This is a genomic window from Methylobacterium sp. HJ2 (assembly GCF_056431005.1).
Genome location: NZ_JBWJYM010000008.1, coordinates 224,047 through 280,117 on the forward strand (window position 1 = coordinate 224,047; position 56,071 = coordinate 280,117).

General features: G+C 67.4%; 52 protein-coding genes and 1 tRNA gene (2 of these 53 running past the window's edge). 15 read left to right on the forward strand and 38 right to left on the reverse strand.

Annotated elements, in window-relative coordinates; genetic code table 11:
• From rnc to ACS5RC_RS19715, 3 genes are all read left to right on the forward strand, one after another.
• Positions 1-91: the 3' portion of a ribonuclease III gene (gene rnc, locus ACS5RC_RS19705; RefSeq protein WP_478345600.1), read on the forward strand. It extends 677 nt beyond the left edge of the window; only the last 91 of its 768 coding nucleotides appear in the window; its start codon lies off the left edge, out of view; it ends in the stop codon at positions 89-91.
• The gene (era, locus tag ACS5RC_RS19710; protein WP_478345601.1) at positions 84-1,052 is read left to right on the forward strand and encodes a GTPase Era; all 969 of its coding nucleotides are present in this window, start codon (positions 84-86) and stop codon (positions 1,050-1,052) included. Before rnc ends, era begins: the two co-directional genes overlap by 8 nt.
• A gap of 70 nt (positions 1,053-1,122) precedes the next feature.
• Positions 1,123-1,197, forward strand: a tRNA-Gly gene (locus ACS5RC_RS19715).
• Positions 1,198-1,284: 87 nt separating this feature from the next.
• Here ACS5RC_RS19715 and ACS5RC_RS19720 read toward each other — a convergent pair.
• Both ACS5RC_RS19720 and ACS5RC_RS19725 read right to left on the reverse strand, forming a co-directional pair.
• Complete coding sequence (locus ACS5RC_RS19720) at positions 1,285-2,508, reverse strand: integrase (RefSeq protein WP_478345602.1); 1,224 nt, start codon at positions 2,506-2,508, stop codon at positions 1,285-1,287.
• A gap of 247 nt (positions 2,509-2,755) precedes the next feature.
• Positions 2,756-3,274: a MerR family transcriptional regulator gene (locus tag ACS5RC_RS19725; RefSeq protein ID WP_478345603.1), complete on the reverse strand. Its 519-nt coding sequence runs from the start codon at positions 3,272-3,274 to the stop codon at positions 2,756-2,758.
• Positions 3,275-4,357: 1,083 nt separating this feature from the next.
• Between ACS5RC_RS19725 and ACS5RC_RS19730 the strand changes: the two genes are divergently transcribed.
• The gene (locus tag ACS5RC_RS19730) at positions 4,358-4,639 is read left to right on the forward strand and encodes a PilZ domain-containing protein (RefSeq protein WP_478345604.1); all 282 of its coding nucleotides are present in this window, start codon (positions 4,358-4,360) and stop codon (positions 4,637-4,639) included.
• Between the two features lie 340 nt (positions 4,640-4,979).
• On the opposite strand, the gene ACS5RC_RS19735 is transcribed toward ACS5RC_RS19730, so the two are convergent.
• Positions 4,980-5,354 (reverse strand): hypothetical protein, encoded by a 375-nt coding sequence (locus ACS5RC_RS19735; protein WP_478345605.1) that lies wholly within the window; start codon positions 5,352-5,354, stop codon positions 4,980-4,982.
• 256 nt (positions 5,355-5,610) lie between these two features.
• On the opposite strand from ACS5RC_RS19735, the gene ACS5RC_RS19740 reads away from it, so the two are divergent.
• Positions 5,611-5,847, forward strand: coding sequence for a hypothetical protein (locus ACS5RC_RS19740; protein WP_478345606.1), 237 nt, complete (start codon positions 5,611-5,613; stop codon positions 5,845-5,847).
• A gap of 155 nt (positions 5,848-6,002) precedes the next feature.
• A complete protein-coding gene (locus ACS5RC_RS19745) occupies positions 6,003-6,851 on the forward strand; it encodes an FkbM family methyltransferase (RefSeq protein ID WP_478345607.1) in 849 nt (282 codons plus the stop codon).
• 284 nt (positions 6,852-7,135) lie between these two features.
• Here ACS5RC_RS19745 and ACS5RC_RS19750 read toward each other — a convergent pair whose 3' ends face one another.
• On the reverse strand, positions 7,136-7,954 hold the full coding sequence (locus ACS5RC_RS19750; protein WP_478345608.1) for a glycosyltransferase: 819 nt from the start codon (positions 7,952-7,954) through the stop codon (positions 7,136-7,138).
• An 888-nt stretch (positions 7,955-8,842) separates the two neighbouring features.
• On the opposite strand from ACS5RC_RS19750, the gene ACS5RC_RS19755 reads away from it, so the two are divergent.
• A complete protein-coding gene (locus ACS5RC_RS19755; protein WP_478345609.1) occupies positions 8,843-10,852 on the forward strand; it encodes an FG-GAP-like repeat-containing protein in 2,010 nt (669 codons plus the stop codon).
• 773 nt (positions 10,853-11,625) lie between these two features.
• Here ACS5RC_RS19755 and ACS5RC_RS19760 read toward each other — a convergent pair.
• Entirely contained in the window at positions 11,626-12,732 is a 1,107-nt protein-coding gene (locus ACS5RC_RS19760) for a phage baseplate assembly protein (RefSeq protein WP_478345610.1), read from the reverse strand.
• A complete protein-coding gene (locus tag ACS5RC_RS19765) occupies positions 12,725-13,246 on the reverse strand; it encodes a hypothetical protein (RefSeq protein WP_478345611.1) in 522 nt (173 codons plus the stop codon). Before ACS5RC_RS19765 ends, ACS5RC_RS19760 begins: the two co-directional genes overlap by 8 nt.
• A 204-nt stretch (positions 13,247-13,450) precedes the next feature.
• Here ACS5RC_RS19765 and ACS5RC_RS19770 point away from each other — a divergent pair, with 204 nt between their 5' ends.
• Positions 13,451-13,684, forward strand: coding sequence for a hypothetical protein (locus ACS5RC_RS19770; protein WP_478345612.1), 234 nt, complete (start codon positions 13,451-13,453; stop codon positions 13,682-13,684).
• A gap of 239 nt (positions 13,685-13,923) precedes the next feature.
• On the opposite strand, the gene ACS5RC_RS19775 is transcribed toward ACS5RC_RS19770, so the two are convergent.
• The 21 genes from ACS5RC_RS19775 to dinB form a co-directional block, all read right to left on the reverse strand.
• The gene (locus tag ACS5RC_RS19775) at positions 13,924-14,238 is read right to left on the reverse strand and encodes a hypothetical protein (protein WP_478345613.1); all 315 of its coding nucleotides are present in this window, start codon (positions 14,236-14,238) and stop codon (positions 13,924-13,926) included.
• 232 nt (positions 14,239-14,470) lie between these two features.
• Positions 14,471-14,737, reverse strand: coding sequence for a hypothetical protein (locus ACS5RC_RS19780; RefSeq protein ID WP_478345614.1), 267 nt, complete (start codon positions 14,735-14,737; stop codon positions 14,471-14,473).
• The gene (locus tag ACS5RC_RS19785) at positions 14,734-15,363 is read right to left on the reverse strand and encodes a hypothetical protein (RefSeq protein ID WP_478345615.1); all 630 of its coding nucleotides are present in this window, start codon (positions 15,361-15,363) and stop codon (positions 14,734-14,736) included. Before ACS5RC_RS19785 ends, ACS5RC_RS19780 begins: the two co-directional genes overlap by 4 nt.
• Positions 15,364-15,375: 12 nt before the next feature.
• Positions 15,376-15,612, reverse strand: coding sequence for a hypothetical protein (locus ACS5RC_RS19790; RefSeq protein WP_478345616.1), 237 nt, complete (start codon positions 15,610-15,612; stop codon positions 15,376-15,378).
• Positions 15,613-15,703: 91 nt separating this feature from the next.
• Positions 15,704-16,138: a helix-turn-helix domain-containing protein gene (locus tag ACS5RC_RS19795; RefSeq protein WP_478345617.1), complete on the reverse strand. Its 435-nt coding sequence runs from the start codon at positions 16,136-16,138 to the stop codon at positions 15,704-15,706.
• Positions 16,116-18,434 carry an ATP-binding protein gene (locus ACS5RC_RS19800; RefSeq protein ID WP_478345618.1) on the reverse strand — a complete coding sequence of 773 codons (2,319 nt, stop codon included), beginning with the start codon at positions 18,432-18,434 and terminating at the stop codon, positions 16,116-16,118. The genes ACS5RC_RS19795 and ACS5RC_RS19800 overlap by 23 nt, the downstream gene beginning before the upstream one ends.
• A gap of 969 nt (positions 18,435-19,403) precedes the next feature.
• On the reverse strand, positions 19,404-20,843 hold the full coding sequence (locus tag ACS5RC_RS19805; RefSeq protein ID WP_478345619.1) for a pilus assembly protein TadG-related protein: 1,440 nt from the start codon (positions 20,841-20,843) through the stop codon (positions 19,404-19,406).
• Positions 20,828-21,586, reverse strand: a complete 759-nt coding sequence (locus tag ACS5RC_RS19810) for a TadE/TadG family type IV pilus assembly protein (protein WP_478345620.1) — start codon at positions 21,584-21,586, stop codon at positions 20,828-20,830. The genes ACS5RC_RS19805 and ACS5RC_RS19810 overlap by 16 nt, the downstream gene beginning before the upstream one ends.
• Positions 21,586-22,137: a TadE/TadG family type IV pilus assembly protein gene (locus ACS5RC_RS19815; RefSeq protein ID WP_478345621.1), complete on the reverse strand. Its 552-nt coding sequence runs from the start codon at positions 22,135-22,137 to the stop codon at positions 21,586-21,588. The genes ACS5RC_RS19810 and ACS5RC_RS19815 overlap by 1 nt, the downstream gene beginning before the upstream one ends.
• A 547-nt stretch (positions 22,138-22,684) precedes the next feature.
• On the reverse strand, positions 22,685-24,820 hold the full coding sequence (locus tag ACS5RC_RS19820) for a peptidase domain-containing ABC transporter (protein WP_478345622.1): 2,136 nt from the start codon (positions 24,818-24,820) through the stop codon (positions 22,685-22,687).
• Positions 24,817-26,148, reverse strand: coding sequence for an HlyD family secretion protein (locus ACS5RC_RS19825; RefSeq protein ID WP_478345623.1), 1,332 nt, complete (start codon positions 26,146-26,148; stop codon positions 24,817-24,819). The genes ACS5RC_RS19820 and ACS5RC_RS19825 overlap by 4 nt, the downstream gene beginning before the upstream one ends.
• Entirely contained in the window at positions 26,135-27,076 is a 942-nt protein-coding gene (locus ACS5RC_RS19830) for an LpxL/LpxP family acyltransferase (RefSeq protein WP_478345624.1), read from the reverse strand. The genes ACS5RC_RS19825 and ACS5RC_RS19830 overlap by 14 nt, the downstream gene beginning before the upstream one ends.
• Before the next feature lie 318 nt (positions 27,077-27,394).
• The gene (locus ACS5RC_RS19835; RefSeq protein WP_478345625.1) at positions 27,395-28,771 is read right to left on the reverse strand and encodes an aspartate aminotransferase family protein; all 1,377 of its coding nucleotides are present in this window, start codon (positions 28,769-28,771) and stop codon (positions 27,395-27,397) included.
• 149 nt (positions 28,772-28,920) lie between these two features.
• Positions 28,921-29,055, reverse strand: coding sequence for a hypothetical protein (locus ACS5RC_RS19840; RefSeq protein ID WP_478345626.1), 135 nt, complete (start codon positions 29,053-29,055; stop codon positions 28,921-28,923).
• A gap of 423 nt (positions 29,056-29,478) precedes the next feature.
• Positions 29,479-30,765: a TolC family protein gene (locus ACS5RC_RS19845; protein WP_478345627.1), complete on the reverse strand. Its 1,287-nt coding sequence runs from the start codon at positions 30,763-30,765 to the stop codon at positions 29,479-29,481.
• 220 nt (positions 30,766-30,985) lie between these two features.
• On the reverse strand, positions 30,986-31,420 hold the full coding sequence (locus tag ACS5RC_RS19850; protein ID WP_478345698.1) for an FkbM family methyltransferase: 435 nt from the start codon (positions 31,418-31,420) through the stop codon (positions 30,986-30,988).
• Positions 31,380-33,395: a putative bifunctional diguanylate cyclase/phosphodiesterase gene (locus tag ACS5RC_RS19855; RefSeq protein WP_478345628.1), complete on the reverse strand. Its 2,016-nt coding sequence runs from the start codon at positions 33,393-33,395 to the stop codon at positions 31,380-31,382. Before ACS5RC_RS19855 ends, ACS5RC_RS19850 begins: the two co-directional genes overlap by 41 nt.
• 238 nt (positions 33,396-33,633) lie before the next feature.
• Positions 33,634-34,284, reverse strand: coding sequence for a L,D-transpeptidase (locus ACS5RC_RS19860; RefSeq protein ID WP_478345629.1), 651 nt, complete (start codon positions 34,282-34,284; stop codon positions 33,634-33,636).
• Positions 34,285-34,476: 192 nt separating this feature from the next.
• Complete coding sequence (locus ACS5RC_RS19865; protein WP_478345630.1) at positions 34,477-35,535, reverse strand: sensor histidine kinase; 1,059 nt, start codon at positions 35,533-35,535, stop codon at positions 34,477-34,479.
• Between the two features lie 62 nt (positions 35,536-35,597).
• Entirely contained in the window at positions 35,598-36,359 is a 762-nt protein-coding gene (locus ACS5RC_RS19870; RefSeq protein ID WP_478345631.1) for a Crp/Fnr family transcriptional regulator, read from the reverse strand.
• 222 nt (positions 36,360-36,581) lie between these two features.
• Complete coding sequence (dinB, locus tag ACS5RC_RS19875) at positions 36,582-37,706, reverse strand: DNA polymerase IV (protein ID WP_478345632.1); 1,125 nt, start codon at positions 37,704-37,706, stop codon at positions 36,582-36,584.
• A gap of 161 nt (positions 37,707-37,867) precedes the next feature.
• On the opposite strand from dinB, the gene ACS5RC_RS19880 reads away from it, so the two are divergent.
• Complete coding sequence (locus ACS5RC_RS19880) at positions 37,868-38,338, forward strand: hypothetical protein (RefSeq protein WP_478345633.1); 471 nt, start codon at positions 37,868-37,870, stop codon at positions 38,336-38,338.
• A gap of 14 nt (positions 38,339-38,352) precedes the next feature.
• On the opposite strand, the gene ACS5RC_RS19885 is transcribed toward ACS5RC_RS19880, so the two are convergent.
• The 4 genes from ACS5RC_RS19885 to ACS5RC_RS19900 all read right to left on the reverse strand — a co-directional run bounded on the left by ACS5RC_RS19885 (position 38,353) and on the right by ACS5RC_RS19900 (position 42,264).
• The gene (locus ACS5RC_RS19885; RefSeq protein WP_478345634.1) at positions 38,353-39,816 is read right to left on the reverse strand and encodes a UdgX family uracil-DNA binding protein; all 1,464 of its coding nucleotides are present in this window, start codon (positions 39,814-39,816) and stop codon (positions 38,353-38,355) included.
• 17 nt (positions 39,817-39,833) lie between these two features.
• Positions 39,834-41,045 carry a putative DNA modification/repair radical SAM protein gene (locus tag ACS5RC_RS19890; RefSeq protein ID WP_478345635.1) on the reverse strand — a complete coding sequence of 404 codons (1,212 nt, stop codon included), beginning with the start codon at positions 41,043-41,045 and terminating at the stop codon, positions 39,834-39,836.
• 103 nt (positions 41,046-41,148) lie between these two features.
• Positions 41,149-41,580, reverse strand: a complete 432-nt coding sequence (locus ACS5RC_RS19895) for an OsmC family protein (protein WP_478345636.1) — start codon at positions 41,578-41,580, stop codon at positions 41,149-41,151.
• Between the two features lie 108 nt (positions 41,581-41,688).
• Positions 41,689-42,264 carry a RecX family transcriptional regulator gene (locus ACS5RC_RS19900; RefSeq protein ID WP_478345637.1) on the reverse strand — a complete coding sequence of 192 codons (576 nt, stop codon included), beginning with the start codon at positions 42,262-42,264 and terminating at the stop codon, positions 41,689-41,691.
• A 167-nt stretch (positions 42,265-42,431) separates the two neighbouring features.
• Here ACS5RC_RS19900 and ACS5RC_RS19905 point away from each other — a divergent pair, with 167 nt between their 5' ends.
• A complete protein-coding gene (locus ACS5RC_RS19905; protein ID WP_478345699.1) occupies positions 42,432-43,874 on the forward strand; it encodes a TAXI family TRAP transporter solute-binding subunit in 1,443 nt (480 codons plus the stop codon).
• 45 nt (positions 43,875-43,919) lie between these two features.
• Here the strand turns inward: ACS5RC_RS19905 and ACS5RC_RS19910 are convergent, their stop codons facing one another.
• The 3 genes from ACS5RC_RS19910 to ACS5RC_RS19920 all read right to left on the reverse strand — a co-directional run bounded on the left by ACS5RC_RS19910 (position 43,920) and on the right by ACS5RC_RS19920 (position 49,387).
• Positions 43,920-44,348: a hypothetical protein gene (locus ACS5RC_RS19910; RefSeq protein WP_478345638.1), complete on the reverse strand. Its 429-nt coding sequence runs from the start codon at positions 44,346-44,348 to the stop codon at positions 43,920-43,922.
• Positions 44,349-44,457: 109 nt separating this feature from the next.
• Positions 44,458-47,631: a PAS domain-containing protein gene (locus ACS5RC_RS19915; RefSeq protein ID WP_478345639.1), complete on the reverse strand. Its 3,174-nt coding sequence runs from the start codon at positions 47,629-47,631 to the stop codon at positions 44,458-44,460.
• A gap of 322 nt (positions 47,632-47,953) precedes the next feature.
• Entirely contained in the window at positions 47,954-49,387 is a 1,434-nt protein-coding gene (locus ACS5RC_RS19920) for an FAD-linked oxidase C-terminal domain-containing protein (RefSeq protein WP_478345640.1), read from the reverse strand.
• A 348-nt stretch (positions 49,388-49,735) separates the two neighbouring features.
• On the opposite strand from ACS5RC_RS19920, the gene ACS5RC_RS19925 reads away from it, so the two are divergent.
• Positions 49,736-50,095: a c-type cytochrome gene (locus ACS5RC_RS19925; protein ID WP_478345641.1), complete on the forward strand. Its 360-nt coding sequence runs from the start codon at positions 49,736-49,738 to the stop codon at positions 50,093-50,095.
• Between the two features lie 87 nt (positions 50,096-50,182).
• Here the strand turns inward: ACS5RC_RS19925 and ACS5RC_RS19930 are convergent, their stop codons facing one another.
• A complete protein-coding gene (locus tag ACS5RC_RS19930) occupies positions 50,183-50,674 on the reverse strand; it encodes a MarR family winged helix-turn-helix transcriptional regulator (RefSeq protein ID WP_478345642.1) in 492 nt (163 codons plus the stop codon).
• Positions 50,675-50,937: 263 nt separating this feature from the next.
• Here ACS5RC_RS19930 and ACS5RC_RS19935 point away from each other — a divergent pair, with 263 nt between their 5' ends.
• Positions 50,938-51,360 (forward strand): organic hydroperoxide resistance protein, encoded by a 423-nt coding sequence (locus ACS5RC_RS19935; RefSeq protein WP_478345643.1) that lies wholly within the window; start codon positions 50,938-50,940, stop codon positions 51,358-51,360.
• Positions 51,361-51,402: 42 nt separating this feature from the next.
• Here the strand turns inward: ACS5RC_RS19935 and ACS5RC_RS19940 are convergent, their stop codons facing one another.
• The gene (locus tag ACS5RC_RS19940) at positions 51,403-52,347 is read right to left on the reverse strand and encodes a site-specific tyrosine recombinase XerD (RefSeq protein WP_478345644.1); all 945 of its coding nucleotides are present in this window, start codon (positions 52,345-52,347) and stop codon (positions 51,403-51,405) included.
• The gene (locus tag ACS5RC_RS19945; RefSeq protein ID WP_478345645.1) at positions 52,344-52,496 is read right to left on the reverse strand and encodes a histidine kinase; all 153 of its coding nucleotides are present in this window, start codon (positions 52,494-52,496) and stop codon (positions 52,344-52,346) included. Before ACS5RC_RS19945 ends, ACS5RC_RS19940 begins: the two co-directional genes overlap by 4 nt.
• 232 nt (positions 52,497-52,728) lie before the next feature.
• On the opposite strand from ACS5RC_RS19945, the gene ACS5RC_RS19950 reads away from it, so the two are divergent.
• From ACS5RC_RS19950 to ACS5RC_RS19960, 3 genes are all read left to right on the forward strand, one after another.
• Complete coding sequence (locus tag ACS5RC_RS19950; protein WP_478345646.1) at positions 52,729-53,328, forward strand: shikimate kinase; 600 nt, start codon at positions 52,729-52,731, stop codon at positions 53,326-53,328.
• A 9-nt stretch (positions 53,329-53,337) separates the two neighbouring features.
• Positions 53,338-54,453: a 3-dehydroquinate synthase gene (gene aroB, locus ACS5RC_RS19955; protein WP_478345647.1), complete on the forward strand. Its 1,116-nt coding sequence runs from the start codon at positions 53,338-53,340 to the stop codon at positions 54,451-54,453.
• A 65-nt stretch (positions 54,454-54,518) separates the two neighbouring features.
• Positions 54,519-55,766 carry a glycosyltransferase family 87 protein gene (locus ACS5RC_RS19960; RefSeq protein ID WP_478345648.1) on the forward strand — a complete coding sequence of 416 codons (1,248 nt, stop codon included), beginning with the start codon at positions 54,519-54,521 and terminating at the stop codon, positions 55,764-55,766.
• Between the two features lie 9 nt (positions 55,767-55,775).
• Here ACS5RC_RS19960 and ACS5RC_RS19965 read toward each other — a convergent pair whose 3' ends face one another.
• Positions 55,776-56,071 carry the 3' end of a GNAT family N-acetyltransferase gene (locus ACS5RC_RS19965; RefSeq protein ID WP_478345649.1) on the reverse strand. Its footprint extends 577 nt past the window's final position, so only the last 296 of its 873 coding nucleotides appear in the window; its start codon lies beyond the right edge, outside the window; its stop codon occupies positions 55,776-55,778.

Here is a 56,071-nt window from a genome sequence, read left to right on the forward strand (position 1 = left end):
CGAGCAGGAGGCCGCCCGCGCCCTGATGGCGCGCGAGGGCATCGTCGAAGGCGGCAGCGTGGAAGGCTCGGACGGAACCCAGAATGACTGACGCGAACGACGACCCGGCGCCTTCGGCGTCCCCGGCTCCGCCCTCGACCCTGCCCGGGACGCCCGAGGGCGCGCGGGCGGGCTTCGTGGCGCTGATCGGCGTGCCCAATGCCGGCAAGTCGACCCTGCTCAACAGCCTCGTCGGCACCAAGGTCTCGATCGTCTCGCGCAAGGTCCAGACGACGCGTGCGCTGGTGCGCGGCATCGTGGTCGAGGGCAAGGCGCAGATCGTTCTCGTGGACACGCCCGGCATCTTCGCGCCCAAGCGCCGCCTCGACCGGGCGATGGTCCATTCGGCCTGGAGCGGCGCCTCGGACGCCGACGCCGTCTGCCTGCTGGTGGATGCGCGCAAGGGCGTCGACGACGAGGTCGAGGCGGTGCTCGCCCGGCTGACCGACGTGCGGCGCCCGCGCATCCTGATCCTCAACAAGATCGACCTGATCCCGCGCGAGCGTCTGCTCGACCTCGCGGCCAAGCTCAACGCGACGATCCCCTTCGCCCAGACGTTCATGGTCTCGGCGCTGAACGGCGACGGCGTCGAGACTCTGCGCAAGGCGCTCGCCGCGCTGATGCCGGAGGGGCCCTGGCTCTACCCGGAGGATCAGGTCTCGGACGCGCCGCTGCGCATGCTGGCGGCCGAGATCACCCGCGAGAAGATCTACGATCGCCTGCACGAGGAGCTGCCCTACCGCTCCACCGTGGAGACCGACCAGTGGCAGGTCCGGCCCGACGGCTCGGTGCGCATCGAGCAGACCATCTTCGTCGAGCGCGAGAGCCAGCGCTCCATCGTCCTCGGAAAGGGCGGCCAGACCATCAAGGCGATCGGCCAGGCCGCCCGCATCGGCATCGCCGAGGCCGCCGACGCCACGGTCCATCTCTTCCTGCACGTGAAGGTCCGGGAGAACTGGGCCGACGACCCGGCGCGCTACCGCGAGATGGGGCTCGAATTCCCGCGCGGCTGAGCGCCCGGCTGCGGCGAACCGCGTTTCGGGATGGACAGCCGCTTAAGCTCCGGCTAACATGCGGATGTGTGCGGGCGTAGTTCAGTGGTAGAACGTCAGCTTCCCAAGCTGAATGTCGTCGGTTCGATCCCGATCGCCCGCTCCAAATATCGTATTGAAGCGTCAGCCATTTTAACGCGCTACCGCTAATCTAGTGTTCCCCACGTTCCCCGTCGCGTTCCCTATGGGCTGTTCAGGCCCCGTTCGTCACGGCACGATGGGCAATTCGCATCTGCGCCACCTTCCGTGATTTCCCGACTGCGCCGCGCGAATAGCGCGCCGTTGTCGAAACCTGTGTGTGAGCGGCTGCGGCCCTTGCGTCATCGAGATCAGCGCCAGCATCCTCAGCCTCAGTAATCGCGCCGGCTCGAGCGTCCATGTTCCAAACATGCTTCGGCACGCCGGCCGCGTCGGCAACCACACGCCACTCGCGCGCGAAGGCATCTCCGGCATAGGGCCGACCGGCATTCTCATCGAGGATCAGCGGGCCGACCCTCTTCTCACTCGGGATGTGTGCGGCAACCGCCTGCACATGCGGACAAAGCGTCATGTCATGCGCAGCGATGGCGCCGGTCTTTGAAGTGACTTTGCGCGTGATGCCTTCCAGGATCACATCCGACCATGTCAGGCCGGCGACCCAACGGGAGCCGTTCAGCACGATCCCAGTTGCTGCCTCTCCCGCCGGGATCGGCTCCCATTCGCCAATCACATCCTTCTGACGAAGTACGGTGTCGAACTGGACGGCTGTGGCGAGGGCGAGCGAGATCCGTCCCATCTCGATAGCCTTCGGGATGAAGGCTTGAACGTGCACCAGATCCAAGGTGATGCGTCGCCGAGCAGGTTGTGGAAAGCGAACTTCAGCGAGGATCGATTTAAGACGCGCGCATCCCTCGATTTCAGCGGAGACACCGTAGGAAAGCAGCTCCCGCAGCTTTTTCATGATGCCCCAGGCGCGCCGCACTCGCTCTGGACCGCCGGGCACTTTCGGGCGCTTCGCTGCAGCGTACCACCGCCAAAAGTCATCGAGCTTGAGCGCCGCGAGTGCACGATCACCGAAAGCGCGCTCTATGATCTTCAAGACATGCAAGTCCTTCTCGCGGGTGGTGTGCTTCAACCGCCGGAACGGACTCGACTCGTCGGTTTGATATCGCCGCGACAATCCACGAAGCGTGCCGTCGAAGCGATTGGGATCCCGGCGGCGACCTGTCGACCACTCCAGCATCTCAGCCTGAAGCCTCATGCAGGCCGAGCTGATCAGATCGCGGTGGGCCGGATCTTCTACGCTGTAGGGCAGCCGCACCGTCTCCGGCTGATAGCCAGCCTTCACGAGGTCAGCCCGGGCGCACCAGTACAGGGCTGGCGGCCCCTGCTTCCGTTTCCGGCTCTTGAGGCCGGGAGCGTTGAGTTCAGAGGGCATCGAGGTTCTCCTGTCCGTCGAGGGCGAACGCCTCGACGTGAGAGAGACCGTAGCGCCTGTTCCAGTAAGCCTGCACAGCGGGCCAGTACCGGGCACCCATCAGCGGATCGATGCGGGGGAGTCCGTCACGCTCCAGGACAATGGCCTTCGCAGGCCACGCTGTTGGGTCCTGGCTCAGCCGACGGGCAACTTCCGCCTCGCAAGGGAAAAGCCCTTGTTCATGGTGGGCGGGGCGACGAGGCATTCGTCAGGCTCCCGACCTAATCGCGCGCTGCGCGACGCTGAGCATCAAGCGGCCAAGGGGCAGCACAATAAATGGCTCAAGCCCTGCATTAAGCGTGCTTAGTTGTGCTTGCGGAAGCAGTTGTACGCGTAGACTGCCCGTAACAGACAACTTGCCAATAAGCGCCTGAAAAAGGTCCGCCACATCATCTGAAAAAGTCCAGGTGCGCTCGGCATCACCATCAAATTTAATCTGCGTCATGGTGAGATCGGCGATACAGCGCACAGCAATGGGAAATGCTTGTGCAGGTGCGAGACCAAGATCGACAAGCATAAGACCGACGCAGATCGATGCTAGATCCCGACCGCTATACTCGCGCTTACCTTGGCGACCGGGAGACGGCACGATCGGATTGATGATCTTCCGCTTGACCCAATTCTGAAGGGTGTCGTCCTTGACGCCGGTCAGGCTTACGACGTCGGCGTGAGTGAAGCTGCCGTTCTTCGCGCGGATCAGTGCAGCAATCGTCTCGCCCGGTGTCACTCTGCCACCTCGAAGGTCGGTTGACCGTGGCATCCTTGTATCACGCGAAGAGCGAAGGTCAAGCGACCTTCGCTGGTGTCTGCGCTGACTACTAAGCCGCTGCCCCAGGCGACAGGGCCGCCGGTGATTTTGTGTGTTGAAGCGAAGCCGATTGTAGAAGGGTACCTCCGCGCCCGCACAGCGGAAGGCGTAGCCAATGCGTGCAGACCGGACGGGGCGAGGAACCATCTGCTCCTCGCGCAGCTTCGTGAGTCGCCACCGTTTCTGGTGGCGGCACGAGAGGAGACGCCCCTTGCGCACATCGATGATTACCGCGGCTTTGCTGGCCGCGTTCGGCGCTGCCGCCCTCACTGCACCAGCCTCGGCCGCCCCCGTCAGCCCGGCTCCAGCGGCATCTGTCGCAGGCGTTCAGGAGGGCATCGTTGACGTTCGCTGGCACCCGATACGCCGGATGCGTCGCATGATGCACCGGCATGGGCGCCATCGCGGGTAGCAGCCAAGCGGTCGCTACCGGCGACATCGCTTCAGGCTCGGCCGCGGATGACACCGCTGCCGGGCCTTTCTTTTGCGAGCTGGGCTGCTGGCGTGATTGCCGGCACGCCGCTCGCAGACACCTGACGCCGCGAACCGCCGGTTGGCGAAACGTGGCGAACCCGCAAGCCGGTCGTGATGAGTGGCATGCCAGCTAACTGTTAGGCGACCGGCGACCGCTTGTTTCGCTGATGTTTCTGCGATCAGCTCTCCCCTCCGCATCTCGGGGGCGAGCGTGCTGTACTTTCTGTGCGTACTTTGTGTCGTCTTGGGCTCAACCTTCGCCTTCTGCGCACCACACCGACCTGCAAGGCGGCAAATTCTTGAGCGGTGTGGCGGGTTGTTGATCGTCTGCGGGCTGTGCCTTCTAGGCTCGGGGTTGCCGTTCTTCAGGTGAGGGGATTGCCCTCAGCCTCGCCACCGCGCCCGCGCGCAGGCGGGCACGCCAAAGGGTGTCGTGAAGCCGCTCGCATTTGAGTGGCTACCTACACCCCACCTTCCGACTTCCGGCTGCACACTGCGCGTTTCAGACGTCGCTCGGAGTGCAGACCTATGGAGGAGCGGCGTAGCGAGGCGCGCATCCGGGTCGCCGGCAAAGGCGTGATCAGCCTCGACAGGCACACCAGCATTTCCTGCTTGGTACATGACCTGTCGGCGACTGGCGTGCGGCTCACCCTGCCAACGCCCGAGGTAGTACCTAACACCTTCCTCCTGCATGCATCCGGCTTCGGCTCGGGCATCTGCAAGGTGATTTGGCGAACCGGAGAGGCGATCGGCTGCCACCTGACGCGGATCAGATCGTGGTCGTCCGCTGATCCGCTCACCCGGAGATAAGCCCGACGCCTCCATCCGATCCGCCGCGCGTCGCATCAGGCGGTTAGCGCGGCGCAGATCAAACCGGGCAGCTCGGATCAGCCAGACTTGATGCAGTGTGCGGATTAGGCGCATCGCTTCGCCTCCCTGGCCGTCTCAAGAGCTCGGCCCCAATCAGCTTCAAGCCGTTTGCCAAGCTCGTGGAGAACGTGCGCGATGACCCAGACATCATCGCTCTCGACCTGATGGTCACTGGTGCTCAGATGGTTGAGGATGCCTGCCCACCGGCTGACGTTACGGACGTCGTCCTCCATGCAGGCGACAGCGGACCACAAGTCAGCGCGGGCTTCACGGGGCGCGCTCATCGGCTCCCCTCCCGCCAGTTGCAGCCAACCGCGCTCAGCACGAGGGCGGCACGGCCCGCGGGCCCGACGGCTCCGAACCCTTCGGACGCATGGAAGCCCGCCCCCGAATTGTTGAACCGAACCAGCCCAAGGGCATCGCGGACCCGATCGACCGTGTAGTCGTTGCCATCCCAGCGACGCGCCTCTCCGAAGCGTTCCGCGTTGAGGCGGACCCGCTCGTAGAACAGGAACGTATCGTAGGCGTTCAGGACCGCATCAGTAACCGGCTCTGCGACCGCCGTGGGTGATCCGATCAGGGCCACGCCGCCACCGATCAGCGGGAGCGTGGTGAGGCCGCGCAGGAAGCCGCGGCGGGTTTCAGGGGTGCTCATGCGAGCCTCCCGAGGACGGCAGCCACACGCGCAGCAAGCGAGCGAGATGCTTCCGGTTCTGCCGCCCGCATGATGCGGATGGCCTGGGTGACAGGCCCTTGCTGTGCGTTGGGCAAGCGGGAGCGTTCACCGGCTCGTGCCGATGTTGTAGGGTCGTGGATAGCCATGTGACGAAGACCTCTGGCGTCAGGTGGTTAGGCCCGGTGCGGGAGCTGCAACCTTCCCGCCGGGCCGCCATTGTGTTATCACGGTTCTCATGACCGAGCAAGGAACCGTGATAACAAAGAAACGTCGCGGTCCTAAGCCAACGGGCAAGGGCACGCTGATCGGCGTGCGCCTTCTGCCTCCAGTGCTCGATCCACTTGATACCTGGATCGCCGACCAGCCCGATCCCAAACCTTCACGTCCAGAAGCGATCCGTTACGCTCTGACGGACTGGCTCACCGGTCAGGGCTACGTGCGCCACCGCGAGGATCCTGAAGGCGCGAATTGATGTTGAGGTTCGCTTTGCTGGCGGGTTGCATCTTTGTTCCGGCAACCGCCGGATTAGACTAGATCATGATGCTTGCTCTTCGCATTCATTGGGCGAAATCGATAAATAAATCTTGATACGAAACATTATTCACAACTAGGCAGATGGGTTTAAACATGGCAGAAAATCAGACTGTGCACGATCTGCAAAAAGTTCGATGCGTGCATGTCGTTGATGCATCACGTTGGCTTGGTAAGGGGCATGCATACTGGCTCGAATGGGACCACCCAGGAGAAACATCGCGTCCATTTGCCGGAATTATAGAGGGTCTCGAATGGGTTAGATGGAGGCAATTAATCAAACCTGGTTCGACGGCAATTGATGTAGGCACACATTCTGGCGACACAACTATACCAATGGGTCTTTTTGCCTATGACGCAATTAATGACCGCAAAGGTCATGTAATTGGTGTCGAACCGAACCCAGATCTGCATGCGATTGTTGAGTCCTGTTTTGCTCTAAACCAACATATCGCAAATTTTTACCTTGAAAAATGCGCAATAACGGATGAAGATATTGAGTCCATCGAAATTGCAGACCACGCAAATGCCAATTGCAATGGAGGAATTTTAGCTGGCTTTAATCCATCGATTACGGAGCATCTTTCAAAACATGACGTAAAAAAGTACAATGCGAGGGGTAAGTCACTTTCTACAATCGTAAATGATTATTCCAAAGTGGTAGACCCGCAGAACATTCAGTTTATCAAAACTGACTGTGAAGGTTATGACAAAGAAATTCTACGGTCTTCTGCTGCAGTGCTGGAGCAGATTAAGCCGGCGCTGTTTATTGAGTGGTTCGATTGGTTCTCTGTTGAGGAAAGCATTTCTTTATTCGAAATTATACAAAATATTGGTTACGTTGCCCTGCATCCCGGTAGTCTCGAACCAATTACGGCAACGGGTGAAAGGCTTTCTGATATTACGTGCATCCATAAGGATCGAATGAAAGAAATTTTGCCTTAATAATAGCCGAAATCATACTATCGATCTCGATCGAAATATGTAAATCAATTATCATGTTAGCGGAAAAATTGGGCAGGGGTCGCTCTTCTTCGGATCGGCCCCTGCATATCGCGCAGCACATGCGCGACGCGCCGCGGACGGCGCTGCCTCACCGGATCGCACTCTGAGCGTTGCGCAGGCTCATCTGGTTGGCCTCCATGATGGCGCCGCGGACCTGACGAGCCGCTGCCTGCGGGTCCAACATGGTCGCCATCGCGATCCCGACACCTTCCACCAAGCTAAGCTTATTGCGTGCGGTGCGGCTCCAGATTGTTCGGACCTGCAAATGCATCCGCCATAGCCTGAATTTCTCGAAGGTTCTCGGGTACAAAATGATCGAAGTACCAAGCGTTTATGCCAGTTCGGAAGCCCGGATGGACGTAGGCTTTCATCAGAAGATAAGCATACAGGTGATGCTTCTGCGGAGGATCGCCGCCGGGTCGAAATGCGGAAAGGTGATGCAAAATCAGTGGGCATGGCTTGCACACCAGTTCAGGCCCGGGGCCAGCCTCCCATAGCTCTTCATGAACGAGGCCCTTATATTGAACGGATCCGTCGTTGCGATATATTCGGCGATGCCGTTCGGTGGAAAAGCCAGCCGAGCGGATGATGTTTCTGTATTCAGATAATCCTTCTGACTCAAAAATCCGATAATTTCGGCGCTCAACATCGAAACAAGATCCGGATTGATCGGGCTGTGCAATGCAGGCGCGAATGTCCTGCTCAACAATCAATTCGTCGGCATCGACCGTAAAAATCCAATCGAACGATGCATAAGCTGCGCCGTAATTGCGAGCGTGTGCAAATCCGTACCGGAACAAATCTATGCGCGGATAATCGATGATCTTGATTTCATGTGTTGCGAGCGTACGGATATATTCTCTGGTTCCGTCGTTCGACATCATGTCAACGACAATTACCTCATCAACAAGTGGGAGTAAAAGCGGGATGCTGATTTGCAAAAATGGCAATTCATTGTACGCTAACATCACAGCTGAGATATGAGCGACCGGTGGATTGGGCTCGGATGCAGATTTCGGCGACTTTTTCAAAAGTGAGAACACGGAGTAGCATCCGTCATGGAAGGTAAGCGGATTGGGGCGTCCCAGGAGTATGGCTCATCACCGGATCGCCGTCTGCACGTTCCTCAGGTTCATGTCATTGGTCTGACCGATCGCTCGGCCGACCACCTCGGCGACTTGCCGACCGATCCTATCGCGTAGCACTCACGTCACCGGCTCCGGCTGAGCCGGTGAGAAGCCCGGGCTGTAGAACCCATCATCGGTCTTGGCATTCTCGGCCCGGTCGCTGAAGGCAAGGTCGTTGACCGCCCCTGCATAAGGCTGAGTGTCATGCCCGATGAGGCGGACGTCGCGCTGGGACAAAGCACAGGCGTAGCCCTGGTCGCCTTCAGTGCCATGAGCGGGAAGCTGGCGTGAGAGAGGCGGAGCGGAGGATGCTGAGGCACATCCCCACCGAGCACCTGAAGGCGAAGTGCTATCTGAAATGAGCGCCTCCGATTAAGCGCCGCCCATATCGTCCGCTTTCGAATAGAAGAGGGGTGAAATTGCTTCGCATCCAATTGTTCTGGGCAAGCAATTCAGGACAAAATACTTCTTTCCAGGCCGCAGTGGTAGGCCATCAGCTCTGTAAGGGCACGGTCTGCCGCCGATCGGATTTTCATTCGTCGACTACCAGACAAAGACAGGCGCGCAAATCAATTATCAGATGCCTGATCTGCGACGGTACCTTGAAACTGGTCGCGAGTTGTAACCAATCGGCTCGTGACATCGATAGCGGAATTGTGATCAAGATGTAGGGAGTCAGACAAAATGTGCGGCCACCTTCCAGCTATTCAGTGCTGACTCGCGGAGAACAGATTTCTCAAGTCTCCTGCGATAAGAAATTATGCCGCTCTATGGGATTGCTATCTAAAAATATGGGAGAGAGTGATGTACCGCGGCGCTAGTTTTACCATTCCTTCGACGGCTCAAATTGGCGTTCACGAATTCACTCCCTTCGCTTTTGGGGGCACCCAACCGAACGTTTTGATCGGGCAGACCTCAAATTATTCGCCTTCCGGACCGTACCAAATCGATCTCTACGACTACCAATTGAACTCATCGGGCGCCATCACGGCTCAGCAGCTTGTCGCGAGTTATTCCGCCGGGAAACCGTTTCGCTATGCAACGACTGTATCCGGCGTGAGTGGAGATACTTTTGTCACTTGGCAACAACAGAATTCGGATGGAACCTCAAACCTGATCCAACAAACCTACGATGCATCGTTGAACCTGCTTGGACAGAGTACGATTGCTACCGGGATCGTTGGACAATTTGATCAAGGCATGTCCAGTGCTGCGCGCAACGGCAGCAGTCCGGGATATGCGGTAGCCTGGGAAGCATACAATAGCGCAGCTGCCACCCAAGACATCTATCTGCGTACTTTCAATACAGACGGCACAGCGGCAAGTGGCGTTGTCAATGCTCTCCACCTCACAAATGTGACTTCGTCGGCGGCAGAGACCATATGGGGCATGCAGAACGGCGCAGGCGGATATGTGTTAGGACATACTGCGGTCGCCGCCGACGGTCATCAATACATACAGTTCAACAAATTCAATCCTAACGGGACTATCAACACCTTCAATTTCAAAACAGACAGCAATTCTACTGAAATTGAGTCGTTCGACTTTCGTCAGATCAGCTCCAACATTGTGACCAATAATCAATATACGATTGCTTACTCAGAAAAGACCGCGACGGGCGGATACCAAGTCGTTGTGGATAGCCTTGATACCAACGGCAATCTGTTGAGCACACATAGCTATGCGACGAATGATCCAACTCGCGTGAAGTTATCTTCGATAGCGACAACGAACGGCTATGTTTTGGCGTTCGGTGACCAGACCTCGACCACGATTGTTCAGCTTGACATTGCTGGGCAACAAGTCGGCAACGCCATCGTCAACCCGACCGGAACGCTGGCAGCCGAAGCGAATGGTAATTATTCGACGCTGCTGAATTTCGGCAACGGCCGTGTCGGCGTGGTCAGCGACGTGCTGTCTGCTGACGGTGTGACGTCTCAGACGACAATCGCGACGCTGGGCACAGGGGCTCAGCGGAATGACCTGAATGGCGAGGGCACCTCCGACATCCTGCTGCAGTCTGGCGGCTTGGTCGTCGATTGGACGATGCAGAACGGCCAACTCTCAGCCGGCGCGCTCATCGGTGGCAGCGGCAGCTATACGGCCTTGGCATCGGGCGACTTCAACGGCGATGGCACCGCCGACGTTCTGTTCCAGGACCCGAGCAACGGCTATGTCGCCACCTGGAAGATGCAGAACGGCCAGGTCGCGGCCGGCTCACTCATCGGCGCGGCCAACGGCTATGGCATCGTCGGCGCGGGAGACTTCAACGGCGACGGCACCGCGGACGTCCTCCTGCAGGACGCGTCCGGCAACCTCGTCGACTGGACGATGCAGAACGGCCAGCTCCAGGCCGGCGCGCTGATCGGCAACAGCGGCAGCTACAAGGTGGTGGGCACCGGCGACTTCAACGGTGACGGCACCTCTGACATCCTGCTGCAGAGCGGCTCCACCGTCGTCGAGTGGCTGATGAAGGGTGGCAGCCTCTCGCAGGGCCGGCTGCTGGGCGATGCCGGCAGCTACACCGTGGCGGGCGTGGGCGATCTCAACGGGGACGGGACCTCGGACGTTGTGCTGCAGAGCGGGTCTACGGTCGTGGACTGGATCCTCGGTGCGGGTGCGGTGACGAGCGGGTCGATCCTGGGCGATGCGGGCAGCTACAAGGTTGCGGCCGTGGGCGACTACAACGGGGACGGCACGGCGGATCTGGCGCTGCAGAGCGGGTCCACGCTGGTGGACTGGACGGTCCAGAACGCTCGCGTCACCGCCGGCGCCTTCATCGGCGATGCCGGCAGCTACAAGATCGTCGCCTAAGAGCCGAAAACGCTAGGGGTAGGGTTCTGTTGTCCAGAGCCCTGCCCCCGCTGTAAAATAGACGGCCGAAGCCGCCTCCCTCCTGCTTAGCTGCGGTTCGGTTTAAAGCGCGAGCACCTTGGCCTGTAGGCCGCCATTGCGGACGTGCACGGGGAGGTCGGAGGCGTTGCTGCGATTGCAGGACTCCATCCGCAAACCGGAATGAACCTGCACCCGGCGCATAGAGCCGGGCAGGCCCATAGTTGCGGTTTAAATCGAGCTGTGCAGATCGGAGACTTTCTGTCCTCGACATGAATGTCAGTTCGTGCTCACATCGCATGTCCTAACCCTCTCAAATGGAGATGTGAACAATGCGTTCTGCGCTGCTTTGTTTCTCTATTGTAATCGCTGGATCGTTTCTGCCCGCGGTAGCTCAAACTGCAGGGGGTTCGTGTGGCGGACCGTGTCAGAAATGTGCGGACGAGCTTGGTTACCCTCGCGATGCTCAAGGCAAACCAATATTTCGCGGTCAAAACGCCGGCGGCAACATGGCTTGGCAGCGCTGTATAGAAGAAAAGCGTCAGGCAATGGGTGGTAAGCGTTGACGGATGTGGCGGGACCGACGCGCATCCCAACGGACCGGTTCCGCCTTCCTCACCGGGTGAGCCCTCCTAAGGAAACGCATGCATCAAGATCCCCGCCGCCGCAGAGCTGAGCGGGTTGAAGTAGAGGTTTGGTCTCGCGGGATCCGCAGAGAGTGAGAAAGCGCCAGGGCTATCGGACAATGCCACGCTTCACGTCGCCGCCTCCGGCTTGGCGGGCGTCGCCCCACCGCTGAAGAAGCCGTCGTTGGCCTTGGCATCCGGAAACTTGATCTCGAACGCGGCATCGTTGACCATCTCGATGGTCGTCGTCGTGCCTGCCTCGCTCTGGCTGTAGGTGTAGCCCCACAGTCGAAGCTGCATCTGCCCGCTCTTCGTCGGGAACAAGGCCGGCGACTTCACCGTCACCTGGTCCGTCAGTTCCCACAACTTGCCGTCCGGCTTGAGCCAGCCTTTGTAGGTCAGCGTCACACGGAGCAGCGCCGACTCGATTGCCTGCGCCTCCATGTTCGTGCGCAGCTCCGCGCCCTTCTGATCCAGCGGCATCTCCGCCAGCACCTTGCGCTGGACGCCCGGGATGCCAGCCGACAGCGTGCTCTTGGCCTGGACCTCGGATGCCCTGCGGCCGAACAGGCTGTCCGAGCCGGGCTGCTGCGAGTTGATGATCAGCTCCTCGACGCCCGGCATCTCCAGCATGCAATTGGCCGCCAGAATGTTGTCGCCTTCCGTGAAGGTGATGGCATTGCCGCCCGGGCGCGTGCCGGCCACCAGCGTGCCGTCCGCATCCGCCCGCAGCCAGAGCCCGCGCTGACTACACAGCCGCGAGATCAGGGCGAACGGGCTCTCGCCAAAGCGCACCATCACCTGCCCAAAGGGCGTGTCCCACCCCTCCGGCGCATTCTCGACCCTAAACTTCAGCCCGAGCGGCTTCAGGACGCTGTTGGCTATGGCGTCGACCGTGTAGCCGCGGAACTGGCCCGTCCCGGCTTGTGCCGAACCGATCTCTGTCAGTCCCGCTTTGGAGAAGCCCACCACCTGCACGGCGTGCCGGTTGGCGTCGTAGGCTGCCTGCCGGTTCCGAATGTAGCCCTCACGGATCACCACTTGGCCCGCCAGGGCGATGTCGACCCGCGCGCCCGGCCGCAGGCGAAAGGCCGTAGCGGTGTTCGGCTCGGCGCAGACGAGCTGGAACGAGCGCGACCAGCCTTGATCGTAGGATTGCCCGATCTTCACGGCGAGCCAGTCGCGGTAGGTGCCGCCTTCGGTGCGCACCTCGCAAGTAAGTTCGGGATCAGCCATGGGGGGCCTCCATCAAGTTCGGGGAGGCGCCGATTTCGGCCTGCACCTCATCCAGGGTGACGTGCATCTCCGACCCGCCCGACATCTCGACCAGGGCGGCGCGGATCTCGCTCTCAGCCAAGGCGAGCACCTGCGAGCGCACCGTGCTCGGCATCCGGCCGGCGATGCGGGTCGGCAGGGCCAGAAGCTTGTTCTGAAGCTTGCGCAACTGGATGACGCGGGCTGCGACCGCCACGTCGACCGGCACGACGCTGCCGCGAGTGACGTCGTTCTTCATCTCGGCCGCGATGGCGAGAGCGCGGTCCTTGCGAGCACGCTCCTGACCGGGGTCGAGATCGCCAGCCGGCAGGCGCCCCGATGCGTTCTCGCGCAGGTGCCGGATGTAGGCGACGCGCGCCTCATCGAGGTTGAGAGCGCCGCGCGACGCTCTCGCAAGCACACCCTTGTCCTGAAGCTCGTAGATCCGGCGCTCGCTCAGATCCAGGTGAGCGGCTGTCTCGGCAATGGTCGCCATTCTGCTGCTGAAGCCCCTATGGAAACTCTGCACCTGCGGAACTGTCGGACTCACGCGGACCCGCGCTTGCCGGCACCCCTTGGAAGGACCCGGGAACTCACTTCTGGGCCTCACGCTGAGAGGCTGCCCGTCTCGCTGGGGCCGCCGGGCCGGAACGTCGCTCTCTGGGTTCCGTTGATCTCGCAACCATGAGAGGAGACGACCATGAAAGCCATCCTGGCATCATCCCTGCTCGGGCTCGGCTTGCTTGCTGCCGCGCCTGCATCTGCGCAGCGCTTTGAAGTCGGTCCTGATGGTCCGGCTGTCGATGTGCGCCCGCGAGGTCGGGAGGTAATCGAACGGGACGACGTGCGTCCTGGCATCGAGCGTCGGGAGATCCGCCGTGAACGCCGTGAGATACGGCGTCCCGATGTAGAGGACGATGACGACGACGATTGAGCCCTGATCGCGATGTCACGGGGCGGCCCTGCCTGTGGGCTTAGGCCGCCAAGCTGATCCGCTAGCTTCCGCCTCTTCGGCGCTCTCGTGCAATTCGCGCGGATCGATCCGGCGGAAGGTTGTCGCGCCAATGCCGTGAGCATCGGCCGGATCCGCCGGTACCATCACGACCACAGGCGGGAGCGTCTCTACCTCTGCAGGCGTGGCGGCAGTGGCCGGCTTCGTCATGGCGGTCTCGCTCAAGCTGCGATCCAGGCAAGGTGGTCGCCCGGATGCGTGACAAGGTTGCGGGTCTCGCCAGCGCGGACGAAGTAGCGGGGGCCGTTGGTCGCGTCGGGCGACGAGCCGATCGCAACGAAGGCGTCCACGGCCGCGGCAACCTCCATCATCGAGCTGGTGAGATCGGTGCGGTAGGCGGGCTTCTCGGGTGCCGCGTTCGTGGTCGTGCCAGGGGCACTCATCGTCTGCGACCAAGCCGGACTGCCTTCCGCGAGGGAGGCGCCGTTGGTTATGCTGACGAAGGTGCAGGTCACGTGGATGCCGGTGAGGGCCATCGCTCGAACTCCTGTTGCGGCTCTAGGCTTCTGAGCGGGACCGCAGCACGTGACCCGTACCGCGGTCCCTGGCGTCATCCCGCAGAGGCTCGGGAGCGGTCGTGCCAGCCTTGGGATCCGTGACGCGCCCGGGCCGACGAAGGCGGGCGCTGGGACAGGCTGGCTTTGGCTATCGGGCTGACCGGATCGCCCTCAACACGCGCCCCGCGAGAAGCGCGCATTCCACATTTCGTCAGGCCACGCGCTGCCAGCGGCTGCCGTCGGCGGCATAGCGCTCGGCGCCCACCGTGAAGGCCGAGCCGGGGGTGGCGAGATCGCGCCGGGTCTGCTCGACCGCCGAGCGTGTCGGGATGCCCTTGGCCTCATCCTGGCGAGCCTGAGCCGACCACGCGGCGATGCGCTCGGCCTGCGTGGGCTTGGCCTCGGCTGCGGCCGGCTCGGGCTTGCGGAGGAGACGACGCGCCCAAGCGCGGCCTTCCTCGATCTCAGTGCGGTTCATGAACGATCCTCCCAGATGAAGCCGGCGTCGGTGCCCAGCGCGGGCAGTCTGACTCGACTGGCAATCGAGCTGTGCGGCTGGTCGGGTCTGCCGTTCCAGCTGCAGCGGGGCTCACCGGGCGGGACAGGCTCGGCGCCGTCCGGCAGTGCGGCGTTGGCCGTAGCGATCAGCGCGGCCCGCTCCCGGATCTTGCTGAGCAGCGGCACCAGGCGCCGTGCCTCCGTGTCGTACTCGTCGGCGAGCTTGGCGACCTCGGCGCTGGCCTTCATGGCCTTGCGGTAGAGTTCCTTGCGGCGGGCCTGCTCAGCCTCGTGCTCGGCGCGCTGGGCAGCCTCGGCCTTCAGGGCAGCGACGTGCTGGACCTCACCCTGATCGGCGCGGATCTTGGCGACGGCGATGCGGTGGTCGAGGTTGGCGACGTCCTCGGCCGTGCCCCGCAGCAGCATGTCGGCGCGCGAGGCTTCCAGCGCTTGGCGCTCGGCAACAGCCGCCTCGCGGTCGGCCGCGATCTCGGTCGAGGTGCGCGGTGCCAAGCGAGGCGCGACCGGCTCCGGCCGTGTCCTGCCAAGGCTGACATGCGGGGCGACGGTGCGCATGGAAGCGATTTGGATGGTGGGGAGGCTCATCGCAGTTCTCCCTCAAGCCGCCGGCCGCAGCGCGGGCGCAGAGGGATGCGGGCCACGACCGTCATCGTTGCCGAACGGAGGCAGCGGCACGCCGTCAGCCTCAAGCTGAGCGCGGAGGGCGCGGCGAAGATACTCGCCGGGCGAAGTACGGAACTGCTGCGCGGCGCGAGCGACCGCGTTTGGCAATCCGCGCTCGGCGCGAAAGCGAACCATTTCCGGGAAGTTCATCACGCGTGTGTTGGTCTGCACAGCGAAACTCCGCGAGTGATTAGTGACGTGGCCTCTATGTGTTCCTCGTGATTGGCTTCGGATACGTCACGATTTCCGCGACGAACACACCTCAGCCTTGCGCGAGATCTGCCAAGCCTTCAGCGGCGAAGTAACTTGCGACCCTTCCGCTCCTGCGGTCCCCGGCAAGGTAGGCACGTAGCGCCGAGGTATCGCCGCAGAGGAACATCGCCAACGCGACCCTGGACACGAGCCAAGGGCCGCCGGCCACCCGACGACCGATATCATGATCCCGGCACCACAGCCTGATCGTTCGCTCGGTGCGGTCGGCACGCTCGGCGGCCTCGGCCGTAGTTAGGCCCTCGCGCCGGTTGAAGGGGACAAGGCAGCAAGGCCCTCCACCTCCACCTTGTGGCCTACCACCTCCACCACCCCCACCCACCCTATAAGGGGTGGTGGTGGAGGAGTTTTTTGCTCCACTACTCCACCTGTCTCCACTCCACCTTGCAGAGGTGGAGGGATGCTCACTCGATGGCATCTGAGGCATGGGTGCCGACCTCCACAAACTCCCGGATCCTGTGCTTCTCGTCCTTGCCTTCGACCACCGTGAACATGCCGGTCTCAATCCAGACCTTAAGCATCCGGCCAACCTTGCTGCGGTGGGCCTTATCCGTTGGATCGAGCCGCAACGCGCGGGCAATCGGGACTCCGACCCAGTCCGGTGACTGCACGTTGAGACGAAAGCGTGCCCCGGCAGCGGTACAGCCGGCGACCTCTGCCTGAGCTGCGCGTAGCTCATCCGTGCCGATGCCCTCAAAGGCATCCGGCCATTCCCACGGCGCCACGACCGCAACCTGATCACCATAGTCGATGAGCCCCGGCGGCCCGTTGCCGAGCGACACCGACATGAGCTGAAACCAGTCGCTCCGATCCGGCGGTGGCGCGAGGTTGGCCTTGCCATTGTCGACGCGGAAGAAGCCTCTGTTTGAGGGCAGCCCGGCCTTCTCCGCCTGATCCTTCGTCATAGGGTTGAGCACGCGCGCCGACCGGGCTGCGGCCAGCAGCGCGCCGGCACCACGGCCGTCCTCGACCGTGTACTCACCCTGGCCCGTCTGTCCCTTGCGGACATGGTGGACCAGCTCGATCGAGGCGTTGCCAACCTCCGCGACACGGTTCCAAGCCTTGGCCACGATGTCGATCTCGTCGTTGGCGTTCTCGGTCACGCGGTGGGAGCTGACGAACGGATCGACTGTCAGGTGGTCGATCTGGTTCTCGGCCATGCTGGCAGTCAGATCCTCAATCACCGGCTCGGCGATCTTCACCCCGTCCCGCTGCCGGGTCGCGATGATGATCTCGGCCGTGCGCCCGCTGTCGAGAAACAGCCGGCCCTCCAGCTCCCGTGCATCGATCCCGTAATGCAGGCAGATCGCGGCGACGCGCCGCTCGGTCTCCTCCAGCGGATCCTCCAGGTTCACGTACCAGACGCGCAGGCGTTGAGGCGGGGTGATACCGAGCAACGGTCTGCCGGTGACCATGGCGATGGCCTCGACCAGCACGAGGCTCGACTTGCCGACCGCCCCAGGCGCCACCGTCGTGCTGAGGAAGCGCCGGATCAGGTGCCGACCGTAGATCCACTCGCGCGGCGGGATCAGGGAGGGATCGCGGTAGACGTAGGGCGTGGCCCGGATGCGCTTGCGCTCGGGTGGTGGTTCGGCCTGCGCGGTTGAGCCCTCGGCGCGCGGTGCCTCTTCCTGGCTACGCTGACCGCCACGCCAGCCCAGACTCTCGGGCGCAACGCCGATGCGATCACAGAGCCACAGAGCGGCTTCAGAGGCCGTGCTGGCGTTCCCGTGCTCCAGCACGAGCGCGATGGCGCTGCGCCTGCCCTCGCGCTCATCGCCCATATCGTGCAGCCCGAAGTCGATGCAGCCGTCAGCGGTGAGGGACAGATCCTCCTCAAAGTCGCGCCCGAGGTCCCGCGACGCAACCCGCCACGCGCCGTTGCTGGACTGCCGCGCCGTCGGGAACAGTACCGGCACCCAAGCGCTGAGATTGGCAAAGGCGCTGGCGTTCACGTTCCCCCAGAATGGATCGGGCTCAGCAGTGCCGAAAAACGGGCTCTGACGGCCGTTCACCGCCTGCCGGGTCCGCCCGCTCGTGGTTTGCCTGAGCGGCTCCTGCGCCCGTTTCTCAGCCTTCTTGCGCTCCTGTTCCCGGGCGAGGTCGGCGGCGGCCTTCTGAGCCGCACGGAACTGGTCGGCACGCTCCTGAAGGAAGGCCACGAGGCGAGGTGCCTCGCGGATCTCGGTCGGCGTGCCGGGCACGTGGCGTCCGGTGACGGTCAGATATCGACCGCCCGTGTAGATCTCGACCTGGGCGGCATCGATCTTCCGCCCATCGACCAGCCCGCGGACGAAGAACCGCAATCCGCACCCCGAGGGCGAGACCTCGGTGTAGGTCTCGGCGAAGTCGACTGCCACCTGTGCCCAGGCTTGGAGAGTGCCGGTCTCGGGATCGCGGCAATCGTCGAGATCGATGCCGCTTTCCTCATCCTCCAGCGACAGCACGTAGCCGACGCCGGCCATGCGACGGACCTTCGAGAAGTCCGCCGCGTGCGCGTAGCTCGACCAGGACGCGCGATCGGTGGTGCTGCCGGGCCCGCCGTTCCGGGCGCAAATCGGCGGCTTGTCCCAGATCTGCCGCTTCTCGTTCCAGGTGTAGTCCCAGGCCACCCACTTCGGGCGGCCTTGGAGTTCGCGCAGAGCCGGCAGATCGGGCAGACCGGCGAAGGGCGATATCGTCGGCTTGGGTGGCCGCTCAAACGTCGAGGTTCCGCCTGTCATCAGATACCTCCGCGCTGGCGAGCACGGACGCCCATGCTGATCGCATTGAGCCGAGCGCTGGCGTAGTGGTCGGTATCCTCCCACGCCTGAGGGAAGAGGCCGCACTGCGCCCTCATGACGACGCGGTGGATGCCGTTCACGCTCACCACCGTGATGAGCCCGGGATAGGCCGGCTTCGGACCCCCAAACTGATCGCCTAGCCGCGTTGGGCGCACGCGGTAGCGACGCCGGCTGTTGTCGAGTGCCCAGAGGAAGTCGTCTAGCTGGAGTGTGCGAGAGATCATCGCGTGGCCTCCATCAGGAAGCTGCGCGCCGCGGAGCGCCCGGCGACGATGCTGAGCACCATGCCCTCGCGGTCCAAGACGGCCACGAGATGGCTTGCCAGGGCCGGGCGATCCGCCCTATCTCTGACGCTGGTTCGCACCCCTGAACCGATCTGCTTAGCGCCGTTGCGGGCTCCAACCCCCGCGACGGCGCTTTCCTTTTCCGTACCCATAATTCGTTCCTTCCGTTGCTGTGCAACGGGGAACAGAGGTCTTTTAGATCAACGGCTTACCTGCGCTTCCCAAGCTGAATGTCGTCGGTTCGATCCCGATCGCCCGCTCCACGCTTGTATTCGGATGCAAGCCATCAAGATCTTGAGCTGAAGTTCGCGTTTCTCAGGACAGCCGCACCTCGCGTCGCCTTGCCGGGCGGATGCAGCGCGCTGAGACATGGGTTCGCGCACGCCGTGACCGTCCCATCCTCCCCGGCCGCGCCAACCCGGGTCGATCCCCGCTCGGGCCCGGCGCCGCTCGGTCGCGGAGCGGCGAGGGACCGACGTGAAGCCGGCCGGCGCCACGGCCTCTCGCTGCCCGATCCCGCCTGACGGCCCAGCCCCCGACACCGGCGGCATGCGGGCCAGTCTCGTCCTGGGCGAGGATGTCCGGCGCCGAGCCTCCGCAGGCCGACGAAGCCCGCCGAGCCGCATCAATTCGTCAGTCGCGTGACCCGGAGGGCCTGATCGAACATGGCGTTCAGGGCGGCCGTGATATCGGCCGGCGTATTGGCCGTGTAGAAGAACCCCGTCGAGGCGCAGGCCTTGAGCGGCGCCGCGAGCGTCGGGCTGAAGCCGTTGACGCGGTTGTTCTCCCAGGCGACGCCGCCGCCGTTGTTGACGAACGAGATGGTGTTGTACGGGATGTAGAGCACCGAGATCGTCGCACCGGCGGTCTTCAGCGCCGTGCATTGCGTCGAATCGATCTGCGCGGGCTGCGATCCATCCCACCACGCATTGGCATAGCCTGAAAACGTGGACGGATTACCGGGATAATTATACTTCCCGTTCGCCCAGGTATAATAATGCTGGCTGTTCTGCATCCCGTCCGTGATCAGGAAGACGAACGGCTTGGGCCGGCTGGCCGAAGACCCGTCGCCATAGGTCTGGATCGTCGTCTGCATCTGCGGGAGCGCGACCTCGAAATGCGTGCCGCCCGCTCCGGTCCCGGTGCTCGGGTTTCCGGGAGAGAAGAGTTGCGTCGTGCCGGTATCTAGCAGGTTCGTGAAGGCCAGCGGCCAGGATTGGCCGCATTGCGCCGCCGTGTTGAGCGCCGTGAGGTTGCTCGTGAGCGACGACAGCGTCGCCAGCTGGTTGATGAAGGGATAGATGCCGATCCGGTACTGGTTCGGCACGATTGGCGTCGATGCTCTCTGCAGCAATGCGCACACCGCGTTGTTCACGGCATCCGACCGCAGCTGGATCTTTCCCGCTGCCTTGCTCCAGCCGATATAGCCGGGAAAATGACAGGCGAACTGGCATCCCTGCTGGTAATCGGACCACATGTCGTCGTTCACGGCGGCGAGCTGCGTCATGCCGCTCGTGGTCGATGGAAGGCCCATCGATCCCGAGACGTCGACCATCAGGTAGAAATCGAGATAGCTCGGCAGGTCCGCCGATGCGGTCGCCGTGCTGACGATCGTCGTCGTCGGCGAGCGGAACAGCTTGCCGAAATTGTTCTGCACCGCGGCCGAGTAGGTCACCGTCGCGGTGAGCGTCTGGCTGCTGCGCTGGACCTGCGGGGTCTGCAACGTCACCTGCGCGAACGGCACCTTGCCGGCATTGACGTTGAAGACGTTGATCGCCTGGGTCTGCGCAGCCGCGAGCGCCGCGGTCGCGACATTGGCCTGCGACGGGTTCGCGGCGATGTAGGCCTTGGCGGTGACGATGGCCGCCAGAGCGGCGGCGTCGGCGGCATTGTCGAGACGCGTGCGATTCGTGATCGCCATGCCGTAATCGATCGCGAGGCCGATCAGCCCGAGAACCGGGATCAGGCTGAGGCCGAACAGGATATTGATGCTTCCGCCGCGCGCGGCGGAGAGCGCGCGCGCCGCCCGCCCGAGCCGGCGTCCGTTGATCAGTAGCCGGGACATTTCGTGACAAACCCATCGGTGTTGGTGGTGTCGTAGTTCACGAGCGTCGCGTAGCGCGGCTGGACATAGGCCGTCCGCGCGATCCTGAGGGGGGGAATGAAGCGTGCGCCGAAGGTCGGCGTGAAGGCGAACACCACGTCGATCGCGATGACGGAGGCGGATCCGTAGACCGAACGCGGGAGCGTGGTGCGCGACGGGGACGCCGTGTTGTCGGCCGGCAATTGCGGAGCCGTGCAGGGCCTGTAATTCACCCCGCTATCCGGCTGGGGGGCGCCCGTGCTCGTCCAGACCACGTTGGCCCTGTAGCAAGCACTCAGATCGGTGTTGTCCGAGCAGGTGGTCGCAATCTGGGTGAATTGAATGCTGGCGAAGTTGATCGAGACATCCTGCCACCATTGCCTGCCCTGCCGAGCGCTGTCCTTCATGGCATAAGGGAACAGCACCAACGCGGAATCGTAACTGAAATGAATATCGGCGGCATTGACCGTGGCGACGGTCGAGCTCGTCGGCGGCGTGACCTGCGAGATCATTTGACTGATCGTACGGGCGATCTGATCGACTTTGCGCAGCGCGTTGATATACGTGACGAGCTGGGTCCCGCCCAACATCAGCGTCAGGAGGATGGGCAGGATCAGAGCGAACTCGAGCGCCGCGATCCCGTCCTCCGCTGCCAGGACATGGCGCAGGCCAGGCCCCCGAACGGCCGTCCCAGCGAGGCGCAGGCACGCAGGGTTCGTCGCCATCAGTATTGTTCGTTGCGGAAGGCCGCGGTCGAGATCGCCAGATAGGCCGACTTCCCGTTGTAGGTGACGCCCCCGCTCAACCATTGGGCAAAGCCGGACGGCAGGAACGTGATCGGGTAGATGACCTGCAGGTACTGGTAATCTCCGCGCGTGCCGAGATTGAACTGGCCCGACCCCGGTGTGAGATTTGGAATCGAGAGACCGCTGAAATCCGACTTAACGTAGGTGTAGAACCCGCTCGGCTGCGAAGCCTTCGGCACGACGTACAGGTTGACAATGATGTTGCCGCAGGAGATCGCGGCCGGAAGATAGCTGCAGATGCTCTGGGTGAACGTCGCCAGCGTCGCCGGCGGGGATTGTGCTTGCGTTCCACCGGTCATGATCTGGCGCGCGGCTCGGCCGGTCGCGAAGTCGAGCATCTGGCTGATGTAGAGGATCGCGGCCACGACCATCACGAACAGCAGCGTCAGGATGAACACCCCGCCGACGAGGGCGAATTCCACGGCCGCAGCGCCGCTTCGATCCCCTCCGAATTGCGATGGCCGCTTCATGAAAGCCGTATAACGCGGCCCGTTTTAAGGGACCGCTAATTCGGATGCCGATCTTTCAGCGATCGGTTGGATCATCAAAAAACGTGCGGCCCGCGACCGGACTCGAACACTGGCCGCGCTCGCAGGATGCACTTGTCGAATACCACGCCAAGTTGCATCTGCCCCGGATATTCCCGAATCCGACGCGCACGCGCGGTCGGGACTACTCTTCGGGGCGGCGCTCGCAGAGACGCGCGCGTCGAGTCGGCAAGCGCGGCGCGGCGATGAAGCCGCCGAGGGAGGCTGGGTCCGACCGGGGCAGGCTTTCGGCCGAACGTGTCCGGGCGGGGTCACACCACCGGCCGGGCGATCCGGGCGCGTTCGGGGGGATGCGGCCTCGCCGCCGCCCAGGCCGGCGACAGGGCCGCCGCGGGGCCCGATCCGACGTCCGGGCGATCGGGCCGCCGCACGGGCGGCGGGCCTGCAGGAACCGATGACGCTGCGGCAAGGTCGGCGCCGACCGCCTTCGAGCCGGCGCGTCGACGCGTCCGCGGTCGGTCCGGGCGCCTCAGGCGCTCTTCATCCGCTGCGATCGGAGCGGCAGGTCCATCGGCTTGAGGACGCCGTCCGAGAGCCTGTAGGCGCGATCGACGTAGGCCAGGACGCGCTCGCTGTGCGTGACGAAGATCTTGCCGCCCGGCAGCCGGCACAGGCTCTCGAGGAGATCCTTCTCGGTCGCCGCGTCGAGGTTGGCGGTGATCTCGTCGAAGAGCATCAGTCGCGGCTGGCGGCAGATCGCCCGGGCCGCGAGGACCCGGCGCCGCTGTCCGGTCGAGAGCAGCGAGTTGTTGTTCGCCACGATCGTCGCGATGCCCTGGGGCAGCGCCTCCATCTCCGCGTCGAGGCCGACCGTCGAGAGCGCCTGCCGGATCCGCGCGATCGGCATGTCGGGATCGAACAGGCTGACGTTCTCGGCGATGGTCGCCGTGAAGAGACCGTCCTCGGCGAACACGACGCCGAGGTTGGCGCGGTATTCCATCACGCCGAAGCGCCCGAGGGATTGCCCGTCGACGAGGACGGAGCCGCTGGTCGGCTGCGCCACGCTGGCGATCACCTTCAGCAGCGAGGACTTGCCCGAGCCCGATTCGCCGACGATCGCGATGTGCTCCCGGCCCTCCACGTCGATGCGCAGGTTCGCCGCGCGGATCACCGCCCGCTCCTCGTTGCCGAAGGAGATGGCGATGTCGCGCAGTTCGACGTCGCGGCGGATGGCCTTGCGGATCACCGCCGACTTCGCCGGGATCTCCGGCTCGTTCTGGATCACGTCCTCCAGGCGCCGGACATGGGACCGGATCACGGTGAGGTGCATCAGGTTAGTCGTCAGTGTGTCGACCATGGTGAAGAAGCTGCCGCGCAACGCGAAGAACGCGTAGAGCATGCCGATCGTCATCTGGTTGAGCAGCACCGCGGTCACGCCCGCGTAGAGCGTGCCCACCGTGCCCAGGACGACGATCATGTGCACCGCGAGCTGCGTGTCGATCTGCAGCCGCCGGGCGATGAAGTCGCGCCCGGCGAACCGCGACAGCTTCTCGAACCAGCGCTGCTCGATCCGGCTCGAGACGTTGTGGGCCTTGACGATCTGGATCCGGTCGAGGCCGTCGAGCAGGGCGCTGACCTCCTCGGTCTTGGCGCTGAGGGCGTCCGTCGTCGCCTCGCGCGTCCGTTGCAGGAACAGGGTCCGCATGCCGACCGCGAGCGCGAGCGTCGCCAGCACCATCATCGTCATGGGGATCGAGTAATAGAGCATCAGGGCGACCGAGATCACCGAGACGGCGGTATCGGCCAGCGACCGCACCATCCCGTCGGCGGCGAAGGCCTTGACCTGATCGACCGAGTTCAGGCGCGTGATGAAGTCGCCCGGATGCCGGGCCTCGAAGTAGCGCAGCGGCAGGCGCAGCCCGTGCCCGACGACGGAGCGCGAGAATTGCAGCTGCAGCCCGATCGAGGCGCGCAGGATCAGCATGTCCCGCAGCCAGTTGCCGACCGCCTCGAAGATCAGCAGCGCGCCCAGCCCGATCGCGATGATTCCCAGCAGATCAAGATCGGCCTGAGGCAGCACGAAATCGAGGGAGACCTGCAGCAGGATCGGCGAGGCGAGGGCGAGCAGCCCGACGGCGATCGAGACCGACAGCACCTTCCAGAACGTGGCCCGGAAACCCCCGGTCGATTTGACGATGGCCCAGAGCGACAGGCCGTCCTTCGAGATGACCTTCTCCACCGACACCCGCGGCTGGAACTCGATCGCCACGCCCGAGAAGTGCTTCTCGAAATCCTGGCGGCTGAAGGCGCGCCGGCCCACCGCCGGATCGTGAATGTAGTATTTCCCGCCGGACAGCCGGTCGAGCACCACGAAGTGGCGCCCCTCCCAGTGCAGGATCGCCGGCAGCTTGAGGCCGACGAGGTCGTCCGTGTTCTCCGCCGCCAGCGCGCGCGCGTCGAAGCCGAACACGCCGGCGAGCCCGTAGAGCTCGGCGATCGTCATGCCGCCTTTGAAGATCTGATGGACCGAGCGCATGTAGGGCAGGTCGACGCTGTGCCCGTACGCATTGGCGATCATCGCCATGCAGGCCAGGCCGCATTCCTGCTGCTCGCTCTGCAGAAGGGTGCGAACCTTCGGCCCCGAGGAGATGAACGGCAGGCTCATGTGCGTCCCCGCATCGCGAAGATCGGGTCGAGCACCCAGTCGATGAGGCGGCGGCGCTCGACCACGATGTCGGCGCTCAGCGTCGACCCGATCAGGATCGGCCGCTCCGTGCCGTAGGCCAGGATCGTCCGTTCCTCCGGCTCGACCTCGATCAGGAACTTGGATTGGGGCGGCGGACGCGGCCCGGCCTTGGCGAGGGAGGCGTCGAGGAGCGAGGCGCCCTCATCCTCCTTGGGCAGGCTGAGCGGCTGGCGGCCGATCGCGATGATGCGGCCGTGCTTCACCCCGAAGGTCTTGTAGGGGAAGGCGTCGTATTTCAGCACGACCCTTTGGCCGAGCGCGAGCAGGCCCATGGTCTTCGAGGGCGCCTGCATCCCGATGGTGAACGGCGCCTCCGGGTCGCCGATCGCCGCCAGGGCGTCCCCGAGCTTCACGTCCGAGCCCTCGCGCACGTTCAGCGCGGCGATCCGGCCCTTGATGCCGACGATCACCTCCGTGGCGATCGCGGATTTCGCGCGCTCGATGCGGGCGTCGAGATCGGCGAGGGCGCGGCCGAGCTGCGCCCGCTCGGTGGTGTTGGCGGTCCGGTTCTGCTGCACCGTCCGGCGGCGATCGATCTGAGTCGAGGCGACCTGCGACATCTGAAGCCGGACATCGAGGATCTGGCGCGCGTAATCCTGCTTGATCCGCTCCTGAGCGGCCAGGACGTCCCGGGTGACGTCGCCGAGCTTGAGGTAGCCCTGGAGCTTGCGGACGACGGTCTCCTGTGCGGCCAGCGCCGTGGTCAGGTCGCCCTCCTGCCTGCGTAGGGTCTCGTTGATCTTGCCGGTGTTGACCTCCATCGCGCCGAGGTCGGCGGCATCGTTCGCCATCACCGCTTCGAGGTCGGCGATCTGCTTCGTCACCGTCCGCCGCTGCTCGGTCAGCGATTGCAGCTCGGCTTCGGAGAGCGGGCGCGCTCCGGCGGAACTCTGCTGCGGCACGATCGTGAGGAGGCGCTCGCCGACATCGACCGCGTCGCCCTGCGCGAACCAGATCTTGGTCACGGTGCCGTCGACCGGCGCGCTGATGCGCTGGCTGCCCTTCGAGCCGAGGACGATGCCGCGCATCGTCTCCTGCTTGGAGAACGAGCCGACCCACATCGCCACGATGATGAAGGCCGCGAGCAGGACGAAGAACAGCACCAGGAGGTTCGAGGCGGTATCGCGCCGGAACTCGATGGTGGAGGACAGCTCGTGCAGGCCGGTCACCTCGAACCGGCTCATCATGCCGGCGGGCTTGGCCTTGCGGCGGCCGAGCAGGCGCGCGAGGCGCTCAGGAATCGACATGGGCCTCGACCTTCTCGGCCTCGCGGGCGGCGTGGGGCGTCCGCGGCCGCACGCGCTCGGGATAGAACTCGGCGATCCGCGTCCACATGTGCCATTGCGCCGGTGCGATCCGCACGAAGCGCTCGATCTGGCGGCCGATCGCCTGCGCGAGCGCGCGCCGGCTCTCGGGCGCGTTCTCGGACACCTCGAAGGGCTGGCCGAAGACGATCTCGTCGTGCGCGGCGAGCGACTGGACAGTCATCGGGAGGACGACCGCCTTGAGCATGCGGGCCATCGCGTCGAGCCCGAGCGCGATCGCCGCCGGTTCACCGAACAGATCGACCTCTGCGGGCGAGCCGTAGGTTTCGGGCAGGTCGAGGAGCGAGACCACGACGCCGCCTTTCCGGGCGAAGCGCATCGCGTCGACGAAGTCGGCCTCGTTGCGCGTGTTGAGGATCCGGAACTCGCCGGCGATCTCGCGCATGCGGTCCATCGCGGCGTTGTTCTCCGCCAGATCGTCCCGGGCGCGCAGGACCAGCAGGCGCCGGCCCGCGAGGAATTTCCAGAGCACGTAGGTGATGCCCGCCGGGAACACCCCCATGTGCAGCGGCGCGAGGATCACCGGGTTACCGCTCTCGGCGATCCGCTCGATCAGCGAGGGATCGTTGACCCGGGTCCGGCCGAAATCGCGGATCATCTGCCGCCGGCTGCGCTGGATGCTGGCGTGCCACTCCATGATCAGCAGGATGTCCTGGTAATCGTGCTCCCGCGCGATCCGGCGCGCGGGCCCGGCGCCGACCTTCAGGTACCGCTCGAACACGGGTTCCAGGCCGAATCCGACCGGACCGCGAAAGGGCAGCGTCGCCCGCCAGAGCCCACGCAGGATCCGGCGCCGCGCTGCCAGGGGCAGCCGGCCGAGCAGCTTGACAATCTGCAGCGCGGCCGTCATCGGCCGCTCGCCGCCCCGATCACGGCCCCGACGAGTCCGCGACGCGAGCGCGCGATGCGCGGCCCGAGCGCGGCGCGGGTGCGCGCCGAACGGGCGCAGCGGGCCGAGGACTGGCTTCGCGCGAGCCGGTTAGCGTCGCATCTGCGGATGAAATCAGTCACCTGAGAATCCGATACAGCTCTGCCGGTCGCCCGATGAGCGCGACATCGGCGGCAGGGGGCATCATCGGAAAATAACCTTAAGGGACGTTGAAGCCCGGTTCCGTCCGCCGGTCTCGCGGCCGGATACGGCCCGATCCGACCGGCGGGGCAGGGGCGATCAATCCGACGACAGCTCGGCCGCCACGAAATCCAGCACGGCGCGCAGCGTGGCCACGATGGTGTCGACCTCGGCGCGGCTCACCGTGAACGGCGGCGAGACCAGGATCCGGTCGGCGCTGGCGCGCACGATGACCCCGCGCATGATGCAGAAGTTGCGCACGATCATCCCGATATCGGCGGGGCGCGAGAAGCGCGTGCGCGTTTCCTTCTCGAGGACGAGCTGGACGGCGCCAAGCAGCCCGGCCGACACGGCCTCGCCTACCATCGGGTGGTCCGCCAGGGCGCCCCAGGCCTGCGCGAAATAGGGTCCGATCTCGTCGCGGATGCCCTCGACGAGGCGCTCCTCCTCGAGGATGCGCAGATTGGCGAGCGCCGCCGCGGCGGCGGTGGGATGGCCCGAATAGGTGAAGCCGTGGTGGAAGGGGCCCGCCCGCTCGACGAGGACGTCGGCGACCCGATCCGACACCATCACGCCGGCGATCGGCAGGTAGCCCGACGACAGGCCCTTGGCGATCGCGCAGAAGTCCGGCTCGAGCCCGTAATGCTGGTAGCCGAACCACGTGCCGAGGCGGCCGAAACCCGTGATCACCTCGTCGACGGCGAGCAGGACGTCGTAGCGGCGGCAGATGCGCTGGATCTCGGGCCAGTAGGTCTCGGGCGGGACGATCACGCCGCCGACGCCCTGGATGGGCTCGGCCACGAAGGCCGCGACGCGCTCCGGCCCGAGTTCGAGGATCGTCGCCTCGAGTTCGCGCGCCCGCAGCAGGCCGAACTCGGCCGGCGTCAGGTCGCCGCCCTCGCCGTACCAGTAGGGCTGGCCGATATGCACGATGCCGGGAATCGGCAGCCCGCCCTGCTCGTGCATGTGCCGCATGCCGCCGAGGCTGGCAGCCGCCACCGTCGAGCCGTGATAGCCGTTGTGCCGCGCGATCACGACCGTCTTCTCCGGTCGGCCGCACGTGGCCCAATAGACCCGCGCCATCCGCAACCAGGTGTCGTTCGCCTCCGAACCGGAATTGGTGAAGAAGACCCGGTTGATCGTCGGCCCGGCATACGAGCAGATCTTCGCGGCGAGCTGCGCGGTCGGAGCCGTCGTGGTGGCGAAATAGGTGTTGTAGTAGGGCAGCTCGGTCATCTGCTTGAAGACGGCATCCGCGATCTCGCGGCGGCCGTAGCCGACATTGACGCACCAGAGCCCGGCGAAGGCGTCGAGATAGCGTTTGCCGTCGGCATCGTAGACGTAGACGCCTTCGCCGCGCGTCATCACCCGGACGCCGCCCGCCACGAGGTCCTTCATGTCGGCGAAGGGATGCAGATGATGGGCGAGGTCGGTCGCCGCCAAGCGGGCGGCCAGGTTCGGGGTGACGTCGAGCATGGCCGCGCCTCTGGTCTCGCTACGGTGGGACGCCCGGACGCGCCGGGCGCGGATGCTCGCGCGCCGATCCGACCGGACGGCATACGGACCGGATCGCGAACGACCCGATCCGTAGGCTCTGGACGATCTCGGCTAGGCGTGCGCCGAAATCAGCTGCACTTGCCGCTCTTCGACGGGCCGCAGGCCGGAGCGGGCGGCGGGCAGCTGGAACCGCCCTTGTCCTGACCGCACGAACCGCCGCCGCCGGCGAGGGTCTTCAGCTGGTCGAGCTTGATTTCCTTCATGGTGCCGTCTCCTTGATACCCGGCCCCGCTGCGGAGCCGACGCCAAAGACATCCAATTTTCGACGTCCTTTTGCAATCAGTTCGAGAGATTAATACTAACGTCGCTCCCGCGGTTTGCAGCATTCGACGCTATTTACCATGTCGATTAAGACATTCGCGCGGGGACGAAGAAACCGATCTTGACCTCGGTTTCCGCTCGGTCAGCGGTGATTCTGGCGCCCTGTATTCGACAGGGGGCGAAATCCGGTCCGGACGTGTCGATCGGCGTCCGCTATTGCGTCGCGCGCCCTCGAGCGAACGTGTCTCGCGACGGATCGGTCGGCCGTGTCCAGAACACCGTCCCCAGCGAAATGCCGGCCGCTCCCGCGCGGCCCGCGAATCCGGGCGGTCGGCCGGGGCCGGGTCCCGCGGCGCCCGGAAGGTTCAGGCGCGCAGCCGGTTGACCGTCGCCGCGAGGGCGTAGGTCGCCCGGTCGCGGGCGAATTCGAGATTGATCTTGGCGATCCGGGCCTCGGCTAGCTCGGCGACTGTGTTCAGCACGTCGACCACGGTCATCGATCCGAGGCGCAGCTCCATCTGCCGGCCCTGCACGGCGCGGGTGATCCGGCGCACCCGCTCGTCGGCCTGCGCCACCTGGACGATGGTCGAGCGGCGCTGGTTGAAGGCCGTCGTCGCCTGCGCGAGCAGGGTGCGCTCGAGATCCTGGGACGCGTAGGATTTCTGGCGCGCGGTCGCGTGGTCGCGGGCGAGATTGCCGAACTCACCGGGCTGGTAGATCGGAATCAGGGCCTGCAGCATCGTGGAGGTCTCCTGAACCTTGTAGGGGGTGGTCGAGGCCGGGCCGCGGCGGCCATGCGTGACGGCGAGATTCACCTGCGGCAAGAACTGCGCGTAGGACGCCTTGGCCAGGTAGCCGGCCGCCTCCGCATCGAGCCGGGCGGCGGCGAGCGTCGGGTTCGTGCTGACCAGGATGGCCCTCAGCTCATCCAGCGAGTTCGGCAGCAGGCTGTTCGGGACGAGCGGGAGCGCGGTGGGGCTGGCGGTGGGGCCGGCGAGGCGGACCAGCTCGGTCTCGGACGCGGCGAGGTTGGCCTTTGCCTGCTCGAGATTCGTCTGCGCGGCGAGGACGCGCGATTCGGCGAGCGCCGCTTCCGCGTTGGTCGCGTCGTGGACCTCGCGGCGGAGGGCCACGCTGCGGGCGACCTTCGCCACGTCGGCGATCGCGGCCTCGCGCAGGCGCACAATCGCCCGGTCACGCAGGACCGCGAGGTAGGCGCTCGCCGTATCCAGCAGGATCTGCTGGGCCTTCGCGTCCTGCAGGCCGCGTCCCGCCGCGGCGGCGCTGCGGGCCGCCTGAAGCTCGTTGTAGCGCTTGAGCCCGTCGAACAGCGGCATGGTCAGCTGGAGGCCCGATGTGTTCGGCTGCCAGCGCTGCAGCGTGTCGCTCCCGCCCGGTATGGTCGGGTCGGAGGCGAAATCCGGCGTGTACTTGATCCGGCTGTCGACGCGGCGGCTGATCACGTAGCCGACGGTCGGAAGGAAGGCCTCGTAGCCGCTGGTGACCTGGGCCTCGGCCGCGGCCTGCCGCTCATCGTCCGCACGGCGGTCGAAGCTCGAACGGAGCGCCCAGCCCATCGCCTCGTCGATCGAGGCGGCCCGCACCGCGCCGCCGCAGGCCGCGCAGAGGCCCGCGAGAGCCAGCAGGACCACCCCTCTGCGGGAGCGGATCGCAGCGCCGCCGTTTGGGCGGGTCGTTCCGGCTGACACTGCGATCCCCATTCAGAAGTGTCCGGCCGGCCTGGAGCGTGCGATGACTGGAGAAACCCTGCGCCCGCATGGTTAATTCCGCGTGAACCGGTCGGCCGAGGCCCGCCGGACCTGCTCTCGTCCCGCCGCCGCGCGGATGATCTTGGCGTCGTGCCGCGGCGCCTCAGGGCGCCTGCGCGAGATCTCCGCGATCGGCGGCGAAGAGGGCGTTCGAGACCGCGAAGAACGCGCCGTCCGTGGTGATGTAGTCGTTGTAGCTCGCGATGAAGTGGTATCCGCGCGCGCCGAGGAACATCGCGATCGGCGTCAGGGATCCGAGCGCGTCGAGGCTTTCGCCCAGCGCGTTGAATTCGCAGGTCACGAAATCGATCCGGCGCTCGCTCAGCATCCGGTCCGCGCCGCGGATCACGCGAAGGTCGGCGCCCTCGGTATCGATCTTCAGACGGTTGATGCGAAGCGAGGGTGACGCACGGCGCCGGTGCGACGGACCGGCCCGGACGGCGGAGTGCGGGCCGTCCCCGTGCTGCGCCGGATGGTGAGCGGGAGAGCGGACCGGCTCAGGCGCTGAGCCGCATCGGCTCGTCCGAAACGCCTTGATCCGACCCTGTCCTGTCGAACGCGGCCTCTTGCGGCGCGACCTGTTGTGGGCCGGCCTCGCCGAGCCGTTCGAGCAGGGCCGCGATCGGCATCGGCCGGCCGATCAGGTAGCCCTGGACATAACGACAGCGGTGGTTCTGCAGCACCGCGAGCTGCTCCGCGGTCTCGACCCCCTCGGCCACGCCGTCGAGCCCGAGATTCTGGCAGAGGTCGAGCACCGTCGCGACGACGCTGCGCCCGTGGCTCGACTCGATATCGGCGATGAAGCTGCGGTCGATCTTGATCTCGTCGAGCGGGAGGCGGTGCACGTAGCCGAGGCTGGAATAGCCGGTCCCGAAATCGTCGAGGGCCACCTTCATGCCGAGGACGCGGAAGCTGGTGATCACCTGTTTGGCGCGCTCGAAATCCCGGATCAGCGCCGTCTCGGTAATCTCGAGGGTGATGCGCTGCGGATCGATGCCGCTGCGCAGGATCGCGCCCAGAATGCCGATCACCGTTTCGGGCGACCCGAGATCCTGCGACGAGAGATTGAACGAGAGGCCGACCGCGGGGGGGAGCCGGGCGGCGTCGGCGAGGGCCTTGCGCAGAAGGAGTAGCGTTAGCGCGTGGATCATGCCGCAGCGCTCGGCCACGGCGATGAAGCGGTCCGGCGGCACGCGGCCGAGCGTCGGGCTGGTCCAGCGCGCGAGCGCCTCGACCATGGCGATGCGGTTCGTCGCGGTGTCGAGGATCGGCTGGTAATGCAGCTCCATCTCGGCGGCGAGATCGGCCGCCTGCAGCGTCGTCTCGAGGGCGCGCGCGGCGTGAATGGCGTTCTCGTGCTCGGGGGAGAACGGAGTCGTGGCGCCGCGATGGCGCTCCTTCGAGTGGTAGAGGGCGTAATCGGCCCGGTCGAACAGGGCATGCGCCGTCCGACCGGCCTCCGGGTAGAGGGCGAGGCCGCCGGAGCAGCCCGCGACCACCTGCGTCTCGCCGATCGGGATCGGCGCGCACAGCGCCTCGCAGATCCGGTTGCAGAGCGCGACGGTCTCCGCAGTCGAGCCGGGCCGGCGGATCAGCACGCCGAATTCGTCGCCCCCGAGGCGGGTGACCGTGACGTCCTCGCTCGCGAAGGCGGCGAGGCGCTGTCCGGTCACGGCCAGCACCCGGTCGCCCGCGGTATGGCCGTAGGTGTCGTTGATCGGCTTGAAGCGATCGAGGTCGAAGATGGCGAGCCCGAACGGCGCCGGCGCGCCCGAGGCGTCCTCGATCAGGGCCTCGAGCCGCTGGAAGAAGAAGCGCCGGTTCGGCAGTTCGGTCAGGCTGTCGGTATGGGCGAGGCGGGCGTTCTCGTCCGCGAGCCGCTGCGCCTCCGCCTGCGATTCGACGAGCTGAACGAAGGCCAGGAAGTTGTTGACGAGCACCCGCACCATCACGACCGTCACGAAGGCGATGTTGATCGCGATCGCGACGAAGACGGAATTGCCTGACATCATGCAGTGGATGACGAACGGAACGATCACGATGCCAGTCACCAGGAAGGCCGCGACCGGCAGATGCGTCAGGCAGAAGATGCAGCCGACGACCGTGATGGCGACGAAGATCGCCATGTGACCCTGTTCGTAGGGCCCGCCGTAATCCACGAGCGTCAGGGCCCAGGCGATGAAGGCGACCGAGACCAGCGCGGTCAGCCCGCTCGTCAACCGCAACTGCCGCAGGCACCGCTCGGGCGTGGCGTCGTGCGGGCGCATGCGCAGCCAGCGGAGCGCCCGCGCCGCGCAGAGGGCGGAGAGTGCCCCGGGCACGGCGATCGTGAGCCAGGCCGGGGCCAGCGGATAATGCGTCAGCGAGAGCGCGCAGGCATTGGCGATGAGCAGCGCGTAGAGCGAGATGACGTGCCGCTGCAACTCGACCAATTGGGCGCGGAGAATGTGGTCGTCGGAGCGGTCGGTCCTCACGCCACTCAGAAATCGCAGCGCGAGGGCGGAACGCGTCATCGGGGGTACACCGGTCTCCAGTCCCGGAACTACGCCCCGAAAACGATTAAGGAGCCATTTCGCGTCGCACCCTACAGTGGCGGCCCTGCCAATAGTTGGTCGGTTTCGCAATTCGGCGGCGGCACCGGCCGAAACGCGAAGGAGCGCACCGCCCCTTCGGACGATACGCTCCCCGGCCGGTGTCGGCATGCACGGGGCGGGAGCCCCGGCGCACCGCCCGCTCGCCGAAGCGACGGGATCAGTTCAGGACGACGACCTTGGCTCCGACCTTCACCCGCTCGTAGAGATCGGTCACGTCGTCGTTGGTCATCCGGATGCAGCCGGAGGACACGGCCTGGCCGATCGTGTCCGGCTCGTTCGAGCCATGGATGCGGTACTCGGTGTTGCCGATATACATGGCGCGCGCGCCGAGGGGGTTCTCGATGCCGCCGGCCATGTAGCGCGGCAGGTCGGGGCGCCGGGCCAGCATCGCGGCCGGCGGGGTCCACGAGGGCCACTCGCGCTTGGCGGTCACGGTCTTCACCCCGGACCAGGTGAAGCCGGGCCGGCCCACGCCGACGCCGTAGCGGATCGCCTCGCCGTTGGGTAGCACGAAGTACAGGCGACGCTCGGCGGTCGAGACCACGACGGTGCCCGGCGCGTAATTGGCGTTGAAGCTCACGATCTCGCGCGGGATCGGCTGGACCTGCGCCTGCGGTGCGGATTGCACACCCTGGCCGTAGCCGCGGCTCGGCGTGCCCTGGTAGCCGTAGGGCTGGTCGTCCCCGGCGTAATAATCCTCGGCGTCGTTCGAGCCGAAGGGATCGTAGGAGGAGGCCGCGAGCGCGGGGCTCACGGCAAGAACACAGACGCCCAGGAGGGCGGCGAGGGCGGTGGCCGAGGTCTTCATCGTAAGCCTACCTGTGCAATAACCTTTGCCATTACAAGCGTGGGCATAGGCATCGGGTTCCACAGGCCCACGAAGATTTTGGATGCGGGCGGAATACGCAGGCTTCGCCGAACGTTCGGTGTGTTCGCGCACCGCTTGCGGGGCGGCTTGTCCACACCGGGCGGGCGAGGGCCGGCACGGCGGCGGAGGGCCTCAGAGCGCGAATTGCGGCGGGTTGCCGAGCGGCAGCACGATCGAGCAGGACAGGCCCGTGGGCGCGACGGTCAGGGCGGTGGCGGCCATCAGGTCGTGCGGCAGCATGCGCTGCAGGACGTCCGTGCCGAAGCCGGAACGGCGCTCCGCCGCGACGTCGATGGGGACGCCGGTCTCGACCCAGTCGATCGCGAGGCAGGGCCCGCCCGCGCACGTCTCGGAGCGCCACGAGACCGCGATGTGGCCGTCCGGGTGCGCCAGGGCGCCGAACTTGACGGCGTTGGTGGCCAGTTCGTGCAGGGCGAGCCCGAGCCGGTCGGCCGTCCGCGAGGCGAGCTGGACGGGCGGCCCGTCGAGGGTGAAGGCGACGCCCTCGCGCGCGCGGCAGGCCGCCAGCTCCTCGCCGATCAGCATGGCGAGTCCGATCCCGGCGGTCGGGTTTCGGAGAACCGCGCCCTGGAGCCGCGAGACCGCGCCGAGCCGGCCGTCGAGATGCATGGCGTAATCCTCGACGCTCTCGCTCGTCTCGGCCGAGCGCCGGGCGATGACGCGCACCGCCGCAAGCGCGTTGCGCACCCGGTGCTGCAACTCCGAGAGCAGCAGCGCCTGCTCCTCCTGCAGGGTCTTGAGATCGTGGATATCGGTCGCGGTGCCGAACCACTCGCGCCGCTGCCCCCCCTCGTCGAGCAGCGGCAGGGCGCGGGTCTCGAACCAGCGATGGGTGCCCGAATCCGCGAGCCAGATCCGGTGCTCGACCTCGAGCCGGCCGCTCGAATCCGCCGCCTGCCAAGCCGCGCTCGTGCGGTCCCGGTCGTCCGGATGGATGGCGTCGAGCCAGCCGAGACCGACAGCGTCCCCTTCGGCTTGCCCGGTGAACCGGCTCCATTGCGGGCTGCACCACGTCCACTGCCCGGCATCGAGCGAGCGCCAGACCAATTGCGGGATGGTGCTCACGATCCGGGCGAAGGTCTCCTCGGAGAAAGCCGAAGAGGGCGCGGCCAAGACGGACGAGGCGTCGGACGAGGCGACGGTCACGGGCGGGTCGGGCGGGTCTGTCATGTCCGGCATGTCCGGGCGTCCGCGAAGCGTGACGAGGTGAGAGCAACCGAAGCCGGCTTCTGTCAACCGGTCGACCACTCCACCGGTTCGATGGCGTCGAGATGGCGGCCGACACGCTCGAGGTGCAGGTAGTTCGGCGTGAACAGCGATGCGGATTGCAGGGCCGCGAGATCGGGGATGACGAGGTGGCGCCCCTTGAGCACGATCAGGCCCGCGCCACGGAGTTCCTGCAGCGTTCGGTTGATATGCACGGTCGACAGGCCCATCGCGTCGGCGAGGTCTGCCTGCGTCAGCGGGAACAGGCAGGTGTCGCCCTCGGTGAGGCCGATGCCGCGCAGGCGCAGGAACAGCTCGCACAGGAGATGCCCGAGCCTTTCGCTGGCCGAGCGCTGGCCAAGATTGACCGTCCACTCGCGCTGGATCGAGGCCGCGACCAGGGTGTCCCACCACAGGGCCTGCATCAGGCGCGGATGGTCGACCGCGATCGCCCCGAGCGCCTCGCGGGACATCTCGGCGAAGGTGACCGGCGTGAGCGTGCCGATCGAGTGATCCATCTCGCGCAGGACGTGGACATGCGTGTCGCAGAGGTCGCCCGGCAGGAAGAACGCGATGATCTGGCGCCGGCCGTCCTCAAGCTGCTTGTAGCGACAGGCCCAGCCCTCAAGGATCAGGGTGACGTGGGTCGGGTTGTCGCCCTCGCGGATGATGTCCTCGCGGGATCCGATCTGGCGCCGCTTCTCGGCGACGACGGCCTCCAACGCCTGCCGGTCCCTTCCCGACAACCGCGTGAACAGTTCCAACTTGCGGATGAAATGCCGCGCCATCTGGTCTCTCGATAGCCTCCAGAAAAGGCTAAGGCCGCGCCAACATGGTGCAACTTAACTGGGTTAATGGGAATGGCATCATCCTCAAAGTGTTGAGGCCTGTGGGAAAAAGAGGAGGACACCCGGGTCCGCGCGGGATTTTTCGGCGTTCTTCTGCGCGGACTTTGGCTCAGACGGTCTGCCGAACTGACCGGAGCGACCGCGCTGGGCGGGATTCCAGGCTTAGAGCGCGAGACCGAGCTGCTCGGGCTCCGATTCGGTGCCGTGGCTGAGGCCGGAGAGCGAGAGGCCGATCAGGCGGGCGCTGCGGGGCAGGGGATAGAGGCCGCGCAGCAGCGCGAGGCCGATCCGCTCGAGGGCGTCGCGGTCGGGAACCGGACACAGGTCGGAGCGCGCACGCGTCACCTGCGTGAAGTCGGAGTATTTGAGCTTGAGCGTCACGGTGCGTCCGCGGACGCCCTTGTGGCTGCTCGCGAGCCAGACCTTGTCGACGATCGGTCGCAAGCGCTCGGCGAGCACCGCGTAATCGGACACGTCGTCCCCGAAGGTCGTCTCCGCGCCGATCGACTTGCGCACCCGGTGCGCGCGCACCGGCCGCTCGTCGACGCCGTGGGCGAGACCGAGATAGTAGCCGGCGGCGCTCCCGAAGGCGGCGACGAGATCCTCCCGGCTCCGCGCGCGCAGATCCCCGCCGGTCGCGATTCCGAGGGCGCGCATCCGCGCCTCGGTGACCGGACCGATGCCGTGGAAGCGCCCGATCGGCAGGGTCTCGACGAAGGCCGGGCCCATCTCCGGCGTGATCACGAAGAGGGCGTTCGGCTTGCGGTGGTCCGAGGCGACCTTGGCCAGGAACTTGTTGTAGGAGACGCCGGCCGAGGCGATCAGGCCGGTGCGCTCGCGGATCGCGGCCCGGATCGCACGGGCGACCGCGGTGGCCGTGGGCAGGCCCCGGCGATTCTCGGTGACGTCGAGATAGGCCTCGTCCAGCGCCACCGGCTCGATCAGGTCGGTATGCTCGGCGAAGACCGCACGGATCTCGTCCGAGATCGCCCGATAGACTTCGAAGCGCGGCTTCACGAAGATCAGTTCCGGGCAGCGCCGCCGCGCGGTGACGGAGGGCATGGCCGAGCGCACCCCGAAGGCGCGCGCCTCGTAGCTCGCGGCGGCGACGACGCCGCGTTCGCGCGAGCCGCCGACCGCGACCGGACGGCCGCGCAGGGCCGGATCGTCGCGCTGCTCCACCGAGGCGTAGAACGCATCCATGTCGATGTGGATGATCTTGCGGAGCGCCGGCGCGCCAGGACACGGCGGGACGATGACGGCTGGCCGTGACGTCGCGTTCGTCATCTGTTCCGGATGGCGCCGCGCCGGCCCCGCCGTCAAGCCGATCGCCGCCGCCATCCACGGGGATCCGGTCGCGCCGGTGCGGTGGAGGCTTGGCGGCCGGGGCCAACGCCCTATCACTGGATCAGCCGTTTGGGCACAGGTCGCGTAAGGACGGATCGGCGATGAGGAACTGGAGCCAGACCCTGACCCGGCGCGGGGCATGCGCCGTCGGCGCACTCGTCGTCCTGGGTGCCCTGAGCACGGATGCGTCCGCCGAATGCGTCCGCCGCATCTACAACCGCTCGTCCTACGTGCTGGTGGCGAGCCGCGACGGCGGCCCGCCCGTGACCCTGCTGCCCGGCCGCTCGGTGCCGATCCGTCTGGCGCATCCCGGACGGATCAGCCTCTCGGCCTATTGCGGCCTCCCGGGCGACGCGGCGGCTGCGCCCATCGCCCAGACCAGCTTCGACTACGAGGCGGTGCTCGACCGCTGCTTCATCCGCTTCGGCAATCAGTTCCTGACGCGCGAATTCGGGCGCGGCATGTTCGGCACGCAGGGAACGGCGCCTTTCACGGTGAACAATCCCAACCCGGGCGACGTCATCCTCGGGCCGTTCGAGGCGGCCTGCCCCTTCGTGAGCCGCAGCGGCTGAGCCCTCAGGACAGGCTAGGCCGCCAGTTCCCGTCCCAGCGCCTCGACGCGCCGCAGGTCGTCCACGAAGGCCGCGTAGGCCTCTTCCTTCGCCTCGTCGGGCAGGCGCAGGAGATAGGACGGGTGGACCGTGATGAAGCCCTGGAAACGGTTGTCGAAGCGCTCGAACCGGAACGGGCCGCGGGCGCGCGTGATGGGCACGGCCTTGCCGGTCAGCGCCAGCACCGCCGTGGCACCGAGCGCCACGACGAGGCGCGGCGCCACAAAGTCGAGCTCGCGATCGAGCCACCAGCGATAGTGGCTGACCTCGCCGGCCGTCGGCTTCTGGTGGATGCGGCGCTTGCCGCGTTCCTCGAATTTGAAGTGCTTGACCGCATTCGTCAGGTAGCTCGCGCCGCGGTCGATCCCGGCCTCGGCCATTGCGCGTGACAGGAGCTGCCCGGCGGGCCCGACGAAAGGACGCCCCTGGCGATCCTCCTGATCGCCCGGCTGCTCGCCCACGAAGGCGATCGTGGCGCCGACCGGCCCCTCGCCGAGCACGGCCTGCGTCGCGCCCGGCACCAGGGGAGCGCTGCGCCGGATGATGGCGTTGAGCGCGTCGAGCGAGGTCGGGTCCTGATCGGACATCGCCGCGACGGCGCGGACGGGATCACGCTTCGCCGGCACGCTGGGCTCCCTCTCGATCATCGCCGCGGTCCTGGGCGCGGCCGCCCGCACGAGAGCCGGAATCGCCAGCGTCTCGGGCATGTTCCGCCAATACTTCTTCGGCATCTCGGCCCGCATCGCCCGCAGGTTGGTGCGGGCCGGGTTAAAGGTGCTCTCGTAATAGTCGCGCCAGCCGGCCTCGAAGCCGTCGCCGGCCGGCAGGTCCTCGCGACGGCCGGGCGGCCCGAAGCGGAGCGCCTCTCCGTCCCAATGGGCGCTGGCCTCCGGCGTCAGGATGGACCAGGAGAGCGCCCGGAAGCGCTCCACGAAGAACGGCGCCGCGGCGGCGAGGATGTGGTGATCGGGCTCGAACCAGGCGCAGAAGCGCTCAGCCCCCTCCGCGTCCGAGCGCCGGAAGCGAAGGAACGCGTGCATCTTGTGAAGATCCCGCGCGATGGCCTTCCGCATCAGGTTCAGGCGATGGACGAGCGGGTCGCTCGCGACCTCGAGCAGGTGCCGCTCGCCCGCGTTCACCCGGTGGATGAGGGCGTAGAGCAGCGCGTAGCGCTCGGGATCGCGGTGGGGCACCACCATCGGCACGAGGTCGGCGACGGCGCGGGGAAGGCGGAGCGGAGCCGCCTCTGTGGGCGCCTCCGCCAGCGCGCCGAACAGGCCGTCCTGCCCGATCGTCCAGGCGACGCGCTCGGGAGGAATTGCCTCGGCCGCAAGGCGCCGGGCGGCGGCACGAAAGCCGTCGAGATCCGCACCGGGCCGCAAAGCCACGGCGCAGATCCGCTCCGGCGCGTGCGCGGGATCGCGCGTGGGGTCGCGCATCTGCGCCACGCCCCCCATCAGAACAGGCTCAGTTGCTCGGCCGGCGGGGCGAGTTGCGCCCGCAAGCCGAGGCGGTCGGTCGCCGCGCCCGGGGTGTAATCCGCCGCGACCAGGAAGGGCCGCGCCCGCTTCAATCCCGATGTCAGCCGGCCGATGTCGTCGAGGCGCAGGCTGGCGTGGCGGCGGGCCTTCACGATCTTGTCGACCGCCCGCGCCCCGAGCCCCGGCACGCGCAGCAGCATCTCGCGATCCGCCCGGTTCACATCGACGGGAAAGCGCGCCCGGTGCTTGAGCGCCCAGGCCAGCTTCGGGTCGATGTCGAGGGCAAACATGCCGTCCTCGGCGGCATCCGCCACGTCGTCGGGCGAGAATTCGTAGTACCGGATCAGCCAGTCGGCTTGGTAGAGGCGGTGCTCGCGCTGGAGCGGCGGAGGCTTGAGCGGCAGGATCGCCGAGCCGTCCGGAATCGGGCTGAAGGCCGAGTAATAGACCCGCTTCAATCCGACCGCGTCGTAGAGATGCGCGCTCTTGCGGATCAGCGCCTCGTCGGTGGTGGCATCCGCGCCGACGATGACCTGGGTCGACTGGCCGGCCGGCGCGAAGCGCCGCTTCTCGGCCTTCGCCTCGACGATGCGCTCCCCGATCTGGGCCATCGCGCCCTGGATCGCGGCGCCGTCCTTCTCCGGCGCGAGGCGCTCCAGGCTCGCCTCCGTCGGGAGCTCGACATTGATCGAGAGCCGGTCGGCATAGAGGCCGGCCTCCTCGATCAGCCAGGGGCTCGCCTCGGGAATCGACTTCAGATGGATGTAGCCGGCAAATCCGTGGTCGCGCCGCAGCGACTTGGCCACGCGGGTGAGCAGCTCCATCGTATGGTCGGGCGACTTGATGATGCCGGACGAGAGGAACAGCCCCTCGATATAGTTGCGCTTGTAGAACTCGACGGTGAGCCGAACGACCTCCTCGACGGTGAACTTCGCCCGGCGCACATTGGACGAGCGCCGGTTCACGCAATAGGCGCAGTCGAACAGGCACCAGTTGGTGAGGAGAATCTTGAGGAGGGAGACGCAGCGCCCGTCCGGCGTGTAGGCGTGGCAGATGCCGGCTCCCGTGGTCGAGCCGAGCCCGTCCCGGCCCGCGGCGCGCTTCGGCGCTCCGGACGAGGCGCAGGACGCATCGTATTTCGCGGCATCCGCCAGGATGCGCAGCTTCTTCGCCAATGTCTCGTCCATCGAACAAACAATGAACGGTTCGGCCGCGAAGGCAAGGCCGGCACGGGCGCCGTCCCGGAGCGCGATGCCGCACCCCGGATCGGGGCACGGCACCGGCCGGGGCTCAACCCTGCTTGAGCGTCGCCTTCAGGGTGATCTCCGCGTTCAGGACCTTCGAGATCGGGCAGCCGGTCTCGGCCGCGTGCGCCAGCTCGTCGAACTTGGCCTGATCGATACCGGGGATCTCAGCGGTGAGGGTGAGGGCCGACTTCGTCACCTTGAAGCCGTCGCCGTCCTTCTCGAGGGTGACGACGGATTCGGTCGTCATCTCGGTGGCGGCGAGCCCGGCGGCCTGGAGCTGGAAGGCCAGCGCCATGGTGAAGCAGCCGGCATGAGCCGCCGCGATCAGTTCCTCGGGGTTCGTGCCCGGCTTGTCCTCGAACCGGGTGTTGAAGCCGTAGGGCTGGTCCTTGAGCACGCCCGATTGCGTGGTCAGCTGCCCCTTGCCCTCTTTGCCATTGCCCTGCCAGACGGCGTGCGCCCTGCGATTGATCATGCTCGCTACTCCCTGCGATCGCCGGCCCGCGCAGGCTCGCACGGGCTCGGATCCCGGCAGCGGAGTTAGGCGCGCCGCCCGCCGCTTCCAGCGACGATGCGCGCGGTCTCAGGCGAGCGGGTCCTCCGCGTCCTCGGCATCGACGGTCCGGCGCGCGAGAGCGTAGGCGAACCCGGCCCGCGCCATCGCCGCGAGGTCGCGCTCGCGATGGGCGGCGCGCTGGTCGGGCCGCCGGAAGGGCCCGAGACGCCGCCGCTTGGCATAGGCCCGGGCGGCCTCGGCCTCGACCGCCTGCGGGTCGTCGCCCGCGCCCGCCTGCTCCTCCGCGATTGCCGCGTCGACGACTTCGCGGCCGACGCCCTTGGCCGCGAGCTTGGCGGCAGCCCCCCGCCGCGAAGTCCCGCGCCGCCGCAGGGTGGCGAGGCGGGCGCGGGCGAAGCGGTCGTCGTCCACCAGACCCGCGGAAACGGCCCGGACGACGGTCGCGGCGATCATCTCGGCGAAGGCCGAGGGATCCTCGCCCCGGGCGCGGGCACGTTTGTCGACGCGCCGCGCCAGCGTCCGCCGCAGCATCTCCGACGAGGCGCTGTAGCGCTCGAGGTAATGCAGCGCCGCGCGCTCGAGATAGGCCGCCGTGACGGGCGGCGGGGGCTTCGGATCGGAACGCTGATCGGGCTGCGTCATCGTGGACGGGCCGTTCTCCGGGGAAGGCGGGCGGTCATCGGCAACGATGTCGCGCGTCACGGGTTCTTCACGATCTGGACAGGATTGGGTTGCATGGTGCCATCATGCAACGCACGCAGCGCGACAGGATCGAGCATGGCCTCATCCACGCAGTGTCGGCATTCGTCTTGAGACGCGAGTGGATTCTCGTCCTGCTCGCCCTCGGACTGGCCGCCTCGGCGGCCGGGGTCTTCTACCTGTCGCGGCCGACGACGCTGATCGTGGCCGTGGCGCCGCAGGACGGCTTGGAGGCGGGCCTCGTCGAGGCCTACGCCAACGCTCTGACCCGTGCCCGCGAGGACGTGCGGCTCAAGATCGTCCGCTACGGCGACGTGCATGACAGCGGTGCCGCGCTCCAGGCCGGGGGCGCCGACCTCGCCATCGTGCGGCCCGACGTGTTCCTGCCCGAGAACGGGCTGACCCTCGCCATCCTGCACGACGAGGCGCTGGTCGTCGCCGCGCCCGAAGCCTCCGACATCGACGATTTTCCCGATCTCGCGCGCAAGCGCATCGGCGTCGTGGTGCGCCACGGCGCCGACCTGCCCTTCATCACCAACATGCTGGCCTTCTACGATCTCGCCGTGGCGGCCTCCGACTTCCCGGCTGGGGAGGAGCCCCCGGCGGGCCACGTCGCGCTGGTCCAGCTGAAGCCCGGCGAGGTCACGGCGGCCATCGCCGAGAAGCGGGTCGACGTGGTGGCGGTGATCGCCAGCCCGTCCTCGAAGCCGGCCGTGGCGACGGTGCGGGCCGTCGAGGTCGGCGCGCCGGACCACAAGGTCGGCCTCGTCGCGGTGCCCGACACGGACGCGATCCTCCAGCGCTATCCCGAGCTGCAAGCCGTCACCATCCCGGCCGGCACCTTCGGCGGTCGTCCGAAGCGTCCCGCCGAGGAGGTCAAGACCGTCGGGGCCTCCTACCGGCTGATGGCCCGCAGCGCGGTGAACCGCGTCACCGTCGCCTCCGTCACCCAGCACCTGTTCGAGTGGCGCTCGCGCCTCGCCACCGTCGCCCCCGTCGCCAAGCTGATGAAGGCGCCCGACTTCGACTCGACCGTGGCGGCGACCTCCGCGCGGCTGCCGAACCATCCGGGCGCGGTCGACTATTTCGAGCGTGAGCAGCAGACGTTCCTTGAGCGCTACGAGGATTACATCTACCTGTTCGCCTTCTTCGGCGGCACCATCGGCTCGGGGGTGGCCTGGCTCGGCCAGCGCCTCGCCCGCAAGCAGCGCGAGCGCATCGACTTCGTGCTCGACCGCCTGCTCGACGTGATGCGCGAGGCCCGCGCCGCGACGCGGGCCGAAGATCTCGATGCCCTCGCGATCGAGACGGACGGGCTCGTCGCCGACGTGGTCCAGTACGCGCGGGAGCGCAGCATCGATGCCCGCACGGTCAGCGCGCTGATCCTCGCGGTCGACGCCGTCCACGCGGCGATCACGGATGCGCGCCGACAAGTCGCCGTGCAGCGCGGCTCTCAGGATGGCGAGCCCGCGACCGGCGAGGACACCCTGCGCACCGGCGCCCGCGCCCGCACCGCGCGCCTCCTCAGCCTCAGCCTCCCGGCCGCCGAGTAGGCACCGCCCGCACTCGGGAAATCCCGATCGAGTCAGATCTCGTCCTCATCGCGCGGCCGGATAGAGGCCGAGGCGTTGCCGTGCGGCGATATCGGTTTCCCAGCTCGCCTTTTCGACCCAGGTGTCGTCAATCGAATCGTACGGCCTCGACGAATCCATGAAACCGTGCGGCTCACCTCGGAAGCCGATCCGCCACTCGAAGGTGACGCATCGTTCCGGGCCACCCGGGCTTCCCGTGTAATGATGCAGGGGAACGCCTCGGCAGGTCACTGAGGCACCGATCCGGGTGCAGGTATCCGGATGGATGGTCTGAGCGATGACCAGGGACGGCACGTCCAGTCGAGCGAGCGACGTCAAGAATCCCGGATCACCCGCCAATCCCGAGCGTTGGTCCTGGACGCAGCTCACGACCGACGCTGCCAGCAGCGAACTGAGTGCGACGGCAGAGAGGCCTATCGCCATCGATCGCCGCATGGCGAATCCTCAGGACACGAGATTGCGGTGGACAGACTCGGCGTGAAGATTTCGCATCCGCGCTGGATCGCCGCCGCCAGCCACGCGGTTCGGGTCGGTCCCCACATGCCTATCCCTCGATGATCTCGCGGATCCGCGTCGCCAACGCCTCCACCGGGAACGGCTTGGTGATCATCTGCATCCCGGGATCGAGCAGGCCGTTTCCGAACATCGCGTTCTCGGCGTAGCCGGTGATGAACAGCACCTTCAGGTCCGGGCGGCGGACCCGGGCCCGCTCGGCCAATGTCCGGCCGTCGAGACCCGGCAGGCCGACATCGGTGACCAGAAGATCGATCCGTCCGCCGCCCTCGAGGAGGGCGAGGCCCGCCGGGCCGTCCGCCGCCTCCAGCGCGAGATAGCCGAGATCGTGCAGCACCTCGACGATCACGTCGCGCACCACGGCCTCGTCCTCGACCACCAGCACCGTCTCGCCCCGGCCCTCGGGCACCGCGGCGTCGCCCGCCGCGACGTGGTCCGGCACGGCCGGACCGCGGAAGCGCGGCAGGTAGAGCTTCACCGTGCTGCCCTGTCCGGGCTCGGAGTAGATCTTGGCATGCCCGTCCGATTGCCGGGCGAAGCCGTAGATCATCGAGAGGCCGAGGCCGGTGCCCTGGCCCATCGGCTTCGTGGTGAAGAACGGGTCGAAGGCCTTCGCCACGATCTCGGGCGCCATGCCGATGCCGGTGTCGGTCACGCAGACGCAGACGTACTGGCCGGGCACGATCCCCGGATGGAGGCGCGCGTAGGCCCGGTCGAGATGCGTGTTGCAGGTCTCGACGACGAGGCGCCCGCCATCCGGCATCGCGTCCCGGGCGTTGATCACGAGGTTGAGGATGGCATTCTCGAGCTGGTGCGGATCGCAGAGCGTGAGCCAGAGCCCGCCGGCCGTGACGATCTCGAGATGGATCCGCTCGCTCAGCGACCGGCGCAGCAGATCCTCCATCCCGAGGATCAGGGCGTTGGCGGCCACCGGGCGCGGCTCGAGCGGCTGGCGGCGGGCGAAGGCGAGCAGCCGGTGGGTGAGGGCGGCGGCCCGGTGCGCCGAGGCGAGGGCGGCACCGACGTATTTCTCGACCTGGTCGATGCGGCCCTGACGGATCCGGGTCTGCATCAGGTCGAGGGAGCCGACGATGCCGGTGAGGAGGTTGTTGAAGTCGTGTGCGATGCCGCCGGTGAGCTGGCCCACCGCCTCCATCTTCTGCGCCTGCCGCAGCTGGCCCTCGGCCTCCCGTTGCTCGGTGATGTCGCGGCCGACGATGTAGAAATGGGGACCGTCCGGCACGGCCGACCACATCACCGTGCGGTAGCCGCCGTCCTGGCAGAGCACCCGGTCGACGAACCCGTACACGCTCTCGCCGGCTTGCAGCTGTGCGAGCACGGTCGCCATCGTGGCGTGGTCGGCCGGATCGACGATCTCGGCGAAGGGCCGTGCCAGGAGCGCCTCCCGGCTCCAGCCGAGCATGCGGGTCCAGGCCGGGTTCACCGCCTTCAGGAAACCGTCGAGCCCCGCGGTGCCCATCAGGTCTGAGGTCGTCTCCCAGAGGCGGTCGCGCTCCTGCGTCCGCATCGCGACCTCGCGCGTCAACGCCGCCTCGACGGCGCGCCGCTCCGTGATGTCGTGGACGAAGATGTACAGGCCGTCGACCGCACCGGCATTCGAGCGCCGCGGCAGGAAGCGGATCGCCGTGATCCGCGAGCGGCCCTGGAGGTCCGGCCAATCCGTCTCGAACTGGACGTCCTCGCCGCCGAGCGCCCGCTCGAGCTGGGGGCGCCGCGCCGCGAAGATCGCCTCGCCCAGCACCGCGTGCATCGGGCGGCCGATCACGGCCTCCGGCGCGATCCCGAGCCAAGTCCGGTAGGCGGCATTGGCGAAGCGGTAGATCAGGTTCGCATCCACGAAGCCGATCAGGATCGGCAGGATGTCCGCGATGAGCCGCAGCTCCGCCGCCCCGGCGCGCACGGCCTCCTCGGCGCGGCGACGCGCGTCGATATCGTCGATCGCCACGACGCCGCCGATCAGCCGGCCGGTGCCGTCCTCCCGGATCGGCGCGCTGGCGAGGCGCAGCCAGGCCATGCTGCCGTCGCCGCGGCGATAGAGGACGTCGGCCGCGTCGGGCTCGCCCGTCCGGACCGTGCGCGCCAGGGGCAGGTCCGCGGCGGCGATCGGTTGCCCCTCCGCATCGAGCGCCCCCCAGCGGGCGTGGCTCGCGAGATCGGGCGTCTCGTGGATCGGATGGCGCAGGATCTCGGCGACCCGGGCGTTCCCGTCGACGACGCGGCCCGACGGCGCCTCGGCGATGACGAGCCCCGCGGGCACCGCGTCGAACACCGCGCGCAGCCGCGCCTCGCTCGCCGCCAGCGCCTCGGTGGCGCGCCGCGTCTCGGTGATGTCGAAGGAGGCGCCCGGGAACCGGGCGGGCCGTCCGTCCGCGTCGTAGATGCAGCGGCCCTGGGCGGTCACCCAGCGGGTGTCGCCGGCCCGGACCAGACGATATTCCTGCACGAAGTCGGCGCCGGTGCGGATCGCCGTCGCGATGGCGGCCTGCACGCGGGCGGAGTCGTCCGGGTGGATCCCGTCGAAGAAGGCGCCGATCGGCGCTCCGTGCGCCGCAGCCTCGGGATCGACGCCGTAGAGGCGGGCGAAGCGCGCGTCCGCGGTGACGCTGTCGGCGGCGATGTCCCAGTCCCAGGTGCCGATGCTGTTGCCGGCCGAGAGGGCGTGTTCCAGCCGCTGCTCGCTCGCCTGGCGCCTGCGCTCGGCGAGCACCTGGGCGGTGGTCTCGGCGGTGATGCAGACCATGCCGGCCACCGCCCCCGCATCGTCGTGCACGGGGGAGTAGGAGAACGTCCACCAGGTCTGTTCCGGCTCTCCGAAGCGCCGCATGACGAGGGGCAGGTCGCGCACTGCGACGGGCTTTCCCGCGAGGGCGCTCGCGCAGAGCGGTCCGACATCGTCCCAGAGATCGGCCCAGAGCTCCGGGAACGGGGTGCCGAGCGCCCGCCCGATGCGGTCTCCCAGGATCGGACGGTAGGCGTCGTTGTAGAAGCTGACGAGGGCGTCCCCCCAGGCGAGGTACATCGCGCTCGGGCAGGCGAGCAGGGTCGCGAGCGTCGTGCGCAGCGAGACGGGCCAGTCCGAGATCGGTCCGAGCGGACTCGCGGACCAGTCGCGGCCGAGGATCTCGCGTCCCGTCTCGCTGGCCTCGGCTAGGCGCCGGAAGGCCGGCGGCAGCCCGGCGCTCACGGGCGGGCGCCCGCCCTCGTGAGGCGCGATGCCGGTGTGTCGCGCGCGTCGATGATGCCTGCCGGAATGTGCGGACGGTCCATGCGCCACGCATGTGGGGATCGGCCGCGCGAGTCAACGCGCGCGGCGCACCGGCTCCCGTGCCGCCTCAGCCGGTGAGGCCGATGGCCGCGCCGGCACCGGCCGCCGCGAGCACGACGCGCCAGGGCGGCACCCGCAGCGGGCCGAGCGCCGCGAAGGCAGAGAGACCGAGGCCGAGGCAGGCGCGGAAGGCCTCGGCCGCGCCGCGTCGCGGCGGGGATCGCCGCCGTGTCCCCGGCGCTCAGGCGGCGACGCGCCCGTCGAGCGGGAAGACCTTGGCGGGATTCATGAGCCAGCCCGGGTCGAACACGTTCTTCACACGCATCTGCTGATCGAGATCGGCCTGGTTGTACTGGAAGCGCATCAGCTCCCGCTTCTCGATGCCGACGCCGTGCTCGCCGGTCAGGCAGCCGCCCACTTCCACGCACAGCTTCAGGATCTCGTCGCCCGCGGCTTCCGCCTTCTCCATCTCGCCGGGCGTGTTGATATCGAACAGGATCAGCGGATGCAGGTTGCCGTCGCCCGCGTGGAAGACGTTGGCGACGCGCAGGCCCTTGCCCGCGCAGATCGCCCCAATCCGCTCCAGGACGGGGCCGAGCTGCCCGGTCGGGATGGTGCCGTCCATGCAGATGTAGTCGGAGATCCGCCCCGTTGCGCCGAACGCCGACTTGCGCCCCTTCCAGATCGCGGCCGATTCCGCTTCGGAGCGCGAGACCCGCACGCTGGTCGGGCGGTAATCCTGGGCGATCGCCTCGATGCGCGCGAGCATCGCGTCGCACTCGGCATCCGAGCCCTCGACCTCGATGATCAGCATCGCCTCCGCGTCGCGCGGGTAGCCGGCCTTGGCGAAATCCTCGGTGATCAGGATCGCCTCGCGGTCCATGTACTCGATCGCCACCGGGATGATGCCAGCCGCGATGATCGCCGCGACGCAATCGCCCGCGTCCTCCACCCGCCGGAAGCCGACGAGGACCGGGCGGGCGCCCTCCGCCGCGCGCAGGATCCGCACGGTCGCCTCGGTGACGATGCCGACCTGGCCCTCAGAGCCGCAGACGAGGCCGAGGAGGTCGTAGCCGGGGCTGTCGAGGTGGGCGCCGCCGATCTCGACCACGGTTCCGTCGTTCATCACCAGGGTGACGCCGAGCAGGTTGTTCGTGGTGACGCCGTATTTCAGGCAATGCGCGCCGCCGGAATTCATCGCGATGTTGCCCGCGATGGTGCAGGCAAGCTGGCTCGACGGATCCGGGGCGTAGAAGAAGCCCTCGTGGCTCACGGCGCCGGAGATCGCCAGGTTGGTGATGCCGCTCTGCACCCGCGCGGTGCGGTTGGCGTAGTCCAGGTCGAGCACGCGGGTCATCTTGCCGACGCCAAGGATGATCGCGTCCTCCTGCGCGATGGCGCCGCCCGCGAGCGAGGTGCCGGCGCCGCGCGGCACCACGCGGACCCCGTTGGCGTGGCAATAGGCCATCACGGCCGAGACCTCGGCGGTGGTGGAGGGCAGCACCACGGCGAGCGGCAGCTTGCGATAGGCGGTGAGCCCGTCGGTCTCGAAGGCACGGCGCTCGTCCTCGGTCGTCACCAGCGCCTCGGGCCCGACGAGGGGACGCAGACCGGCCAGGATCGATTCCCGCCGTGCCAGGATCTTCGGATCGGGTTCAGGAAAGCGGATCGACATCGGCCTCTCGCCTCGCGCGTTCATCCCCGGGGGCCATCGCGGCGCGGCGAGCCGGCCATGACGGCGGCGGCTTCAGCCTCCGCTCAGGTTCGATCCGCGAGGATCACCTGTGGAAGGAACGGGCCGCATCGAAGTCCATCCTAGCGGATCGGGAGAGCCGGCGCATCCACGTCGCGTTGCGCCGAGGTTCTCTGAAGATGAGCTGAGAAACGGAACCGCGACGCGGCGCGGATCTTCCTCTCCGCGGAGCAGCGCCAATCGCGAACCGGGTCGCAGTCTCGACCTGTTCTAAGGGCCGAAGCTCTGCCATAAGACCGGTGGCGTCCCCGCCCAATGGAGGAAAAACAGATGCGTCATATGATCCTCGGCGCCGCGCTCGCGCTGCTTCTGCCCGTCGCCGCTCATGCCGAGGGCGATGCCGCGGCCGGCGAGAAGGCCTTCGCGCCGTGCAAGGCGTGCCACAATTTTCAGAAGAACGGCGTCGGCCCCGACCTGAAGGGCGTCGTCGGGCGCAAGGCCGGCACCTACGAGGGCTACAGCTACTCCGCCGCCCTGAAGAATTCCGGCCTCACCTGGGACGAGGCGAACCTGCACGAGTGGATCAAGGATCCCAAGGCGAAGGTTCCGGGCACCAAGATGGTCTATCCGGGCCTCAAGGACGACAAGAAGCTCGACGACCTGATCGCCTACCTCAAGACCCAGTCCTGATCGGCATCCAGGCCGCAACCAAGCACGCCCGGTCCGGCCGTCCCCGCCCCGCGGGGGCGGCCTTTTCGTAAGGGCCGCCGACGCGCCTCAGGCAGCGCCCTTGTGCAGCCCCTCGCGCAGGGTGACGAGGTGGTCGAGCAGCGATTTGCGACCGTCGAGATCGAGCCCGGTCATCCCGCCGGCCTGACCCGGCACGCAGGCGAGCTGGTCGCGCAGGGCACGACCCTCGTCCGTGAGGAAGATGCTGACCTGCCGCTCGTCCACGCGGTCGCGCGACCGGCGCACCCGGCCCGAGGCTTCGAGGCGCTTGAGCAGCGGCGTCAGGGTGCCGGAATCGAGAAACAGCCGCGTCCCGATCTCCTTGACCGTGAGCCCTTCCTCCTCCCAGAGCACCAGAAGCACGAGATACTGTGGATAGGTGAGGTCGTGCTCGCCGAGCAGGACCCGGTAGGCCCGTCCGAAGGCGTGGGCCGCCGCGTAGACCGCGAAGCAGAGCTGATTGTCCAGACGCTGCGGATCTGCCGAATCGATCGGCCGCGTCGGCACATCGAGGTCCGGACCCCCGCCACGCGTCGACATCCGAGGCTTCGGGGAGGACTGGGCTGGCATCAATACACAACTCCTGTTCGGCAGCCCGCCCTTGCTGCGCGCACCTCATGTCGGAATGCAATATCGTAGCCATAACGCTGTGACGACACAATGTGCGTTGCGTCGCGCCGATGTCGATTGCGCACAATGTAGAAAGCCGGTATGACGCCGTTATCGATTGCGCGCAATCGATAACGCGGGGCGGCGGCCCGGCGCCGCGCGCGATCGACGCCCCTTCACCACAGGAGATCCCGATGCAGGCCCTCTACACCGCAAACGCCCATGCCACCGGCGGCCGTGAAGGTTCGGCGGCCACGACCGACGAGCGCCTGTCGGTCTCGCTCGCGACGCCGAAGGAGCTCGGCGGCAGCGGTGGCCCGGGCACGAACCCGGAGCAGCTCTTCGCGGCGGGCTATGCCGCCTGCTTCCTCGGGGCGATCAAGTTCGTCGCCGCCCAGGACAAGGTGAAGATCGCCGAGGATGCGAAGGTCGAGGCGACCGTCGGAATCGGCAAGCGCGACGACGGCACCGGTTTCGGGCTGACGGTGGCCCTCAAGGCGACGCTGCCCGGCATCGACCACGCCCAGGCCGAGGATCTCGTGCGCCGTGCCGACGTGGTCTGCCCGTACTCGCACGCCACCCGCGGCAACATCCGGGTCGACGTCTCGGCGGCCTGAAGCCCTCAGGGCGGCCCGGATTCCGGGCCGCGCATCCCGGCCTCACTCGTCCATCAGCGGGTGCAGGTCGCGGACCATGCTCTTCAGGCGCTCGTCGAGCACGTGGGTGTAGATCTGCGTGGTCGAGATGTCGGCATGGCCGAGCAGCTCCTGGACCACCCGCAGATCGGCCCCGTTCTGCAGGAGGTGGCTGGCGAAGGCGTGGCGGAGCACGTGCGGGCTGATGCGGTCGGCCCGGATGCCCGCCTCGGCCGCGGCGACCTTCAGGTCGCGAGCGAAGGCTTGGCGCGTGAGGTGCCCGCTCTCGCTGTCGGCCGGAAACAGCCAGGGCCCGTCGGCGGCGAGGCCCGCGAGATGGTCGCGCATGGCCGCGCGCGCGAGATCGGTGAGGGGCACGAGCCGCTCGCGACCGCCCTTGCCGCGAACGACGAGGTAGCGCTCCCGCGTGGTCGCCGCCCCGCGCGGCAGGCTGATCAGCTCGGAGACGCGCAGGCCCGTCGCGTAGAGCACCTCCAGCAGGCAGAGCATCCGCAGCGCCCGGGCGGCCTCGCCCGGCCGCTCCGCCCGTCCGACCCGGTCGCGTACCGTGGCCAGCAGGCGGTCCACCTCGGCGACGCCCAGGACCTTCGGCAGGGTGCGCCCGCGGCGCGGCCCCGCGACCGGGGCGCTCGGATCGCCCGTGCTCAAGCCTTCCGCGTACAGGAACTTGTGGAAGCCGCGCACGCAGGACAGCTTGCGGGCGGCCGAGGCCGCCGACAATCCGCTGGCCTCCAGCGCGACCAGATAGGCCCGCAGATCGCCGGCGCTGACGCCGCCGGTGTCGAGGCCCGCCGCACCGAGATGGGCGAGATACGCGTCGAGGTCGCGCCGATAGGCGGCGAGCGTGTTGGCGGCCGCCCCCCGCTCGGCCGCCAGCATGTCGAGATAGGCTGCGATCTCGGGCGCGGGCGGCGCGGAAGCCGGCCGGCGCGTCGATGGCGGCGTCACTTGCCGCCGGGCTGGAGCTTGGCGGGCGGAATCGTGACGCTCATCTCGCGAGGCGTCGGCTTCACGAAGGTCGCGAGCGCGAACATCCCCGCGAAGACGAGGCCGGCCAGGATGGCGAGCGTCGCGAAGAAACGGAACAGGGTCGGCACAGCGGATCAATCTCGGGCGTGCGGAGGCGGGAGGCGGACGGCTGATCTCCCAAGACGGGCCCCGGTTCCCGAAACGGGGGCCGGTTCCCGGAGCGGGCTTGGGGGTTGCATCACGCGCCTGCCGCGATGGCAAGGCCCGGGACGACACAGGTGCCGGTGGGCGGCCCGCAGCGGCCGTTCCCTGTGCCCGGCAAACGCGCTAAGACCCCAACTCCATGCGACGTTTCCTGCGATGACCGAGCCTGCCGAGACGGGCGGCGAACCGATCGAAGCACGCCTGCGCCGGGCCCTCGGGCCCCGGTCGATCGTGCTCGTCGGGCTGATGGGTGCGGGCAAGAGCACCGTCGGGCGGCGGCTGGCCGCGCGGCTCGGCCTACTGTTCAAAGATGCCGATATCGAGATCGAGGCCGCGGCCGGCCTGACCATCCCCGACATCTTCGCGATCTACGGCGAGCCGAGCTTTCGCGACGGCGAGGAGCGGGTGATCTCGCGCCTGCTGCGGGCCGGCCCCCTGGTGCTGGCGACCGGCGGGGGCGCCTTCATGCGCGAGACCACCCGGGCGCGCATCGCGGAATCCAGCGTCTCGGTCTGGCTCAAGGCCGAGCTCGACGTGCTGATGCGGCGGGTGCGCAAACGCGGCAACCGCCCGCTGCTCGAGACGGACGATCCGGAGGAGACGATGCGGGCGCTGATGGCGGCGCGCCATCCCGTCTATGCCGAGGCCGACGTCGAGGTTCTGTCCCGGGACGTGGCGCACGACCGCGTGGTTCAGGACGTCCTCGAGGCCATCGACGCCTACCTCACGCCGCCCGCCATCGCCGCCGCGCAGTAGCCCACAGCCATGACCCACCTGACCGTCCACGTGCCGCTCGATGCGGGCCGCGCCTACGACATCCTGATCGGCCGCGGGCTGATCGAGGCCGCGGGCCGGCAGGCCGCCGCCCTCGGCGCGCGGGCGGCCGGCATCGTCACCGACACCACGGTCGCCGCCCTCTACGGCGACCGCCTCGCCGCCAGCCTCGCGGCGGCCGGTCTGCGCACCGGACTGATCGCCGTGGCGCCCGGCGAGGGGTCCAAATCCTACGCGGGCTACGCCGAGGTCTGCGACGGGCTGCTCGGGCTGCGCATCGAGCGCGGCGACCTGGTGGTGGCGCTCGGCGGCGGCGTCGTCGGCGATCTCGCGGGCTTCGCGGCGGCCACGCTCCGACGCGGCGTGCGCTTCGTGCAGGTGCCGACGACGCTGCTCGCCCAGGTCGATTCCTCGGTGGGCGGCAAGACCGGCATCAACGCGCCGCTCGGCAAGAACCTGATCGGCGCCTTCCACCAGCCCCGGCTCGTGCTCGCCGACACGGCGAGCCTCGATACGCTCTCGGAGCGGGAGATGCGGGCGGGCTACGCCGAGGTGGCGAAGTACGGCCTGATCGCCGACGCGGACTTCTTCGACTGGTGCGAGGCCCATTGGCGCGGGATCTTCGCGGGCGGCCCGGAGCGCGACGAGGCGGTGGCGATCTGCTGTCGCGCCAAGGCCGGCGTCGTGGTGCGCGACGAGCGCGAGGACGGCGAGCGGGCCCTGCTCAATCTCGGCCACACCTTCGGGCATGCCCTGGAGCGCATCACCGGCTACAGCTCCGAGCGCCTCGTGCACGGGGAGGGCGTCGCCATCGGCCTCGCCCTGGCCTTCCGCTTCTCGGCACGCCTCGGGCTGTGCTCGGGACAGGAGGCGGGCCGCGTCGCCAACCATCTCGCGCTCGCGGGCCTGCCGACGCGGCTGTCCCAGGTGCCGGGCGGCAGCGGCGACGCCGAGGCGCTCCTCGACGCCATGGCGCAGGACAAGAAGGTGCGCGACGGCGCCCTGACCTTCATCCTCGCGCGCGGCATCGGACGCAGCTTCATCGCGCCGGGCATCGACCGGGAGGCGGTGCGGGCCTTCCTCAAGGAAGAATTGCGCGCGGCCTGAGAGCGTTAACCGCGCCGGAACCCGCGGCGCCCTAGGCTGCTGCCCGGATCGTCCGGGAAGCCCCCATGCCTGCGTCGCCTCTCCATGCCCTCGGCGCGGATCTGCGCGACCTCGTCACCAGCGACGCGCGGCTCTTCCGCCTCGCCCGGCTCGCCAGCCTGATCCTCGTGCCGCTCACCCTCGCCATCGTGGCGGTCGCGTTCGGGACCGGGCCTGAGCCGCGCCGCAACTGGCTCGGGGACATCCTCGGCAACGACTTCACGCAGGTCTGGGTCGTGGGGCAGAGCGCCCTGCGCGGCGCCGCCGCGGAGCCCTACGACCTGACGCGCCATCTCCAGAACCTGCGCGAGGCCTTCGGTCCGGATTGCCGCTTCGCCTGGCACTATCCGCCGGTCTTCCACCTCCCGGCGGCGGCGGTGGCGCTGCTGTCGCCGCAAGCGGGCTTCCTGGTCTGGGCGGCCGGTGGGCTCGCGCTGTTCGCGGCGGCGCTCCGGCTCATGGGCGGGACGCCCGCAATGCTGATCGGGTGCGCCCACCCGCTCGTCTTCTGCAACCTGACCTACGGCCAGAACGGCCTCTACACCGCCGGGCTGCTGACGCTGGGCGGGATGCTGTGCGACCGCCGGCCCTGGCTGGCCGGGATCTGCTTCGGCCTCGTCTGCTACAAGCCGCAACTGGCGGCGCTCGCGCCCTGCCTCCTGCTCGTCACCGGCCGCAGGGCGTGCCTCGCCGCCTGCCTCGCGACCATCGCGGGCCTCAGCCTCGCCGCGCTCGCGGCCTTCGGGACGGCACCGTGGATCGGCTTCCTCGGCACGCTCGGCGAGACCAACCGGATCATCCTGCAGAACGCGGCGGCCGGTCTCGACCTCAACGCCAGCGCCTTCGGGGCGGTGCGGCTCGCGGGCGGCGGCATGGCGGCGGCCTGGGCGTTCCAGATCGCCGTGAGCCTCGCCGTGCTCGCGCTGGCGTGGCGGGTCTGGGCCACCTGCCCGGATCACCGGCTGCGCGCGGCGACGCTGCTCGCCGCCGCACCGATGCTGTCGCCCTACGTCCCGGTCTACGATCTCGCCCCACTGGTGCCCGCCACCGCGCTCCTCGTCGTCGCGGCGGTCGGACGGGACGGCGCGGCCGGCGGCCTGCGCCCGCACGAGCGCTGGCTCCTCCTCGCGACGCCGGCCGCCGCGATGTTGCGGATCTGCATGGATGCCACCGGCATCCCGCTCGGATTGATCCTCGCGCTGGCGACCCTCGGCTGCGTCCTCGCCCGCGCCCTGCCGGGCGGTCTCGCGCGGCGCGCCCCGCAGGTCGCCTGACCGGCGCGATCAGACGCCCGCCGCGCGCCGCCACGCCACCGAGGCCGGTCCGCTGCCGAGATGGACGGCGCCCGAGACCACGATGCCGGCGCGGCTGCCGAGTTCGACCGATGCCTGGCGGCGGCGGCCGAACAGGCGGGTGACCACCCGGACCATGGTGGCCTCGGACGGATCGGCGATGATCGGGCGCCGGGACGTGCGCGCGTCGAGGGCCAGGAACTCCTCGACCGCGTCGCGCAACTCGGCGGGCTCGCGGATATGCGTCACGCTCGGGGCGACGTAGCCCTCGGGCCGGATGCCGAGAA

Bases quoted from the DNA above. Each gene is read 5' to 3' on its own strand.
- ACS5RC_RS19815 (WP_478345621.1), bottom strand. From the start codon at position 22,137: ATGAAGCGGCCATCGCAATTCGGAGGGGATCGAAGCGGCGCTGCGGCC.
- ACS5RC_RS19855 (WP_478345628.1), bottom strand. From the start codon at position 33,395: ATGACGCGTTCCGCCCTCGCGCTGCGATTTCTGAGTGGCGTGAGGACC.
- ACS5RC_RS19835 (WP_478345625.1), bottom strand. From the start codon at position 28,771: ATGCTCGACGTCACCCCGAACCTGGCCGCCCGCTTGGCGGCGACCGAC.
- ACS5RC_RS19755 (WP_478345609.1), top strand. From the start codon at position 8,843: ATGTACCGCGGCGCTAGTTTTACCATTCCTTCGACGGCTCAAATTGGC.
- ACS5RC_RS19800 (WP_478345618.1), bottom strand. From the start codon at position 18,434: ATGACAGGCGGAACCTCGACGTTTGAGCGGCCACCCAAGCCGACGATA.
- ACS5RC_RS19840 (WP_478345626.1), bottom strand. From the start codon at position 29,055: ATGAAGGAAATCAAGCTCGACCAGCTGAAGACCCTCGCCGGCGGCGGC.
- ACS5RC_RS19720 (WP_478345602.1), bottom strand. From the start codon at position 2,508: ATGCCCTCTGAACTCAACGCTCCCGGCCTCAAGAGCCGGAAACGGAAG.
- dinB (WP_478345632.1), bottom strand. From the start codon at position 37,706: ATGACGAACGCGACGTCACGGCCAGCCGTCATCGTCCCGCCGTGTCCT.
- ACS5RC_RS19740 (WP_478345606.1), top strand. From the start codon at position 5,611: ATGACCGAGCAAGGAACCGTGATAACAAAGAAACGTCGCGGTCCTAAG.
- ACS5RC_RS19785 (WP_478345615.1), bottom strand. From the start codon at position 15,363: ATGAGCCTCCCCACCATCCAAATCGCTTCCATGCGCACCGTCGCCCCG.
- ACS5RC_RS19860 (WP_478345629.1), bottom strand. From the start codon at position 34,284: ATGAAGACCTCGGCCACCGCCCTCGCCGCCCTCCTGGGCGTCTGTGTT.
- ACS5RC_RS19900 (WP_478345637.1), bottom strand. From the start codon at position 42,264: ATGACGCAGCCCGATCAGCGTTCCGATCCGAAGCCCCCGCCGCCCGTC.
- ACS5RC_RS19820 (WP_478345622.1), bottom strand. From the start codon at position 24,820: ATGAGCCTGCCGTTCATCTCCTCGGGGCCGAAGGTTCGCACCCTTCTG.
- ACS5RC_RS19885 (WP_478345634.1), bottom strand. From the start codon at position 39,816: ATGCGCGACCCCACGCGCGATCCCGCGCACGCGCCGGAGCGGATCTGC.
- ACS5RC_RS19770 (WP_478345612.1), top strand. From the start codon at position 13,451: ATGAAAGCCATCCTGGCATCATCCCTGCTCGGGCTCGGCTTGCTTGCT.
- ACS5RC_RS19870 (WP_478345631.1), bottom strand. From the start codon at position 36,359: ATGGCGCGGCATTTCATCCGCAAGTTGGAACTGTTCACGCGGTTGTCG.
- ACS5RC_RS19925 (WP_478345641.1), top strand. From the start codon at position 49,736: ATGCGTCATATGATCCTCGGCGCCGCGCTCGCGCTGCTTCTGCCCGTC.
- ACS5RC_RS19865 (WP_478345630.1), bottom strand. From the start codon at position 35,535: ATGACAGACCCGCCCGACCCGCCCGTGACCGTCGCCTCGTCCGACGCC.
- ACS5RC_RS19795 (WP_478345617.1), bottom strand. From the start codon at position 16,138: ATGCCTCAGATGCCATCGAGTGAGCATCCCTCCACCTCTGCAAGGTGG.
- aroB (WP_478345647.1), top strand. From the start codon at position 53,338: ATGACCCACCTGACCGTCCACGTGCCGCTCGATGCGGGCCGCGCCTAC.
- ACS5RC_RS19780 (WP_478345614.1), bottom strand. From the start codon at position 14,737: ATGAACCGCACTGAGATCGAGGAAGGCCGCGCTTGGGCGCGTCGTCTC.
- ACS5RC_RS19895 (WP_478345636.1), bottom strand. From the start codon at position 41,580: ATGATCAATCGCAGGGCGCACGCCGTCTGGCAGGGCAATGGCAAAGAG.
- ACS5RC_RS19950 (WP_478345646.1), top strand. From the start codon at position 52,729: ATGACCGAGCCTGCCGAGACGGGCGGCGAACCGATCGAAGCACGCCTG.
- ACS5RC_RS19765 (WP_478345611.1), bottom strand. From the start codon at position 13,246: ATGGCGACCATTGCCGAGACAGCCGCTCACCTGGATCTGAGCGAGCGC.
- ACS5RC_RS19960 (WP_478345648.1), top strand. From the start codon at position 54,519: ATGCCTGCGTCGCCTCTCCATGCCCTCGGCGCGGATCTGCGCGACCTC.
- ACS5RC_RS19880 (WP_478345633.1), top strand. From the start codon at position 37,868: ATGAGGAACTGGAGCCAGACCCTGACCCGGCGCGGGGCATGCGCCGTC.
- ACS5RC_RS19805 (WP_478345619.1), bottom strand. From the start codon at position 20,843: ATGTCCCGGCTACTGATCAACGGACGCCGGCTCGGGCGGGCGGCGCGC.
- ACS5RC_RS19935 (WP_478345643.1), top strand. From the start codon at position 50,938: ATGCAGGCCCTCTACACCGCAAACGCCCATGCCACCGGCGGCCGTGAA.
- ACS5RC_RS19745 (WP_478345607.1), top strand. From the start codon at position 6,003: ATGGCAGAAAATCAGACTGTGCACGATCTGCAAAAAGTTCGATGCGTG.
- ACS5RC_RS19735 (WP_478345605.1), bottom strand. From the start codon at position 5,354: ATGAGCACCCCTGAAACCCGCCGCGGCTTCCTGCGCGGCCTCACCACG.
- ACS5RC_RS19825 (WP_478345623.1), bottom strand. From the start codon at position 26,148: ATGTCGATTCCTGAGCGCCTCGCGCGCCTGCTCGGCCGCCGCAAGGCC.
- ACS5RC_RS19760 (WP_478345610.1), bottom strand. From the start codon at position 12,732: ATGGCTGATCCCGAACTTACTTGCGAGGTGCGCACCGAAGGCGGCACC.
- ACS5RC_RS19830 (WP_478345624.1), bottom strand. From the start codon at position 27,076: ATGACGGCCGCGCTGCAGATTGTCAAGCTGCTCGGCCGGCTGCCCCTG.
- ACS5RC_RS19930 (WP_478345642.1), bottom strand. From the start codon at position 50,674: ATGTCGACGCGTGGCGGGGGTCCGGACCTCGATGTGCCGACGCGGCCG.
- era (WP_478345601.1), top strand. From the start codon at position 84: ATGACTGACGCGAACGACGACCCGGCGCCTTCGGCGTCCCCGGCTCCG.
- ACS5RC_RS19730 (WP_478345604.1), top strand. From the start codon at position 4,358: ATGGAGGAGCGGCGTAGCGAGGCGCGCATCCGGGTCGCCGGCAAAGGC.
- ACS5RC_RS19910 (WP_478345638.1), bottom strand. From the start codon at position 44,348: ATGCGGCGATCGATGGCGATAGGCCTCTCTGCCGTCGCACTCAGTTCG.
- ACS5RC_RS19890 (WP_478345635.1), bottom strand. From the start codon at position 41,045: ATGGACGAGACATTGGCGAAGAAGCTGCGCATCCTGGCGGATGCCGCG.
- ACS5RC_RS19810 (WP_478345620.1), bottom strand. From the start codon at position 21,586: ATGGCGACGAACCCTGCGTGCCTGCGCCTCGCTGGGACGGCCGTTCGG.
- ACS5RC_RS19920 (WP_478345640.1), bottom strand. From the start codon at position 49,387: ATGTCGATCCGCTTTCCTGAACCCGATCCGAAGATCCTGGCACGGCGG.
- ACS5RC_RS19775 (WP_478345613.1), bottom strand. From the start codon at position 14,238: ATGGCCCTCACCGGCATCCACGTGACCTGCACCTTCGTCAGCATAACC.